This window comes from Mycobacterium sp. E2497, from assembly GCF_001668695.1.
Classification (GTDB): domain Bacteria; phylum Actinomycetota; class Actinomycetes; order Mycobacteriales; family Mycobacteriaceae; genus Mycobacterium.
Window position 1 is genome coordinate 1 of sequence record NZ_LZKD01000242.1, and the last position, 56,695, is coordinate 56,695.

The following is a 56,695-nucleotide window of genomic DNA, read 5'->3' on the forward strand; positions in this document are numbered from 1 at the left end:
CGAGGTCTCAGCGAAGCCCCGCGCGCGCGAGCGCGTCGTCGTCTCGGTCGATTCGCGGGCAGCCCGGTTGATCGGTGCGCTGGCCCTGCTCAGCGCCACCTGCTGGCTGGGCGAGATCCTTGCCCGCCACCATCACCAGCCGGCCTGGCACTACACCGATCAACCGGGCTGCCCGCGAATCGACCGAGACGACGACGCGCTCGCGCGCGCGGGGCTTCGCTGAGACCTCGACCAAGGGCCCGCTCACAACCACCTCCCGATGCGCTGACGTTCCAGCTGGGCGGCTGATCGCCGCCTCTGCACCGAATACCCGGCTGCCACGAACTTACGCCCGATCTGGCCCCATCTGGGCCGAATCCGCGGCGACGTCCTGCGGGTATCCCGCCCGATCTATCGGCGGGCGGGCGGAAAGTATTTCAGCACCCCTTCTTGGACCACCGTGGCGAGGACCTGCCCGGAGCGGTCGAAGAAGTGGCCGGTGCCGAGCCCGCGCGACTCCGCGGCCACGGGCGACGACGTCGAATACAGCACCCAGTCGTCGAAGTTGACCTGCCGGTGAAACCACACGGAATGGTTGGCGGAGGCGGCGAAGATGCGGTCGAACCCCCACGACAGGCCGTGGGTGGTGATCACCGAGTCCAGCACCGTGGTGTCCGAGGAGTACACCATGGTCGCGGTGTGCAGGACCGGGTCGTCCGGCATGGCGCCGCCGGCCTTCATCCAGACCCGGTTGTAGGGCAGCCGGTCGCCCTTCTCGCGCATCACCCAGGCCGGGTCGTTGGTGTAGCGCCATTCGATCGGCTGCAGGGCGTTGACGAAGTGCGGGACGGTCTCCTCGTAACCGCGGAGCAGCTCGCCGATCGGCGGCTGCGTTTCGGGCTCACCCACCTGCGGCGGGTCGACGGCGTGTTCCAGGCCGCGGCCGCCGGACATGTAGGAGACCATCGCCGAGGACAACAGCACGCCGTCCTGCACGGCGTCGACGCGCCGATTGGCGAAGCGCCGCTCGTCACGCAGCTTGGTGACGTGGAACTCGATGTCCTTGGCGGTGTCGCCGCCGTTGACGAAGTGCACGGATAGCGCGCTGGGCGGCAGGTCGTCGCGGACCAGCGTGCGGCTGCTCGCGACGAACGACTGGGCCATGAGCTGGCCGCCGAAAGTCCGCATGGGGTTCTTGCTGGGATGAGACCCGACAAAACGCTCGTCGGTGACGCGGTTGAGGTCGAGCGTCGCCAGCAGTTCCTCGAAATCCGAATTGGTGCTGATGGCGGCGTCTCCTACCGGGGTCCCATGGGTCGTTGCGCTAAACGTCGTCCTCCCCGATCCGGTGCACATGGATCAGGTTGGTCGAACCCACTGTGCCAGGTGGCGCACCGGCGACGATGACCACCAGGTCACCGCGCTTGTAGCGGCCGAGGTCGAGCAGCGACTTGTCGACCTGGCGGATCATGCCGTCGGTCGAGGTCATCATCGGGACGATGAACGTCTCGGTGCCCCAGGTCATGGCGAGTTGGCTGCGCACCTCGGGCCACGCGGTGAAGGCCAGCAGCGGCAGCGGGGTGTGCAGTCGCGCCAGCCGCTTGACGGTGTCGCCGGACTGGGTGAAGGCGACCAGCGCCTTGGCGTCGAGCCGCTCGCCGATGTCGCGGGCGGCGTACGAGATCACCCCGCGCTTGGTGCGTGGCACGTGCGTCAGCGGCGGAGCGGCGGTCGAATTGTCCTCGACGGCACAGATGATCCGGGCCATGGTCCGGACGGCAGCCAGCGGATACTTCCCCACCGACGTCTCGCCCGACAACATCACCGCGTCGGCGCCGTCGAGCACCGCGTTGGCGACGTCGGAGGCCTCGGCCCGCGTGGGCCGCGAGTTCTCGATCATGGAGTCGAGCATCTGCGTCGCCACGATGACGGGTTTGGCGTTCTCCCGGGCCATCTGGATGGCGCGCTTCTGCACCAGCGGCACCTCTTCGAGCGGCAACTCGACGCCGAGGTCGCCGCGGGCCACCATGACGGCGTCGAAGGCCAGCACGATCGCTTCCAGATTGTCGACGGCTTCCGGCTTTTCCAGTTTGGCGATCACCGGCACCCGCCGCCCGATCCGGTCCATCACCTCGTGCACCAACTCGACGTCGGACGGCGAGCGCACGAACGACAACGCCACCAGGTCGACGCCGAGATCCAGCGCGAACGTCAGGTCCTCGATGTCCTTCTCGGACAAGGCCGGTGCGGACACGTTCATGCCGGGCAGCGAGATGCCCTTGTTGTTGCTGACAGGGCCGCCCTCTTCCACGGTGCAGATGACGTCGTCGCCCTCGATGCGCTCGACGACCAGGCCGACCTTGCCATCGTCGACCAGCACCCGATCCCCGACCGTCGCGTCCGCGGCCAGCTTCTTGTAAGTGGTCGACACGCGGTCGTGGGTGCCTTCGCAGTCCGCGACGGTGATGCACACGGTTTCGCCGTCGGCCCAGTACGTGGACCCGGTCGCGAACCGCCCCAGCCGGATCTTCGGGCCCTGCAGGTCGGCGAGCACCCCAACCGCGCGGCCCGTGGTGTCGGAGGCGGCCCGCACACGCTCGTAGGCGGCCTTGTGGTCGGAGTAGTCGCCGTGACTGAAGTTCAACCGGGCGACGTCCATTCCGGCCTCGACCAGCGCCAGAATCAGCTCGTCCGAATTCGTCGCAGGGCCAAGGGTGCAGACGATCTTTCCGCGTCTACTCACGCCGACACAGCATAGTCGCGTGAGAGCAGCCCGGTCCGACCGAACGGCGTTCGCGCGGCGGACGCGTTAACCACTCTGAATCGCCGGAAACAGCGGGAAGCCGGGCAGGTTACGCACCACCGTCCACGCGATGACAGCCAGCACCATCGTCAGCCAGGCCGCCGTTGACGGCGCCGGCTTGCCGCGACCACGGCCGACCAGCAGCCAGCCGGCCAGCATCGGGATGCCGAACAGCAGGAGAACGTTGTCGTTGACGGCGGCGGCCAGGTGGCCGTGCAGCAGGTCGTTTGTCATCCGCAGGCCACCGCAGAACGGGCAGTTCCATCCGGTCAGCCATTTGAAGGGGCACAGCGGATACACCGAATTGCTGTTGTGCGGGTCGACCAGGCCGATGTAGCCGAGCGCGCCGCCCAGCGCCAACGCGGTTCCGGCGGCGGCGGCGTATCGGCGCGGGCCGTGACGCCGTTCCACCGCTTGTCCAGCTGAATGCGGTTGCGTCACATTCTCAGCATGCCAGACGCAGCAAGCCACTAGCTGTTCGACGGCCGGTTCCTTCGCAGCCTCCAGCGGCTGCGTGGTGACTTGTACGGCTCGGCGGCCGAAGCCGGTTCGGCCGAGTCCTGTGCCGCCTCTGGCTCGGATTCATCGCCCGCCTCGGGTTCGGGCTCTTCGGCCTCCGGTTTGTCGCCCTCGGACTCATCGGCGTCGGGCTCTTCCTCGACTTCCGCCTCTGGTTCGTCGAGCTGACCCTCTTCGGCTGCGCCCTCGGCCTCGTCCGCTTCGGGCTCTTGCGCTTCCGGCTCCTCGGCCTCTCCGGGCTCTTCGGCAGCCTCCGCTTTGACCGTCTCGGGCTCGTCTACGTGGGCAGCCTCGCCGTTTTCCGCCGGCTCGGCGGATTCATCGTCGTCACCGCCGGCACCCGCCGCGACCGCCGCGGTCGCTGCCTCGGCCGAGACGACGGTCGGTGACTCGTCCGCCGGCACCTCCGCCGGGGATTCCGCGGCGGTGTGGTCGGTGCCGCGCAGGCTCTCGGGTGCCTCCCGCCCCTTCGGCGCCACCATGATGTACACCACCGCGCCGATGAACACGAAAGTCGATGTGAACGAGTTGATCCGGATACCCGCGATGTGGGTGGCGGTGTCGTCGCGTAGCAGCTCCACACCGAAGCGCCCGATGCAGTAGCTGGCCACATACAGCGCGAACAGCCGCCCGTGGCCCAGCGTGAACCGCCGGTCCGCGTAGAGCAGGAAGGCGAAAACCAAGACGTTCCAGATCAATTCGTAGAGAAACGTCGGCTGCACGACCAGCGCCACCTGGCCGGTGGAGACACCGTCCAACGAATGGGGGTCGACGTACCCCGAGGGGTCCCGGCGGTAGAAGATCTCCAGGCCCCACGGCAGCGTGGTTTCCCGGCCGTAGAGCTCCTGGTTGAAATAGTTCCCGAGCCGGCCGATGGCCTGCGCCAGGATGATGCCCGGCGCAATCGCGTCGGCGAAGGCCGGCAGCGGGATGCCGTGCCGCCGGCAACCGATCCAGGCTCCGACACCGCCGAGCGCCACCGCGCCCCAGATGCCCAGGCCGCCGTCCCAAATCCGCACCGCCGCACCGAGCCCCGCTCCACCGGGCCCCCAATAGGTCCGCCAGTCGGTGGCCAGGTGATACAGCCTGCCGCCCACCAATCCGAACGGCACGACCCACAGGGCGATGTCGTAGATGACCCCGCGCTGGCCGCCGCGGGCCTCCCAGCGCCGGTCGCCGATCAGCAGGGCCACCACGATGCCGGTGATGATGAACAGCGCGTAGGCGCGAATCGGCAGCGGCCCCAGGTGCCAGACACCTTGGTGCGGGCTCGGGAAATACGTCGGCAACATCGTCATCGGCCGGACGCCCTCTGCCGCACACCGGCGGCCAGCTCCTCGGTGAGCGCGCGCAGCGCGGGCAACCCACCGTCACCGAGCGCCGACACCAGCGCGGACCCGACGATCACCCCGTCGGCGTAGTCGGCGATCTGCGCCGCCTGCTCTCGCGACCGCACGCCGAGGCCGACGCCGACCGGTATGTCCGACACGGCCTTCACCCGTGCCACCAGTTCGGGTGCGGCCTGCGACACCGCGTCCCGCGCTCCGGTTACCCCCATCGTGGAAGCAGCGTAGACGAATCCCCGCGACGCCTCGACGGTCATCGCCAGCCGTTGCGGTGTCGAGGACGGTGCCACCAGGAAAATCCGATCCAGCCGATGCTCCTCGGCGGCCGCCAGCCACGGCCCCGCTTCGTCGGGGATGAGGTCCGGGGTGATCAGGCCCTGTCCCCCGGCCGACGCGAGATCCCGCGCGAACGCGTCGACCCCGTACCGCAGCACCGGATTCCAATACGTCATCACGACCGCGCGCCCACCGGCCGCACTGATCGCCTCGACGGCGGCGAGCGTGTCCCGGACCCGCACTCCCGCGTGCAACGCGGCCTCGGTGGCGCGGGCGATGGTCGGCCCGTCCATGCCGGGATCGGAGTAGGGCACACCGACTTCGATGATGTCGCAACCCGATTCGACGAGGGCAATCATCCCGTCCACCGAGGCCCGCACGTCGGGGTAACCGGTGGGCAGGTAGCCGATCAACGCGGCACGGTCGTCCGCGCGGCACGCGTCGAAGACCGGCCCGAGCCTGCTTGCTTGCCGCTGTTGCACGTTCATCGCTCGCTGGGCCCCATCAGGCCGAACCATTTCGCGGCCGTCTCGACGTCCTTGTCACCGCGGCCCGAGAGGTTCACCACGATGATCGCGCCCGGCCCCAGCTCGAGGCCCAGCTTGACCGCGCCGGCGACCGCGTGCGCCGATTCGATCGCCGGGATGATCCCCTCGGTGCGGCACAGCAGCGCGAACGCGTCCATCGCCTCGGCGTCGGTGATCGGCCGGTATTCGGCACGCCCGATCTCCTTGAGATACGCATGCTCGGGGCCCACCCCCGGATAGTCCAAACCCGCTGAGATCGAATGCGATTCGATGGTCTGGCCATCCTCGTCCTGTAGCAGGTAGGAGAACGACCCCTGGAAGGCACCGGGTGAGCCGCCGGCGAACGTCGCGGCGTGCCTTCCGGTTTCGACGCCGTCACCGGCCGCCTCGAAGCCGACCAGGCGGACCCCCGCATCGTCGATGAACGGGTGGAAGATGCCGATGGCGTTGGATCCCCCACCGACACAGGCCACTACCGCGTCGGGCAACCGGCCCGCCTGGGCCTGGATCTGCACCCGCGCCTCCAGCCCGATGATGCGTTGAAAATCGCGCACCATCGCCGGGAACGGGTGCGGTCCCGCGGCGGTGCCGAAGCAGTAGTAGGTGCGCTCGGCGTTGGTCACCCAGTCACGAAACGCCTCGTTGATGGCGTCTTTGAGCGTTTTCGAGCCGCTCTGCACGGACACCACCTCGGCGCCCAGCAGTCGCATCCGGGCCACGTTGAGCGCCTGGCGCGCGGTGTCCACCGCGCCCATGTAGATCACACATTCCAGGCCCAGCAAGGCGCACGCGGTGGCCGTGGCGACGCCGTGCTGACCGGCGCCCGTCTCGGCGATCACCCGGGTCTTGCCCATTCGCTTGGCCAGCAGCGCCTGACCGAGCACGTTGTTGATCTTGTGAGAACCGGTGTGGTTCAGGTCTTCTCGCTTGAGGAAGATGCGCGCGGCACCGGCGTGTTCGGACAGCCGGGTGGCCTCGTACAGCGGCGACGGCCGGCCGGTGTAGTTGACCTGCAGATCGTCCAGGGTGTCCAGGAAGTCGGGGTTGATGCGTTCCTTCTCGTAGGCGGCGGTGACCTCTTCGATCACCGCCATCAACGCCTCCGCGACGTAGCGGCCGCCGTAAACACCGAAATGGCCGCCCGCATCGGGTTCGTGGCGGGTGGTTTCGGCGACGGCTGCACTCGGACGGGGAAGGTCCGAGCGGGACAGGTTGACCATCACCAGCGACTTGACGACTAGCGAGACGGCTTCGGGCAGGACGGGTGGGTGCCCGCGGTGACCAGGTCGGCGACCGCGGCGCGCGGGTCACCGCTTTTGACCAAACCCTCACCGACCAGAACGGCGTCCGCACCGGCGCCGGCATACGCCAACAGGTCCCCGGTGCCACGAACACCGGACTCGGCGATCCTGATCACGTTGCTGGGCAGCCCGGGAGCGATGCGCGCAAAGCAATCCCGGTCGACTTCCAGCGTCGCGAGATCGCGTGCGTTGACACCGATTACGTTGGCCCCCGCCTTCAGCGCTCGGTCGGCTTCCTCCTCGGTGTGCACCTCGACGAGGGCGGTCATGCCCAGCGATTCGGTGCGGTCCAGCATCGACACCAGGGCGGACTGGTCCAGCGCGGCGACAATGAGCAACAACATGTCGGCGCCGTGCGCGCGGGCTTCGTGGATCTGATACGGCTGCACCACAAAGTCTTTCCGCAACACCGGTATCGAGACGGCGGCGCGGACCGCGTCGAGGTCGTCGAGCGAGCCGTGGAAGCGTCGCTCCTCGGTCAGCACGCTGATGATCCGGGCTCCGCCGTCCTCGTACGCGCGGGCCAGTTTCGCCGGATCGGCGATGGTGGCCAGGGAACCCGCCGACGGGCTGGCGCGCTTGACTTCGGCGATGACGCCGATGCCGGGCTCGCGCAGGGCGGCCATCACGTCACGCGGTGGCGGCGCCGCGGCGGCGGCGGCTTTGATCTCGGACAAGCTGATGAGGGCTTCGCGCGCGGCGACGTCGGCCCGGACTCCCTCGAGGATGGAGTCAAGCACGGTAGCCGGACTCATGCCTGTTGCTTCCCTTCGCGCTGTCACCCATCGTCACCCCACGGCCTACCTGACAAATCGGAGCCGATTGCGACGACGTGAATGAAGGGTAGCGGCCCCCGGCTCGCGGCCCGTCACCGACCCTCGGTGTCCGAGCCGCGGGGCAGATCGGTCGGCTCCTGCGTTGGGTCACAGCCCTCGTCAAGCGCGTCCCAGATCATCCGCTCCGACATTTCCGACGTCTCCGGCTGCTCCAGCATCGCGCCATCGGCGTCGTCGCGTAGCGCATTCGAGCGGCGCGTCGCCGGGGCCGCATACTTTCGGGCGCTCAGCCTCGCCGCCCCGGGATCGCCGGCCGACCGCAGCAACAGGACGGCAGCGATCAGGGTGCACGCCGCCGCGGCCACCGCGATGCCGGCGCCGACGTAGCGCCGCTCGCTGCCCACCAGCGTCATCACCGCGACGTGGGCCAGATCGGCCCCGCGCACGGCGACGTCGGGCAGCGCCCACAGACTGACGCCGAGGTATCCGACGGCCAGGCTGGCCAGGGCCAGCAGCCCCGCCAGCGCCCGCAGCGGCCAGCCGCGCACCGCGATCGCCGCCACGGCCGCCGCCAGCATGAGCACCGCCAACGGCAGCAGCGCCGTCGACCACGACGCGCCGGACAGCGTCACCTCGCGCGGCGGTCCGAGCCCGTCGAACGACCGGATCACCACCCACGGCAGCCGGGACGCCGCCCACAACGCCGCCGCCGACAGCACCAGCAAGACCTGGGCCATCCCGACGGCCAGCCTTGCCCGGCGGTTGGGCCGGGCGTCAGCCATGGCGGCCGGCCTCCGGGGCGGTCAGCGTCTCGGCGGCGGCGATCGCGTTGAGCACCGCGCGCGCCTTGTTGGACGCCTCGGTGTACTCGTAGGGGCCGTTGGAGTCGGCCACCACCCCGCCGCCGGCCTGCACGTAGGCGGTGCCGTCGCGCATCAGCGCGGTGCGGATGGCGATCGCGAAGTCGGCGTTGCCGGCGAAATCGAGGTAGCCGACCACGCCGCCGTAGAGTCCGCGCCGCGTCTTCTCCACCTCCTCGATCAGCTCCATGGCCCGCACCTTGGGTGCGCCCGACAGCGTGCCGGCCGGGAAGCAGGCCGTCACCGCGTCCAGCGCGGTGCGGCCCTCGGCGAGCATCCCCGTCACCGTCGACACCAGATGCATGACGTGGCTGTAGCGCTCGATGTGGCTGTAGTCCTCGACGCGCACGGTGCCCGGCGCGCACACCCGGCCCAGGTCGTTGCGGCCCAGGTCCACCAGCATCAGGTGCTCGGCGCGTTCCTTCTCGTCGGCCAGCAGTTCCTTTTCCAGCAGCTGATCCTCTTCGTCGGTCTGCCCCCGCCACCGGGTGCCGGCGATCGGATGCGTCGTCGCCCAGCCGTCGTGAACGGTGACCAGCGCCTCCGGGCTGGAGCCCACGACCGAAAAGTCCGTTTCCCCATGATCATTCGGGACATGCATCAGGTACATGTAGGGGCTCGGGTTGGTGACCCGCAGCATCCGGTACACGTCGATCGGGTCGACGTCGGTGTCCATCTCGAACCGCTGGGAGGGCACCACTTGGAAGGCCTCACCGGCGGCGATCTGGTCGACGAGGTAGTCGACGATCTTGCCGTACTCCTCGACGGTGCGCTGCGCGCGGTATCGCGGCTCGGGCCGGTCGAACGTGGCGACCGTGGACGGCAGCGGCTGGCCCAGCGCCGAGGTCATCACGTCCAGGCGGGCGACCGCGTCGTCGTAGGCCTCGTCGACCCGCTCGTCGGTGCCGTTCCAGTTCACCGCGTTGGCGATCAGCGTGATGGTGCCCTCGTGGTGGTCGACGGCCGCCACGTCGGTGGCCAGCAGTAGCAGCATGTCCGGCAGGTGCAGGTCGTCGACGGCCAGCTCGGGCAGGCGTTCCAGGCGCCGCACCATGTCGTAGGCGAACAAGCCGACCATGCCGCCGGACAGCGGTGGCAGCCCGGGCAGGGTGCCGGTGGCCAGCAGCTCGAGGGTGGCCCGCAGCGCGTGCAGCGGGTCGCCCCCGGTGGGCGCGTCCTGCGGCACGGCCCCGAGCCAGACCGCTTCGCCGCCGCGGACGGTCAACGCCGACGGCGCGCCTGCGCCGATGAACGACCAGCGCGACCAGGACCGGCCGTGCTCGGCCGATTCCAGCAGGAACGTGCCCGGGCGATTGGCGGCGAGCTTGCGGTAGGCCGACAGCGGTGTCTCGCTGTCGGCGAGCACCTTGCGGGTCACCGGAACCACGCGGTGCTCGGCTGCGAGCTGGCGGAAGTCCTCTCGTGAGGTCGTCGCGGCGAGGTGGGCGTGCACCGAACCATCCTCGCAGACGAGCTCCCGGCGGCTCGCGAGCGTAACGTGGCCGCGCTCCTGAGGCCCGCCGGCCGCGGTGGCGTTACGCTCGCGACATGAAACCCGGTGACACCGTCGCGGACTTCGAACTTGCCGATCAAACGGGGACGCCACGCAAGCTCAGCGACCTGCTCGCCGGCGGACCGGTGGTGCTGTTCTTCTATCCCGCCGCCATGACGCCGGGCTGCACCAAGGAGGCCTGCCACTTCCGGGACCAGGCCGCCGAATTCGCCGCCGTCGGGGCCAACCGGGTCGGCATCAGCGTCGATCCCGTGCACAAGCAGGCCAAGTTCGCCGACATGCAGAAGTTCGACTACCCGCTGCTGTCCGACACGGACGGGACCGTCGCCGCGCAGTTCGGCGTCAAGCGCGGCCTGCTCGGCAAGTTGATGCCGGTCAAGCGCACCACCTTCGTCATCGACACCGATCGCACGGTGCTCGACGTGATCTCCAGCGAGTTCAGCATGGACGCCCACGCGGACAAGGCGCTGCAGACGCTGCGCGCCCGCTGAGCGTCAGGGGCTGATCGCCAGGAACACGTAGGCGGCGAGCAGCACCAGGTGCAGCTCGCCCTGCAGCCGCGTGGCCCGGCCGGGCACCACCGTCAGCATGCTGATCACGACGGTCAGCGCCAGCAGCACCAATTGGATGGCGCCCAGGCCGAGCACCAGCGGTCCCTTGAGCCAGATCGACGCCAGCGCGATCGCGGGGATGGTCAGCCCGATGCTCGCCAACGCCGAGCCGTAGGCCAGGTTGAGGCTGATCTGGATGCGGCCCTGCCGCGACGCGCGCACCGCGGCGAGGGTTTCCGGCAGCAGCACCAACGAGGCGATCACGACGCCGACGAAGGACTGCGGGAATCCCACCGCCGTCACCGCGCTCTCGACGGCCGGCGACTCCTCCTCGGCCAGCCCCACGACCGCGAGCAGGGCGACCAGCAGCAGCCCCAGGCTGCCCAGCGCCGCGCCGCGGCTCGGCGGGTCCGCGTGGCTCTCGTCCTCGAACAGCCGCTTCTGGCCCTTCTGCGCGACCGGCAGGAAGAAGTCGCGGTGGCGCACCGTCTGCGTGAACACGAAGACCAGGTACAGCAGCAGCGAGGCGACCGCCGCGAAGACCAGCTGCCCGGGCGAGAACTCCTTGCCCAGGCCGCTGATCGTGAACGCCGGGAGCACCAGGCTCAGCGTCGCCAGCGTGGTCAGGGTGGCCAGCGCCGCGCCGCTGCCCTCGGCGTTGAACAGCGTGACGCCATAACGCCGCGAACCCATCAGCAGCGACAGCCCCGCGATGCCGTTGGTGGTGATCATCAGCGCGGCGAACACGGTGTCCCTGGCCAGCGTCGCTGCTTCGTTGCCCCCGGATGCCATCAGCTCGACGATGAGGGCCACCTCGATCACCGTCACCGCGGCCGCGAGCACCAGGGACCCGAATGGCTCGCCGACCCGGGCCGCGACCACCTCGGCGTGATGCACCGCGGCCAGCACCGCCCCGATGAGGAATGCCGCCACCACCGCGGCCAGTGCCGGGCGGAGCCGTTCGCCCCAGATCACGGCCAGCACCCCGACGGCAAGCAACGGTACGACCGCGGTCCACGACATCCGTCTCAACATCGACCGCCATTCTCATCGACGGCACCCGTTCGGGCGACTTCGGAGCACGGTTCCGGCCTCCCGGGCCGCCCGGCGACGCCGCGACAACATTTCTTGAACCGAAAGTCCCCGGGCGCTGGGGACAAAAGCCCCTAACGCCCACCCGGCGGCCTTCCATACGGTCGCAACATTCGCCTCAGGTTTACACGGGCTGATCCGGAGGGAAGTCAAGTAGCCGGCCCGGATCGAAGGGGGAAGCGGTGTTAGCTACCCGGACCACCGCACACAGCGGCGCCAACAGCTCAATTCGCAACCATCTGCGCAGCGCGAAGGACGACGACCGCACTGACTGGGTTTCCAAAGCCCTCTGCCGGAACGGCAACCCGGACGGGCTGTTCGTTCGCGGCGCCGCCCAGAGAAAGGCCGCAACGATCTGCCGGCACTGCCCGGTGATCCTGGAATGCGGCGCCGATGCGCTCGACAACCGGGTCGAGTGGGGAGTCTGGGGCGGCATGACGGAACGCCAGCGCCGTGCCCTGCTCAGAAAGCACTCCGAGGTGGTGTCCTGGGTCGACTTCCTGGCCGCCGCCCAGGGTCAGCGTCGCACCGCGAACTAGCGTCGCGGGGCGGATCGCCGACACCGCGACGAACCTAGGCCTCGGGCTGCAGCAGTACGTCGGCGTCGAAGCAGCTGTGGTCGCCGGTGTGACAGGCGCCGCCCACCTGGTCGACCGTGAGCAGTACGGCGTCCCCGTCGCAGTCCAGCCGCACCGAGTGCACGTGTTGGGTGTGGCCGGACGTCGCGCCCTTGACCCACTGCTGGGCGCGGGACCGCGAAAAGTACGTCGCCTCACGGGTTTCGAGCGTGCGGGCCAGCGCCGCGTCGTCCATCCAGGCGACCATCAGCACGTCGCCGCTGCCGCGTTCCTGCACGACGGCCGTGAACAGGCCTTCGGCGTTGCGTTTCAGGCGCGCGGCGATCTGTGGGTCCAGCGTCATCGCACGGTGATCCCTTCGGCCGCCATGGCGGCCTTCACCTGACCGATGGTCAGCTCCCGGAAGTGAAAGACGCTGGCCGCCAACACCGCATCGGCGCCCGCGGCGACCGCCGGCGCGAAGTGTTCGGCCGCGCCGGCGCCGCCGCTGGCGATCACCGGCACCGTGACCGCCGAACGCACCGCCCGCAGCATCTCCAGGTCGAACCCGGCCTTGGTGCCGTCGGCGTCCATCGAATTCAGCAGGATCTCTCCCACCCCCAGATCGGCTCCGCGAGAAGCCCATTCGACGGCGTCGATGCCTGTCCCACGGCGCCCGCCGTGCGTGGTGACCTCCCACCCCGACGGCGTCGGCACCGAACCCGGGGGCACCGTGCGGGCGTCGACCGACAGCACGATGCACTGCGAGCCGAACTGCCTCGCCATTTCCTCCAGCAGGTCGGGGCGGGCGATTGCGGCGGTGTTGATCGACACCTTGTCGGCGCCCGCCCGCAGCAAGACGTCGACATCGGCCACCGTGCGCACCCCGCCGCCGACGGTCAGCGGGATGAACACCTGCTCGGCCGTGCGGCGCACCACGTCCAGCATCGTGGCCCGCCCCGACGACGAGGCGGTGACGTCGAGGAAGGTGAGCTCGTCGGCGCCCTCGGCGTCGTAGGCCGCGGCGAGCTCGACGGGATCGCCCGCGTCGCGCAGGTTTTCGAAGTTGACCCCCTTGACCACCCGCCCGGCATCGACGTCCAGGCAGGGAATGACCCGCACCGCAAGGCCGTTACCGGCGGGCATCTCGGAAGTCCTCCGGTCGACCGGTGCCGCGCAGGATCTCGAGAATCTCGGCGTGCGCGCGGGGGCCCGCGGCCAGTGCGGAATCCGACGCCGGGGTCCAGGGTTCGCCGTGGACGTCGGTGACGACGCCGCCCGCGGCCCGCACCAGCGCGACCCCGGCCGCGTGGTCCCACACGTGGCCGCCGAAACTGATTGAGCCGCCGAGGACTCCGTCGGCGACGTAGGCGAGGTCGAGTCCGGTGGAGCCGTGCATACGCAACCGCGACGAGACCCGGCTGAGGTTCTCCAGCACTGCGATCCGGTAGCGCCCCGGGAACCGGCCCCGCGCGTCGGCGCTGAAGGAGCCGGCGCCGATCAGGGCGTCGGCCAGGTCGATGTCGGCCAGCGGCGGCTGCGGGACACCGTTTTTCAGCAACGGGCCGCCCACCACCGCGGTGTAACGCTGGTCGACGAAGGGCAGCCAGGTCAGCCCGGCGACCGGGTCGCCACGGTGCAGCAGGCCCAGCAGAATGCCCGCCATCGGGGAGCCGGCGGCGTAGTTGAACGTGCCGTCGACGGGGTCGAGCACCCACACCCATTCGGAGTCGACGTCCGTGCCGCCGAATTCCTCGCCGTGCACCCCGATTCCGGTTGCCTCGGTCAGCGCGTCGACCACCTGCCGCTCGATCGCGAGGTCGACGTCGGTGGCGAAGTCGTTGCCCTTCTTCTGGACCGCCGAATCGGCGCGGTGGCCGGCCAGGAACGGCTCGGTGGCGTCGTCGAGGATCGCCGCCGCCTTCTTCACCAACGCCTCCAGGTCCATCGCGGCCCTACCCCGCAACCGCGGCCAGCGCCTGCGGCAGGGTGAACCGCCCGGCGTAGAGGGCTTTCCCGACGATGGCTCCTTCGACGCCGCGGTCGGTCAGGGTGGCGATCGCGCGCAGGTCGTCCAGGCTTGACACGCCGCCGGAGGCGATCACCGGGGCGTCGGTCCGGTCGGCGACGGCGGCCAGCAGGTCGAGGTTGGGACCGCCCAGCGTGCCGTCCTTGGTGACGTCGGTGACGACGAAGCGCGAACAGCCTTCGCGGTCAAGGCGTTCCAGCACTTCCCACAGGTCACCGCCGTCGGTTTCCCAACCGCGGCCGCGCAACCGGTGCTGCCCCGCTGGCCTGGATTGGTCGATCTGGACGTCCAGCCCCACGGCGACCTTCTCGCCGTGCTCGCGGATCGCGCGCGCGCACCACTGCGGGTTCTCCAGCGCCGCGGTGCCCAGGTTGACCCGGGCGCAGCCGGTGGCCAGCGCCGCGGCCAGGGACTCGTCGTCACGGATGCCGCCCGACAGCTCCACCTGCACGTCGAGCTTGCCGACCACCTCGGCGAGCAGTTCGCGGTTGGAGCCGCGCCCGAACGCCGCGTCCAGGTCCACCAGGTGGATCCAGTCCGCGCCGTCGCGCTGCCAGCCCAGCGCCGCGTCCAGCGCCGAACCGTATTCGGTTTCGCTGCCCGCCTTGCCCTGGACCAACCGCACCGCGCGGCCATCGACCACGTCGACCGCGGGCAACAAGATCAACACGCTTTCTCCTCTGCTCCGAGGCTGCAACTGGGTACGCTTCCTCTCGACGTTTGCGTAGCGGAATACAGTTTCGCGGGGTTCATCACAGTGCCTCGATCCAGTTGCGCAGCACCGCCGCACCGGCGTCCCCGCTCTTCTCGGGGTGGAACTGGGTGGCCGACAGCGGCCCTTGCTCTACCGCGGCCAAGAACGGCACCCGGCGAGTGGCCCAGGTGAGCACGGCCTCGGGCGGACCCTCCCATCGCTGTGCGGCATAGGAGTGCACGAAGTAGAACCGCGTGTCGGGGTCCAGCCCTTTGAACAGGGTGCTGCCGGCCCCGGCGTCGACGACGTTCCAGCCCATGTGCGGGATCACGGGGGCGTCCAGCCGGGTGACTTCACCAGGCCACTGCCCGCAACCCGTTGTCTGCACACCGAATTCGACGCCGCTGGCGAACAGGATCTGCATGCCGACGCAGACCCCCAGTACCGGGCGGCCGGCGGTGACCCGGTCGGCGATGATGCGTTCTCCGTGGACCCTGCGCAGGCCGGTCATGCAGGCCTCGAACGCCCCGACGCCGGGCACCACCAGCCCGTCGGCGGCGGCCGCCGCATCGGCGTCGGCGCTCACCTCCACCGAGGCGCCGGCCCGCTGCAGGGCGCGCTGGGCCGACCGCAGGTTGCCCGAGCCGTAATCCAGGACGACGACGGATGGTTTTGTCACAGAACGCCTTTGGTGGACGGCACGTCGGTCACCCGGGGGTCGGGCTCGACGGCCTGGCGCAACGCGCGGGCCACCGCCTTGTACTGCGCTTCGGTGACGTGGTGCGGGTCGCGGCCGTACAGCACGCGCACGTGCAGCGCGATGCGGGCGTTCATGGCCAGCGACTCGAAGACGTGCCGGTTGATGACGGTGTGGTAGGGCACCGAGCTGCCGGCAATGGTGGTGTGCAGCAGGTGATCCGGCTCGCCGGTGTGCACGCAATAGGGCCGGCCGGACACGTCGACGGCGGCGTGGGCCAGCGTCTCGTCCATCGGGATGAACGCGTCGCCGAACCGGCGGATGCCCCGCTTGTCACCGAGCGCCTGCCCAAGCGCCTGGCCCAGGGCGATCGCGGTGTCCTCGATGGTGTGGTGGCCCTCGATCTCGACGTCGCCCTTGGTGCGGACGGTCAGATCGAAACTGGCGTGGCTGCCCAGAGCGGTCAGCATGTGGTCGTAGAACGGCACACCGGTGTCGACGTGGACCTGGCCGGTGCCGTCGAGGTCGAGCTCGATGACGATGTCGGATTCCCTGGTGCGGCGCTCGATACGCGCACGCCGGGTCGCAATAGTGGTCACGGGGCTCCTACTGGGGTGGCTGGGGCCAGTTCGGTGGCGGCGATCTGGGCGCTGGCCCGCAGGAAGGCGTCGTTCTCCTCGGCCAGCCCGGTGGTCGCGCGCAGGTAGCCCGGGATCCCGACGTCGCGGATCAAGACGCCGGCGTCCAGGTAGCGCTGCCAGGTGGCCGGGGCGTCGGTGAACCGCCCGAACAGCACGAAGTTGGCGTCGCTCGGGATGACCCGAAAACCCATGCCGGTCAACGCCTTCGTGACGCGTTCACGCTCGGCGATCAGGGTGGCGACGCTGCCCAGGGTGTCGTCGGCGTGCCGCAGCGCGGCCCGGGCCGCGGCCTGGGTGATCGACGACAGGTGATACGGCAGCCGCACCAGCAGCATCGCGTCGATCACCGCGGGCGTGGCGATCAGGTAGCCGAGCCGCCCGCCGGCGAACGCGAACGCCTTGCTCATCGTGCGGGTGACGATGAGCTTGGTCGGATACTCGCGCACCAGCCCCACGGCGCTGGGCTCGGAGGAGAACTCGCCGTAGGCCTCGTCCACGATGAGGATGCCCGGTACCGCGTCGAGCAGCCGCCGCAGGGCGGGCAGCGAAACGCTCTGCCCGGACGGGTTGTTCGGGCTGGCGATGAACACCACGTCGGGCCGGCGCTCGGTGATCGCGGCGACCGCCGCGTCGAGGTCGAGGCTGAAATCGTCGGCGCGGACGCCCTCCAGCCATTCCGTGCGCGTGGCGTCGGAGATGATCGGGTGCATCGAGTACGACGGGACGAACCCGATGGCGGTGCGCCCGGGCCCGCCGAACGCCTGCAGCAGCTGTTGCAGGATCTCGTTGGAACCGTTTGCCGCCCAGACATTTTCCACGCCGAGCGGCACGCCGGTCTGCGCGGTGAGATAGCCGGCCAGGTCGCGGCGCAGGGCAGACGCGTCCCGGTCCGGGTAGCGGTGCAGGTCGGTGGCCGCCTCGGCCACCGACCGGACCACGTCGTCCACCAGCGCACGGCTGGGCGGGTGCGGGTTCTCGTTGGTGTTCAGCCGCACCGGGACCGCCAGTTGCGGTGCGCCGTAGGGCGATTTGCCGCGCAGGTCGTCGCGCAGGGGCAGGTCGTCCAGCGTGGGGTTCTCCGGGCCGGTCATCGCTCGAACCTCCGCCGGATCGCCTCGCCGTGCGCCGGCAGGTCTTCGGCCTTGGCCAGCGTGACGACGTGTCCCGAGACGTCCTTGAGGGCGGCCTCGGTGTAGTCGACGACGTGGATGCCGCGCAGGAAAGTCTGCACCGACAGGCCGCTGGAATGCCGGGCCGAGCCCGCGGTCGGCAGGACGTGGTTGGAGCCGGCGCAGTAGTCGCCGAGGCTGACCGGCGAGTACGGTCCGACGAAAACGGCACCGGCCGAACGGATTCGCCCGGCGACCTTCGCCGCGTCGACGGTCTGGATCTCCAGGTGCTCGGCGGCGTAAGCGTTGACCACCTTGACGCCGGCGTCCAGGTCGTCGACCAGGATGATCGCGGACTGGCGGCCGCCGAGCGCGGTGGCCACCCGGTCGCGGTGCACGGTCGTGCGCAGCTGGGCGGCCACCTCGGCGGCTGCGGCGTCGGCCAGCTCCGCGCTGGGGGTGACCAGCACGCTGCCCGCCATCTCGTCGTGTTCGGCCTGGCTGATCAGGTCGGCGGCGACGTGCGCCGGGTCGGCGGTGTGGTCGGCCAGGATGGCGATCTCCGTCGGCCCGGCCTCGGCGTCGATGCCCACGCGCGAACGGCACAGCCGCTTGGCGGCGGTGACGTAGATGTTGCCCGGGCCGGTGATCATGTCGACGGGCGCCAGTTCCCCACCGTCGGTGTCGGTGCCGCCGTAGGCCAGCAGCGCCACCGCCTGCGCGCCGCCGACTGCCCACACCTCGTCGACCCCCAGCAGCCGGGCGGCGGCCAGGATCGTCGGGTGCGGCAGGCCTTCGAACTGACCCTGCGACTGGGCCTGCGGCGGGCTGGCCACCACCAGCGAATCGACGCCCGCGACCTGCGCCGGCACCACGTTCATCACCACGCTCGACGGGTACACCGCGTTGCCGCCGGGCACGTACAGGCCAACCCGTTCGACGGGGACCCACCGCTCGGTCACCGTCGCGCCCGGCCCCAGCGTGGTGGTGACGTCGCTGCGGCGCTGGTCGGCGTGCACGGCGCGGGCGCGTTCGATCATCACCCGCAGGGCCTCGACGACGTCGGGATGCAATTCGGCGAGCGCCGCCTCCAGCGCCGCCGCGGGCACTCGGACCGCCGCGGGCCGCACCCCGTCGAACGACTCCCCGAACTCCAGGGCCGCCTCGGCGCCGCACTCGGCGACGGCCTCGACGATCGGGCGCACCCTGGGCAGCACGCTCTCCACGTCGGCGCCCCCGCGCGGCAGCGCCGTCCGCAACCGGGCAGCCGTCAGCTGAACGCCCCGCAGGTCGATGCGGGCCATCACGGGTGCTGAAGCGGTACTCATCGCCACCATTGTCCCAGAGCAACTCAAGTCGATATTCGACCGGTACAGTGCCCCATATAAGGCCGGGTAAGCCCCATCCAACTCAGGGAGCCGTCATGTCCGCGAAGGATCATCCCAACAACGCGCCGGGCGTCCCAATGGTGTTTCCGCCCTGGTTCGAGCGCTTTCAGATCAAGTATTTCAACCCGGCGGTCAAGCCGATCGCCCGCTTTTTGCCCGGCACGGCCACCATCAAGCACCGCGGCCGCACCTCGGGCACGCCGTACGAGACGATCATCACCCCCTACCGCAAGGGGAACCTGCTGGCGATCGCGCTGGCCCACGGCAAGACGAACTGGGTCAAGAACGTGCTGGCCGCCGGCGAGGCCGACGTGCAGTACAGCCGCAATCGCGTGGTACACATCACCAACCCGCGGATCCTGCCGGCCGGCTCAGACGGCCCCGACGCCGAGCAACTGCCACGAATGGCCCGGATGCAGCTGGGGCGGGTCGGCATGTTCGTCGGCGACATCTCCTGACGACGGGCGCGCTCTTTTGCGCGTGCGCTCACGGCGGTCACACGCCGCTGGGGAGCGGCCTGGGCGCACACTCGAAGCCCCGGACGCACGCGCCAGCGGTCTACGCCCTGGTGAAGACCGTTTTGCCGCTCATCGTCGGCCAGGCCGACGGCGCGTCGTCCCAGGCGACGACGCGATCGACGGCCGGCGCCAGATCCAGGCCGTCGGCGAGCCGCTCGAGCACCTGCGGAATGACCGTCCGCGCGCTCACTCGTCCGGTGATGAATTGCGCACCACGGGTGTACATCGGCAGCAACGGCATCTCGACCTTGTATTCGGGGTAGATCCCCGTGTCGGTGCACACGCCGTCCGGCCAGGTAGCACGCAGTGTGGCCGAGAGCAGCGCCGCATCGCCGGTGGTGTGCACGGTGACCGGATACGGATCCCACGACTTGTCGGGTTTGGCGACGTCGTGGATCACCGCACCGAGTTTCTCGGCGGCGGCCAGCCGCCGCGGGTCGGTGTCGACGTAGTCGACCGTGGCGCCCAGCGCCGCCGCGAAGGCGGCCGAGTACAACCCGATCGACAGCCGCCCGACTACCAGGACGCGGCGGTCGGCAGGGTCGAGCGCATTCAGCTCATCGGCGAACGGCCCCACGGTCCGCCAGCCGTCGGGGATGTTGTCCGACAGGGACGCGATCGAGACGGGGTCGACGCCGTCGGGCACTGGGATCAGCATTGCGTCCGCGTACGGCACCAGCACCAGATCGGACATGAAGCCGCCGCCGTCGAGGCCGGCGATCGGCGCCATTCCGTACATCGCCATCAGGGGCCCCGACCCGCATGAACCGGTCACCCCACGGCGGCATTCGCGGCAGGTCCCGCAGCTGATCTGGAACGGCACCACGACACGGTCGCCCACCCGAACACCCTTGACGCCGTCGCCGACCGCGACGACCTCGGCCAAACCCTCGTGGCCCACCGCGTATCCCGGCGGCAACGGCAGCCGGCCATGCGCGACTGCGACATCGAGGTCGCAGCAGGCCACCATGAGCGGCCGGACCAGCGCCTGTTCGGGCGCGGTGATCTGCGGGTCGGGGACGTCGCGCCACGCGTATCGTCCGACTTCTTCGTAGGTGAGCTGCCTCATCTCAGCATTCTTGAGTGATCTCTCAAGTATTGTCAACAGCGTGCCGAGACCGGATCGCAGCCGCGCAGCGTTGATCGATAAAGCCGCCACCCTGTTCCGGCGCCAGGGGTACGCGGCGACGGGCCTCAATCAGATCCTCGAGGAGACCGGCGTCAAACCCGGTTCGCTGTATCACCACTTCCCGCAGGGCAAGCAACAGCTGGCCGCCGCAGTCGTCGACAGCGAGGGGGCCGGTATCGAACAACTGCTGCGCCGCTTCCTGGCCACAGGCCGCCCCGCCGCCGACATCGTCGATCGGTGGATCGACCTACTGGCCGCGGGGCTGGCCGGCGACCACCGCGACGGCTGCCCGATCGAGCCGATCGCCACCGAGTCGGTCAACGCGAGCCCGCTGGTGCGCGAGGCGTCGGCGCGCGCCTTCAGGGGCTGGTGCGCGGCGATCGACGAGCGCCTGCGCTCCGACGGCTGGGCTGCAGCGGAGGCCAGACAGGTTGCGCTGGCGGTGATCGCACTGATCGAGGGGGCACTGATCCTGTCCCGGATCTCCGGGGACGCGAGCGCGCTGGACGCCGCCAAGCCCGCCGCACGGACGCTGCTGCGTGGCTGAAGGGCCTACATGTCCAGGCCGACGTCGAGCGCGCGCACCGAGTGCGTCAGCGCGCCGACGGCCAGGTAGTCCACCCCGGTGGCCGCGTAGGTGGCGGCGTTGTCCAGGCTGAGCCCGCCGGAGGACTCCAGCAGGACGGCGGGTGCGCGCGTGTCCCGGCGCTGCACGGCCATCTGCGTCTGCCACACCGGGAAGTTGTCCAGCAGGACCAGCTCCGGCTTTTCGGCCAGCACCTCGTCCAGCTGCTCGAGCGAATCGACCTCCACCTCACACGGCAGATCGGGCGCCGCGTCGCGGACCGCCCGCAGCGCGTCGACGACCGATCCCGCAGCCACCACGTGGTTGTCCTTGATCAGCGCCGCGTCCCCCAGGCCCATCCGGTGGTTGACTCCCCCGCCGACGCGCACCGCGTACTTCTGCAGCGCACGCAGCCCGGGCAGGGTCTTGCGCGTGTCGCGGACCTTGGCCTTGGTGCCGTTCACGGCGTCGACCCAGGCCGCCGTCGTGGTGGCGATGCCCGACAGGTGGCAGACCAGGTTCAGCATGGTCCGCTCGGCGGTCAGCAGGCCGCGGGTGTCCGCGCGCACGGTCAGCACCGGCTCGCCGGGCTGCAGCCGGGCGCCGTCCTCGACGCTGTGCACCACCTCGTAGCCACCGGGGAGGACGGCGTCGAGGACCAGCAGCGCGACCTCGACGCCGGCGATCACGCCGGCCTCGCGGGGCACCATCGACGCCGTGGCCACCGCGCCGGCGGGCACCGTCGCGAGGGTGGTGACGTCGGGCCCGTAGCGCAGGTCCTCCTCAAGAGCCCGCCGGATGGTGTCCTGAGCGGCGCTACGTTCGTCGGGCAGCATCATCAGCCCACCGCCGCCAGCGCCTCCGCCAGCACCGAGTTCCCGTCGTCGGCCAGCCGCAGCACGCTGCTGCGCGCCTGCTCCGGCGCGGGCTCGGGGTGTTCCGCTCGGTGGTGGCAGCCCCGGCTCTCGCTGCGCGCCAGGGCGGCGGCGGTCACGGCGCGGGCGGCCACGGCCAGCGCGACGTCCTCGAAGTCGCGACGGCCGGCGATGGTGCGCACCGGGGCCGCCGAGAGCGCGTCGGACAACCGGTTCAGCCCGGCGGCGTCGCGCACCACCGAAGCGTCGCGGCTCATCGCGGCCTGCAATTCGCGGCGGTCCGGCGCGGTGTGAACCGACGGCTCGCACTCTGTGGCCCGGACGCGCCCTGCCGCCAGTGCGTGCGCGGCCGCGGCCTTGCCGGCGCGCCCGCCGACCACCAGGCCTTCCAGCAGGCTGTTGGACGCCAGCCGGTTGGCGCCGTGCATGCCGGTGCGCGCCACCTCGCCGGCGGCGAACAGCCCCGGCAGTTCGGTCTGCCCGAAGACGTCGGTGACGACGCCGCCGCAGCTGTAGTGCGCCCCCGGTACGACCGGGATGGGTTGGCGGACCGGGTCGATGCCGGCGGCCCGGCACGCGGCGGTCACGGTCGGGAACCGGGTGGCAAAACCCGCGATGCCGCGCGCGTCGAGGAAGACGCACGGGTCACCGGTTTCCTTCAGCCGCGCGTCGATGGCCGCGGCGACGACGTCGCGCGGCGCCAGATCGCCCATCGGGTGCACACCCGCGGTGACCGACTTGCCTTGCCGGTCAAGCAGTATCGCGCCCTCACCGCGGATCGCCTCGGTGATCAGCGGACGCCGGCCGCCGCCCCCACCGAACAGCATCGTCGGATGGAACTGAATGAACTCGAGGTCGCTGACCGCGACGCCGGCCCACAGCGCCAGCGCGATGCCGTCGCCCGTCGAGCCCGCGGGATTGGTGGTCGCGCCGTAGAGGTGCCCGAGGCCACCGGAGGCCAGGATGACCGCCGGCGCGTCGATGATTCCGTACCCGTCGCGGTTGCCGACGGACACGCCGGTCACGGCCGCGCCGTCGTGCAGCACACGCAGCGCGACGTGGCCGGTGCGGACGTCCAGCAGCCGGGCGGCGTGGTCGAGCGCGCGCTGCACCTCGGCGCCGGTGGCGTCGCCCCCGGCGTGCACGATGCGCCGCCGCGAGTGCCCGCCCTCACGCGTCACGTCCCAGCGGCCCGGGGCCGCCTCATCGAATCGCGCTCCGGCACCGACCAATTCGGACACCGCCCGATAGCCGTCGGCGACGATGGAGGTCACCGCGTCGGGATCGCAGAGGCCGGCGCCGGCAGCCACGGTGTCGGCGACGTGGGCCTCGACGGAGTCGTCGTTGTCGGGCAGGACCACCGCGATGCCGCCCTGGGCGTAGTGCGTGGCCGTCGCCCCGCGCGCCTGGTCGGCCTTGCTCAGCACGACGACGCGGCGCCCCGCGCGGTGGGCGGCCAGCGCGGCGGCCAATCCCCCGACGCCGGTACCGATGACGACGACGTCGGCGCTGTCGGTCCAGGCCGGGCGGGCGGTCATTCGCCGCCCCCCGGCTGACCGATCTCGATCATCCGCTGCACGCTGCGCCGGCCCGCCGCCGCGATCTCGGGGTCGACGTCGACTTCATCGGCGCCGTCCACCAGGCAGCGCAACAGCGCCGCGGGCGTGATCATCTTCATGTACTTGCAGGACGCCCGGTCGTTGACCGCGCGGAAATCGACCTGGGGTGCGGCCCTGCGCAATTGATGCAGCATGCCGACCTCGGTGGCCACCAGCACCTTGCGGGCCCGGGTTTGGTGCGCGGCGTCGAGCATGCCGCCGGTGGACAGGATCTTGACCCGGTCCGCCGGGAAGGCACCCTCGCCGGCGAGGTACAACGCCGAAGTGGCACAACCACATTCGGGATGCACATAGAGGTCGGCGTCGGGATTCGCCCTGGCCTGTTCGGACAGCTCGTCGCCGTTGATCCCGGCGTGGACATGGCATTCACCGGCCCACACGTGCATGTTCGTGCGGCCGGTCACCCGCCGCACGTGGGCCCCCAGGAACTGGTCCGGGCAGAACAGCACCTCGCGGTCGGGGTCGATCGAGTTCACCACGTCGACCGCGTTGGACGACGTGCAGCAGATGTCGGTGAGGGCCTTCACCGCGGCGGTGGTGTTGACGTAGGAGACGACGACGGCGCCGGGGTGCTCGTCCTTCCAGGCGCGCAGCTCGTCGGCGGTGATCGAGTCGGCCAGCGAGCAGCCGGCCCGCTGATCCGGGATGAGGACCGTCTTGTCGGGGCTGAGGATCTTGGCGGTCTCGGCCATGAAGTGCACCCCGCAGAACACGATGGTGTCCTCGGGCGCCTCCGCGGCGATCCGCGACAGGGCCAGCGAATCCCCCACGTGGTCGGCGACGTCTTGAATCGCGGGCAGCTGGTAGTTGTGCGCCAGCACGGTGGCGCTGCGCAGCTTCGCCAGGCGGCGGATCTCCGCGGCCCACTGCGCGTCGCCCTCCACACCGGTGTAACCGGTGGGCGTGTTGGTGACGTCGGCCATCATGTCTTCGGCGAGCGTGTCCATGCGATTCATAACCGTCACGGCGGCTCCTTTCAGCCCAGGAGGTTTTCGACTTATAATCGAAAACATGGCCCATACTAGCACTGAACACGAGGTGCTTGCGGTGGTGTTTCAGGTTCGCCAGGTAACGGACGGCCCGCGAATACAGAAACCGCAGCTTAACGTGCTGTTATGGCAGCGTGCCAGGGACCCGCAGCGCGGTGCCTGGTCGCTGCCGGGCGGACGGCTGCGCAACGACGAGGACATGACCAGCTCGGTCCGCCGGCAGCTGGCCGAGAAGGTGGACCTCAAGGAGCTGGCGCACCTGGAACAGCTGGCGGTGTTCTCCGATCCGAACCGGGTGCCGGGCGCCCGGGTGATCGCCTCGACCTTCCTGGGCTTGGTGCCCTCCCCCGCCACCCCCGAGCTGCCGCCGGACACGCGGTGGCACCCGGTGAGCTGCCTGCCCGAGATGGCATTCGACCACGGCCCGATGGTCACCCACGCCCACGCCCGGCTGGTCGCCAAGCTGTCCTACACCAACCTCGGGTTTGCTTTGGCGCCAAAGGAATTCGCGTTGTCCACGCTGCGCGACATCTACGGCGCCGCGCTGGGCTACCAGGTCGACGCGACGAACCTGCAACGCGTGCTGGTCCGCCGCGGCGTGATCAGCCAGACCGGCACCATCGCGCAGTCCGGTCGCAGCGGAGGCCGGCCGGCGGCCCTGTACCACTTCACCGACTCCCGGCTGCGGGTCACCGACGAATTCGCCGCGCTGCGGCCCCCCGGGCAGCCGGGCCAGGTCTGACGGCCCGCGGCGCCCGACCCGGCAAGTTTGCGGAAAGCCCGGTCGGGGGACACAGGTGAATCGGCAACCGTGGCGCGCCTGACTGCCTTTCCCGGCGAGAAGTCGCCCACGATGCGGCGATTGCGTTTTGGTTACCTGCCGTTCATGGGCGAGAATGCCGGGTGGCCTAGAAGGGAGCCTCAATGGCTGAGCTCGGCAATCTGGCAGGCACACGCGGGGCGGAGTGGATCGCCCGGCCCCCACACGAGGAATTGCAGCGCAAAGTACGCCCGCTGCTGCCCTCGGACGACCCGTTCTACCAGCCACCACTGGGGTTCCAACACGCCGAGCCCGGGACGGTGTTGCGCTCGCGCGACGTGGAGCTGGCGTTTTTGGGCCTGATTCCACAGCCGGTCAAGGCGGTGCAGCTGCTCTACCGGACGATGGACATGAACGGCGAGCCCGAGGCGACCGTGACGACGGTGATCGTCCCGGCCGAGCTCGCCCCGGAACGGCCCTGCCCGCTGCTGTCCTACCAGTGCGCGATCGACGCCGTGTCGTCGCGCTGCTTCCCGTCCTACGCGCTCCGGCGCAGGGCGAAGGCCCTGGGCGCCATCGGTCAGTTCGAGTACTTCCTGATCGCCGCCGCCGTCGCCGAGGGCTGGGCCGTCTCGGTGCCCGACCACGAGGGCCTGCACGGCCTCTGGGGTGCGCCGTACGAGCCCGGCTATCGCGTGTTGGACGGCATCCGGGCGGCGCTGGGTTCGGACCGCCTCGGGTTGTCCCCGTCGGCGCCGATCGGGTTGTGGGGTTACTCCGGCGGCGGCCTGGCCAGTGCCTGGGCCGCCGAAGTGTGCGCCGAGTACGCGCCCGAGCTCGACGTCGTCGGGGCGGTGCTGGGATCACCAGTCGGCGACCTGGGCAACACCTTCCGCAGGCTCAACGGCAGCTTCCTGTCGGGCCTGCCCGCGCTGGTGGTGGCCGCGCTCGCCCACATCTACCCCGAGCTGGACCGGGTGATCAAAGAGCACAGCAACGAGGAGGGGCGCGCCCTGCTCGAATCGCTCGAGAAGATGACCACCGTGGAGGCGGTCATCCGGATGGCCGGCAAGAACATGGGTGACTACCTCGACGAGCCGCTCGAGAGCATCCTCTCGACGCCCGAGGTCACCCACGTGTTCGAGAACATCAAGCTGGGTGCGGCCGTCCCGACGCCGCCCGTGCTGATCGTGCAGGCGGTCCACGACTACCTCATCGACGTCAAGGACATCGACGTGCTCGCCGACGCCTATTCGGCAGGCGGCGCCCAGGTCACCTACCATCGCGACGCGTTCAACGAGCACATGCTGTTACACCCGCTGTCGGCTCCGATGACGCTGCGCTGGCTCACGGACCGGTTCGACCGCCGGCCGCTGACCGAGCATCTGATCCGGACCACCTGGCCGACGATGTTCCACCCGATGACCTACGTCGGGATGGCGCGCCTGGCCAAGATCGCCGCCAAGGTCATCTTCGGCCGGAGGATTCACCGCCGTCCGCTATGACAGGGGCGTGTCCGGTGCGCCCCCGGCTCCCACCGGCAGCGCGTCGCCAGACCGGCCGCCCGGAGGATAGGCGCCCAGGTCGTCGCGGGCGTCGGCGGCCGCAAACACCGCATAGAGCAGCGCGGCGATAGCGGCCGGCCACAGCAGGGTCAGCGCCACCCGCAGCGGATGGCCCGCGAAGAACACCGGCGGCGCCTGGATGACATACGCCACCGACGGGGCTTTCGACAGCGGCACCGCGTCGAAGTCCAGTGCGCCGTAGCGGAGCCGCACCAACGCCGCCCCGGTCGCCGTCGCGGCCGCGGCGACGGTCACCATGCCGATCGCGAGTGCGACCACCATTCCCGGTCCGCGCCGAACACGCCACTGCCACGCCAGCACCGGGGCCACCACGGCGAGCACGGTCAGCAGACCGAGCATCAGGCACGGCGCGTCGAAGAAGTGCTCCGACTCGGTGCCCAGATAGTCGTGGACCCGTTCACCCGCGCGGGTGAGCGCCACCACGGCGTGGATGGGCGGCGCGATCCACGCCCACAGCCCGCCGATCAGCACACCGAGCGCCAGGGAGCCCAGAGCGGCGACGGCGATGGCGCGGGTCCGGGACGTGGCCGGGGCGGTCGCGGGGGGCGCGGTTTCCGCGGGCTGGGTCACCGGTGGGCCTCCAGGTCGACGGAGTCGACCTGACCGTGCCGCGAGCACCGCGCCCGCCAGCCGTCGGGGCGAACCTGCACGACCATCCGGCGTCCGCATTCCGCGCAGAACCGGGGCGGCTCCAGGCCCAACTGCGCCGCTGTCGGCACTGCGGTGCCCCCCAATTCCCCGGTGTAGACGTTGTAGACGCCGGCACTGACCGGAGCACCCAGATCCCCAACCACAGTCGCCACGTCTCTTACAGGGTGGCGTTGAGCGCCTTGATGGGCATCTGCAGGTCGTCCAGCAGTTCCAGATCGGCTTCGGCCGGACGGCCGAGCGTGGTCAGGTAGTTGCCGACGATCACCGCGTTGATGCCGCCCAGGATGCCCTTCTTGGCGCCCAGGTCACCCAGGGTGATTTCGCGGCCCCCGGCGAACCGCAGCATCGCGCGCGGCAACGCCAGGCGGAAAGCGGCCACCGACTTCAGCGCCTCGGCCACCGGCAGCACCTCGAGGTCGCCGAACGGCGTGCCGGGCCGCGGGTTGAGGAAGTTCAACGGCACCTCGTCGGGCCCCAGCTCGGCCAGTTCGGCGGCGAACTCCGCGCGCTGCTCAAGCGTCTCGCCCATGCCCAGGATGCCGCCGCAGCACACCTCCATCCCGGCGTCGCGCACCATCGACAGGGTCTGCCAGCGCTCTTCCCAGGTGTGGGTGGTCACGACGTTGGTGAAGAACGACCGGGCCGTCTCCAGGTTGTGGTTGTAGCGGTGCACGCCCATCGCCGAGAGCTGCTCGACCTGCTCGGCGGTCAGCATTCCCAGCGAGCAGGCGATGTTGATCTCGACCTCGTTGCGGATCGCCTCGATGCCGGCCGCGACCTGGGTCATCAGCCGCTCGTCGGGGCCGCGGACGGCAGCCACGATGCAGAACTCGGTGGCACCCGACTTGGCGGTCTGTTTGGCGGCCTCGACCAGGCTGGGAATGTCCAGCCGGGCGCTGCGCACCGGGGAGGCGAACAACCCCGACTGCGAGCAGAAATGACAGTCCTCCGGGCAGCCGCCCGTCTTCAGGCTGATGATGCCCTCGACCTCGACCTCGGGGCCGCACCAGCGCATGCGCACCTCATGGGCCAGCGCCAGCAGGTCGTCGAGCCGGTCGTCGGGCAGCTGCAGCACCTGCAGCACCTGCTCCCGGCTCAGTCCCTCACCGCGCTCGAGCACCTGGTCGCGGGCAACCGCCAGGATGTCTGCGTTGTGGGCGCCGGTCGCCGGTCGAGTGGCCGCTTGAGTCACCAGTACTCCCCTGCATCGTCGTTGGCCGAGCATGCGGCCACCCCTGCCACGTGGTGGCAGCGCGAATAAAAGTGTTCAAAGTAGGGTAACGGCCGCAGAAGACAGCGTCCGCCGGGGTATCTGACCACCATGACCGATCCGCACGCCGTATACGTCGCCCACCACATGCTCCTGCTGGCGATCCCGGCATTCCTGCCGGCGGTGGTGGTCGTGGCCGTGATCTTGTATGTCGCCTTGAAGGACCGTCGCGCCGGCGACGGCGACGCAGCGCCGGACGGCTCCGAAGCCCGCCACGGCGCCGACGAAAAACGTGATTGACGACACGCCCGCTGGGGCATTCCGCGAACAGACACTGGATCGCTAACTTACTCCGAAGTAAGTTAGCGATCGGCTGGACCGGACGCGAGTGTGGGAGGGCACAACGATGACGTCGACGGGGCTGATGCTGCTCGCCGAGCCACCGGCGCGGGGCGCGGGACTGAATCAGGTGATCGGCCTGTCGGTCGCGGCGGCGGTGATCGCCGCGGTCATGCTGTGGGTCGGTCATGCCCACCGCACCCACCGGATCGAGTGGTTGACCCGGGTCGCCGACAAGCTGGGCGAGAAGTTCCACCGGCCCAATTGGGTGGCACTTCCGGTCCTCATCTTCACGACGTTCATCATCTGTGCCCTGTTCGGGTTCATCTGGGACGTCAGCTGGCACATCGGCAACGGGCGCGACCCCGGCCCCTTGGCCAACCCCGCGCACTACTTCATCATCATCGGCCTGTTCGGAATCTTCGTCGCCGGCATGGTCTCGGTCGTGCTGCCGTTCGACAAGCCGGGCCCCGCGGCGGTGCGCATCACGCGCAACTGGTACGCGCCCGTCGGCGGCCTTCTGATGGCGGGCTGCGGGATGTACGCGATGATCGGGTTCCCCCTCGACGACATCTGGCACCGGATCTTCGGACAAGACGTAACTCTCTGGGGCCCAACGCATTTGATGATGATCGGCGGGGCGTGTTTCTCGCTCTTCTCGGTGCTGATGCTGGAGCGTGAAGGCGAGGCCCACGAAGCCGATGAGGTAACCCACGGCGCCTTCATCACCTTCTTGCGCTATCTGTCCTTTGGCGGGCTGTTCATCGGCCTGTCCGTCTACCAGATCGAGTTCGACTTCGGGGTCCCGCAGTTCCGGCTGGTGTTTCAGCCGATGCTTATCGCCGCGGCGTCCGCGCTGGCGGCCGTCGCCGCCCGCATGACTATGGGACGCGGCGCCGCGATCATCGCGGCGGTGTTCGCCATCGCGCTGCGGGGCGCGGTTGCGGTGCTGGTCGGCCCCATCCTGGGCGCCCCGATCAACTGGTTCCCGCTGTACCTGGGTCCCGCCCTCGTCGTCGAGCTGGTGGCGCTGACCCCGTTGATCAAGCGTCCAGTGGCCTTCGGCGCGGTCTGCGGCCTCGCGGTCGCCACGGTGGGGCTGTGGCTGGAGTCGCTATGGATCGGGGCGGTGTACCACTACCCGTGGCCGACGAGCATGTGGGGCGAGGCGCTGGCGATGTCGGTGCCCGTCGCGGCGTTGACCGGGGTATGCGGCGCGCTATTCGGCTTGGTCCTCACCGGCCGGCGCCTGCCGGGCCGCGGGGTCGGCATCTCGGTGGTGGCCGCGGCGGTGTTGGTGATCGGCGTCGCGGTGGCCAACGGCTTGCACATCCTCGTGCCGGGCCAGAACACCGCCACGGTGACGTTGACGGATCTCCCGAGTCCGGCGGGGCAGCGGATGGTGTCGGCCGACGTGATGATCTCCCCGACGACCATGGTCAGTGACCACCCGGACTGGCTGACGATCCTGTCCTGGCAAGGGCGGATGCAGAACGACCGTGGCCTGATGATCGACAAGCTCGCCAAGGTCGGGCCGGGGCACTATCGGTCCACCCAGCCGGTCCCGGTGTGGGGAGACTGGAAGACGCTGTTGCGGGTGCAGGACGGCCGCACGATGACGGCCGTCCCGATCTACGAGCCGGCCGACGACGCCATCCCGGCGCCCGAGGTCCCGGCGCTGGCGTCCAGCACCCGGCCCTTCGTGCTGGAGGCCACTATCCTGCAGCGCGAACGCGACCAGAGCGCGCCGGCCTGGTTGTTCACCGCCGGTGGGATCGTCGTGCTGTTCCTGACCCTGATGGTGATCAGCGCCCTCACCTGGGGCGCCGGCCGGATCAACAACTACGAAAACCTGCCCAGGCGGCCGGAGGAGGAGAAGCACACCGTGCCCGGCACCCGTCAGGCGGCGTGATCGATGGCGATTCGTAGCGCCCTCACGGCGGCGTGGGCGGCGGCACTGGTGTGGGCCTTGGTCGCCTGCGGCGCAAAAGGGCCGGCCCAGCCGCCGCCGGCCGGCCTGGACGTCTACATCACCATCGCCAACGGCCAGGTGACCCCGACCAACGCCGCCCTGCAGGCCAGGGTCAAACAGCCGATCACCCTGCACGTCACCAGCGACGCCGCAGACGAGCTGCACGTGCACTCGACGCCCGACCACAAGTTCCCGGTGGCGGTCGCGGCCAACCAGACGTTCCAGTTCAGCGTCGACGTGCCCGGCAACGTCGAGGTGGAACTGCACCATCTGAACCGCACGATCGCGACCATCCAAGTCCAGCCGTGAGCTCCCGTGGCGCGACGGTGGTGCTCGCGCACGGTCTCGGCGGATCCGGCGACCTGCCGGTGCCGTACCTGTACGCGATGGTCGGCGCGGCGTGGGCGCTGACGTTCACCTTCGCGCTCGTGGCGTTCGCCTGGCGGCGGCCGCGGTTCGACCCGGGCAAGCCGGGCCGCCCGCTGCCGGCGGTGGTGACCGCCGTGGTCGACGCGCGGGCGACGCGGTGGACGGCGGCCGCGCTGGGGCTGATCTTCGGGGCGTGGGCGGTGGCGGCCGGGGTGTGGGGCCCGCGGTCGGAGACCAACGCCCTGCTCGGGGTGTTCTACGTGCTGCTGTGGGTCGGGCTGGTGGCGCCGTCGCTGCTGTTCGGCCCGGTCTGGCGGGTCCTTTCGCCGATGCGGACCGTGTACCTGTTGCTGCGGCGCGCCACGTCCGAGCGCCTGCACCGTGCGCGGTGGTCCTACCCCGAACGCTGGGGCTACCGCCCGGCCGCGCTCGGCCTGTTCGCGTTCGTCTGGATGGAACTCGCCAGCCCCGACCCGGCGTCGCTGCCGGCGGTGCGGGCGTGGCTGGGCGCCTATGCCGCGGCCATGCTGGTGGGCGCCTGGCTGTGCGGCCAGCGCTGGCTCGCCCGGGCCGACCCGTTCGGCGTGTACAGCATGGCGGTGTCCCGCCTGTCACCGTTTCGCCGCAACCCGCGAAGCGGGAAAATCGTCGTCGGCAACCCGCTCGATCATCTGCCGTCGTTGCGCGTGCGGCCCGGCGTGGTCGTGCTGCTCGCGGTGCTGCTCGGGTCGACGGCGTTCGACAGTTTCTCGTCGTCGCCGACGTGGCGCGGCTTCGCCGACGGCCTTTCTCGCGGCATGGGCCTGACCCCGACGCTGTCGTCGTCGGTGCTCCGAACCGCCGGGCTGATCGTCTTCATTTCCGTTGTGGCGGTGACGTTTTCGCTCGCTGCCCGCGCGACGGGCGGCGTGGACTCGCAGCAACGCCGTGCGCTGCCGGGCCAGATGGCGCATTCCCTGATCCCGATCGTGGTGGGTTACATCTTCGCCCACTACCTGACCTATCTGGTCGAGCGCGGGCAGCAGGCCGTGTTCGCGCTGGCCGACCCGTTCGGCCGCGGCTGGAATGTGCTCGGGCTGGCGCACCAGCAGGTGGCCTACGTGCTGTCCACCCACCCGCCGGTGCTGGCCGTGATCAAGGTGGCCTGCGTGGTGACCGGCCACATCGTCGCGGTGATCGCGGCGCACGACAAGGCGCTGCGGCTGCTGCCGAGCGGCCACCAGCTCACCGGCCAGCTGACGATGATGCTGGTCATGGTCGGCTACACCTTCACCGGCCTGTATCTACTGTTCGGCGGCTAGCCGATCAGGTAGTCCACCTTCTTCTCGCCGTTCCAGTGCCGCAGGCCGGCGAAGCTGCCCTCGACCAGCGGCGGGCGCCCCGCGATGCGTAGCGCCCGGCCCAGCGCCGGTCCCCCGACGTGGCGGGCCAGCGTGACGTGGGGCGTCCACTGGCCCGGCAGGCTGGTGGGCGCCGGCGCGGGTGCCAGGTGCTCGCCGCACAACCGGTGCACGTCCGCGTGGAACGCCAGCAACTCGACCGTGGGCACGATGAGCCGGGCCAGGATCGCGTTGGACCGCCCGAGCAGCAGTGACGCGCCGACCGCGCAGCCCAGCGGCAGCCGCTGGGTGATCGGCCGCAGGGCGGCGTCGGCCTCCCCGGCGATGCGGTCGGCCACCGCGAGCGTGACGTGCGGCCGCCCGGCGGGCGCCTGGCTCGGAATCCCGGCGCCGGACAGCGCCTCCCAGAGCCCACGGATCGTCGCCTCGGTCTCGCCGTCGAAGAGCAGCTCGATGGAATGGACCATCAGCGGACCAGCGCGGTGACCCAGTCGCGGTCGAACGCCGCCGCGCTCATGTCCGCGAACGCCGCGGCGTCCATCGCTCCCGCCCCTGCGGGCAGCGCCGCCCGCACCGGCGCCAGCCGGTCCAGGGCCGAGCGATTCGAGGTCTCCGCCGGTCCGGGCCTTGCCGGCCAGCTGCCGATCACCAGGCCGGCGCACGAAACGTGTTGCGCGGCAAGCGCTTCCAAAGTGAGGGCGGTGTGGTTGAGAGTCCCCAGTTCCGCGGTGACCGCGACCAGCGCCGCGGCGGCCAGCTCGACCGCCAGATCGCGCAGGGTGACGCCCGCGTCGGCGAGTTCGACCAGCAACCCGCCCGCTCCCTCGACCAGGGTCAGCCGGCCGGGGCGGTCCAGGCCGGCGATCAGCCGCAGCAGCTGACGGCCGGTGGGCAGCGTCGCGCCGGCCTGCTCGGCCGCGGCGGCCGGCGCCAGGGGTTGCGGGTAGCGGGCCAGGCCGGCGACCTCCGTCACGCCGGACAGCCGGACGACCTCGGCGAGGTCGTCGTCCCCGGCGTCGGTGCCGGTCTGGACCGGCTTGCACACCGCCACGTCCATGCCCGCCTGGCGCGCGTGGCAGGCCAGCGCCGCGGTGACGACGGTCTTGCCGACGCCGGTGCCCGTGCCGGTGACGACCAGGACGGTCAAGGGCGCGTCACGGCGAGCACCTCGGTGAGCACCCGCCGGGCGAGGTCGAGTTCGGCCGCGTCCAGCGACGCGCGCGCGGTCAGCCGCAGCCGGGAGGTCCCGGCGGGCACGGTCGGGGGCCGGAAGCAGCCCACCTTCACGCCGGCGTCCAGGCAGGCGGTCGCGGCGGCCAGGGCCACCTCCGGGTCGCCGAGGATCACCGACACCACCGCCGACTGCGGGACACCGGGGACGTCGCAGGCCCCGGCCAGGATGCGGGCGTGCCGCAACACCGCCCCGGACCGCCAGGGTTCGGCCCGCAGCACGCTCAGCGCGGCCCGTGCGGCGCCCACCGCCGCCGGCGCCAGGCCGGTGTCGAAGATGAACGTCCGCGCCGCGTCGATCAGGTGCGCGCGCACCGCCGCGGGGCCGAGCACCACGCCGCCCTGACTGCCCAGCGCCTTGGACAGGGTCGTGGTCATCACCACGTCGGGGGCGCCCGCGAGCCCGAGCTCGTGCAGCAGCCCGCGCCCGTCACCGCGCACGCCCAGGCCGTGGGCCTCGTCGACGATCAGCAGCGCGCGGTGGCGACGACAGACCTCGTGCAGCTCCCGCAGCGGCGCCAGCGCGCCGTCGGCACTGAACACCGACTCGGTGATGACGACGGCGCGTTCCTCCGCGCGCGAGGCGAGGGCCTCCTCCACTGCGGCGACGTCGCGGTGCGGGGTCACGGTCACGCGGGCCCGCGACAGCCGGCAGGCGTCGACCAGGGAGGCGTGCGACAGGGCGTCGGACACCAACAGGGCGCCCCGGCCGGACAGGCCGACGACGGCACCCAGGTTGGCGGCGTATCCCGACGAGAACAGCAGGCCCGCCGATGCGCCGACGTATTCGGCCAGTTCGGACTCGAATTGCTGGTGCAGTTCGGTGTCGCCGGTGACCAGCCGCGAGCCGGTTGCCCCGGCGCCCCACATGCGCAGCGCTGCGACGCCGCCCTCGATCACGTCGGGATGCTGTGACAGCCCGAGGTAGTCGTTGGAGGCCAGATCGAGCTCGGTGGCGACGGCCGGGCGGGGCCGCAACGAGCGACGCAGCCCGGCCTCGCGGCGCTGCTTCTCCACGGCCTCCAGCCACGCCAGCGGTGACGTCTCGATCGGTGCCTTCATCGGGGATGAGCCTAGTGGCGACCGCGAGCGCGGCGAAGCCGGGCGCTGCGGGTCGCCACCATTAGCCCTGTGGCGACCGCGAGCGCGGCGAAGCCGGGCGCTGCGGGTCGCCACCATTAGCCCTGTGGCGACCGCGAGCGCGGCGATGCCGGGCGCTGCGGGTCGACACTGCTAGCGGGCGACCTGCACCATCGCCGAGGTGATCTGGGCGATCTCGTCGGGCGTGCAAATGTAGGGCGGCATCGCATAGATCAGGTTGCGGAAGGGGCGCAGCCAGACGCCGTTGTCCAGCGCCGCCGGGGTGGCGACGGCCAGGTCGACCGGGCGGGCGCACTCGATGACGCCGATCGCGCCGCACACCCGCACGTCGGTCACGCTGGTCAGCGCGCGGGCGGGTTCGAGGCCGGCCGCAAGCCCGGCGGACAGGCCGGCGACCCGCCCACGCCAGTCCTGGCCGAGCAGCAGCTCGACGCTGGCCACTGAGACCGCACATGCCAGCGGGTTGGCCATGAAGGTCGGGCCGTGCATCAGCGCGCCGGCCTCGCCGGCGCTGATGGTGTGCGCGATCTCGGTGCTGCACAGCGTGGCCGCCAGGGTGACATATCCACCGGTCAACGCCTTGCCGACGCACATGATGTCCGGGCTCACCCCGGCGTGGTCGGCCGCGAAGAGCGCTCCGGTGCGGCCGAAGCCGGTCGCGATCTCGTCGAAGATCAACAGCACGCCGTGCCGTCGGCACAGCTCACGCAGGTCGCGCAGATAGCGGGGATCGTGGAAACGCATCCCGCCCGCGCCCTGCACCACGGGCTCGACGATGACCGCCGCCAGTTCTCCGGCATGCCGCGCGAGTTGCTGCTCGAACGCCGCGCTGTAGGCCGGGTCGTAGTCGCGCGGCACCTGCGGGGCGAACACCTGGCGGGCCAGGATGTCGGTCCACAGCGAGTGCATCCCGCCGTCGGGGTCGCAGACGCTCATGGGCGTGAAGGTGTCCCCATGGTAGCCGCCCCGCCAGGTCATCAGCCGGTACTTGCCGGGCCGGCCGCGGGCGCGCCAGTACTGCAGCGCCATCTTGACCGCGATCTCGACCGACACCGATCCGGAGTCGCTGAAGAAGACGGTGTCCAGCCCCGGCGGGGTGATCTCCACCAGCAATTGCGCCAGCCGCGCGGCCGGCTCGTGGGTGAGCCCGCCGAACATGACGTGGTTCATCACGCCCAGCTGCGCGGTCAGCGCGGCGTCCAGCTCGGGGTGGCCGTGCCCGTGGATCGCAGTCCACCAGGAGCTCATCGCGTCCAGCGCCTCGATCGGCCTGCCGTCACGGATCAGGGTCAGCCAGGCGCCCCGGGCGGCGACCGCCACCACCGGCGCGACGGCTTCGCTGCCGATGGTGCTGTACGGGTGCCACACGTGCGCAGCGTCGATCGCGCTGATCTGCTCGGGCGTCAGCCCGGCCCTCGCCGCAGGCATAGTGATCGAGGGTAAAGCAGCCGAGTCGCACAAACTCCGCCCATCGTGGAGCATGGGACCCGATGGCTACGCCGCACCCGCCCGGTAAACCCGCCACGGGCCCCTATCCGACCAAGGACCCCAATTCCCCCCTGGTCGACTACGACGACGAAGCGCCACGGGTCATCCGGCTGCGGCTGGCCGCATGGGATGTGACCTGCACCGTCGTGTTGCTGGCCGTGCTCATCCTGCTGGCCACCGCGACGACGTGGCCGACCCGCCTGTTCGGCTTCCTCGAGCACGTGTGCGCCGACGAGACCTGCGGACCGGTGCCCTTCGGGATCGACTACTACATCCGCCCGGTGGTGTGGGGCGGAATCGGTGCGGCGATCGCCGCCGCCGTAGTCGGCCCTCTGGTGTCCATGCTGAAGGGCTGGTACATGTCCTTCTGGCCCGTGCTGGCCCTCACCCTGATCATGGTCAGCTCCGTCGCCGGGTCCCTGCTGACCATGTTCAGCGAACGCTACTGGGTGTAGGCGCCCCGCCGCCGCGGTTCGGCCATCGGGCGCTCCGGGCGCCACGCTGAGACCCAAATCACAACTGTGCATACGGGATTCGCCCGCCCAGTCACCTTCCGGTCACGGTACGACAAAAAATCCCGCCGGAGGCTGGCGGCTAACAAGCCTTGTTGTCAGAGTGGTTGCAGTGACTGATGTGAAAGCAGGGGCTTCCCCCGCTGTTCACATCCGCAAAGGTCATGCAGCGGCGTCGGCCCCAATGTGGAGGCTCTCGCCCAAGTCATGCAACGGCGGCGGACGCGTGAAGTCACCGCGCTGAGGCCAGCGAGCCCTGAGAGGCCAAGGACATGAAACGCATCTACGCCTTCGCGATCGGTCTGGCGATCGTCGCGGCCCCGGTGGCCGCCGCCCCCGTCGTCGCGTCCGCCGACCCGGGCGCCCGGTCGATGGACTACCAGCAGGCCACCGACGTGGTGATCGCGCGCGGGCTGTCGCAGCGCGGCGTGCCGTTCTCGTGGGCCGGTGGTGGCATCAACGGCCCCACCCGCGGCACCGGGACGGGCATCAACACCGTCGGATTCGACGCCTCGGGCCTGATGCAGTACGCCTACGCCGGCGCCGGCATCAAGCTGCCGCGCTCGTCCGGGGCGATGTACAAGGTCGGCCAGAAGGTGCTGCCGCAGCAGGCGCACAAGGGCGACCTGATCTTCTACGGCCCCGAGGGCACCCAGAGCGTGGCGATGTACCTGGGCAACAACCAGATGCTCGAGGTGGGCGACGTCGTGCAGGTTTCGCCGGTGCGCGCCAACGGCATGGCCCCGTACCTGGTCCGGGTCCTGGGTGTCCCGTCGACGCCGGCCCAGCAACTGCCGCAGCAACTGCCCGCGCAGCAAGCGCCGACGCAGCAGACCCCGCTGCAGCAGCCACCGGTCCAGCAACTGCCGACACAGCAGACCCCGGTGCAGCAGGCGCCGACCCAGCAACTGCCGACCCAGCAGGCCCCGGTGCAGCAGGCGCCGCTGCAACAACAGTCCGCGCAGGCCCCGCTGCAGCAGGCCCCGATGCAGCAACACCCGGCGCCACAGGCACCGTTGCAGCAGGCACCGCTGCAGCAGGCACCGTCGCAGCAGACCCCGATGCAGCAACTGCCGACCCAGCAAGCGTCGCCGCAACAGGCCCCGGTGCAGCTGCTGCCGCCCCAGCAATCTCCGTTCCTGCCCCCGGCGGCCGGCACCACCCGGTAATTCCCGGCGCTTCCCGGGGCGTTTTCAACACCGCCACCTGCTCCTGACCGGGAGCGGGTGGCGGTTTTCGGTAAATTAGCGGTCGATCATGTCGACCCTGTCCCTGCCTCCCCGACCGGTCGCGACCGCGAAACCGGTCACTTCGGGAGCGCGTAAGACGGGGTTCTATCGCTACGACCTCGACGGGTTGCGCGGCATCGCGATCGCGCTGGTCGCCGTGTTCCACGTCTGGTTCGGCCGGGTCTCCGGCGGCGTCGACGTGTTCCTGGCGCTGTCGGGATTCTTCTTCGGCGGCAAGATCATTCGCGCGGCGCTGAACCCGGCCGCCACCCTGTCGCCGGTGGCGGAGGTGATCCGGCTCGTGCGCCGCCTGGTCCCGGCTCTCGTCGTGGTGCTGGCCGGGTGCGCGGTGCTGACCATTCTGGTGCAGCCGGAAACCCGCTGGGAGACCTTCGCCGACCAGAGCCTCGCCAGCCTCGGCTACTACCAGAATTGGGAGCTGGCCAGCACCGCGTCGGACTACCTGCGCGCGGGCGAAGCCGTCAGCCCCCTGCAACACGTCTGGTCCATGTCAGTGCAGGGCCAGTTCTACGTCGCCTTCCTGCTGTTGGTCGCCGGGTGCGCGTACCTCTTCCGCCGTCGGCTGGGCACCCGCCTGCGCACCCTGTTCCTGGTGCTGCTGACGACGCTGACGGTCGCGTCGTTCGTCTACGCGATCGTCGCGCACCAGAGCGACCAGGCCGCCGCCTACTACAACAGCTTCGCGCGCGCCTGGGAGCTGTTGGTGGGGGCGCTCGTCGGTGCGCTGGTGCCGTCCATCCGCTGGCCGATGTGGTTGCGCACGCTGTTGGCCACCGCCGCGCTGGCCACGATCGCGTCTTGCGGGGCCCTGATCGACGGTGTGCAGGAATTCCCCGGCCCGTGGGCGCTGGTGCCCGTCGGGGCCACCACGCTGATGATCCTCGCGGGGGCCGGCCTGCAGGGCGATCCCGCAGCCAAGGACCGGCTGCCGCTGCCGAACCGGCTGCTGGCCACCGGGCCGCTGGTCGCATTGGGCGCGATGGCGTATTCGCTCTATCTGTGGCACTGGCCGCTGCTGATCTTCTGGCTGTCCTTCACCGGGCACCGGCACGCCAACTTCGTCGAAGGCACGGCGGTGCTGCTGGTCTCGGGGCTGCTGGCATACCTGACCACCCGGCTCGTCGAGGATCCGCTGCGCTACCGCACCGCCGGGAGGGCACCGGCGCCCGCGCCCGCCTGGCTGGCCCACCTGCCCAGGCCCACGATGGCGCTGGGAACGGCGATCGTGCTGCTGGGCGTCACGCTGACGGCGACGTCGTTCACGTGGCGCCAGCACGTCACCGTCCTGCGGGCCGCGGGCAAGGAGCTCAGCGTGCTCAACCCGCAGGACTATCCGGGGGCCCGCGCCCTGACCGAGCACGTGCGGGTACCGGCGTTGCCGATGCGGCCCAGCGTGCTGGAGGTCAAGGACGACCTGCCGGCCTCCACCCGCGACGGTTGCATCAGCGACTTCGTCAACCCCGCGGTGGTGGTGTGCACCTACGGCGACCCAGCCGCCGACCGCACAATCGCGCTGGCGGGTGGGTCCCACGCCGAGCACTGGCTGCCCGCCCTGAGCCTGCTCGGCCGGATGCACCACTTCAAGGTGACGACATATCTCAAGATGGGCTGCCCGCTGTCCACCGAGGAAGTCCCGTTGATCATGGGCAACAACCTCGCCTACCCGCAGTGCCGGGAGTGGGTGGAACAGACGATGGACAAGGTGATCGCCGATCGCCCCGACTACGTGTTCACCACGACCACCCGGCCGTGGAACATCAAGCCCGGTGACGTGATGCCGGCGACGTACATCGGAATCTGGCAGCGGTTCTCCGACAACAACATTCCGATCCTCGGCATGCGCGACACCCCCTGGTTGGTCAAAAACGGCCAGCCGTTCGATCCGGCGGATTGCCTCGCCAAGAAGGGCGGCAACCCCCAGTCGTGCGCGATCAAGCGATCCGACGCGTTGTCCGACCGCAACCAGACCCTCGACTTCGTCACACAGTTCCCCCTGCTGAAGGTGCTCGACATGTCCGACGCCATCTGCCGCGCCGACGTGTGCCGCCCGGTCGAGGGCAACGTGCTGATCTACCACGGCGCGCACCACCTCACCCCCACCTACGTGCGGACCATGGCGGGTGAATTGGGCCGCCAGATCGCCGCCAACACCGGTTGGTGGTGAACGCGCCCGGCGCCGCTGACCGCGACTAAGGTCGAGTGGTGCCGACCGACAATCACGCTTCAGCAGCAGGCGTATCTGGTAATCAGCAGCCGAAACTGGCCACCGTATGGCCGGGGAACCCCTATCCGCTCGGCGCCTCGTATGACGGGGCGGGGACCAACTTCTCGGTGTTCTCCGAGATCGCCGAGAGGGTCGAGTTGTGCCTGATCGACGACGCCGGGGCGGAGTCGCGCATCCCGCTCGACGAGGTTGACGGCTTTGTCTGGCATGCCTATCTGCCGAACATCACCCCGGGCCAGCGCTACGGCTTCCGGGTGTACGGGCCCTTCGATCCGGCCGCCGGCCACCGCTGCGACCCGAGCAAGCTTCTGCTCGACCCGTACGGCAAGGCGTTCCACGGCGAGTTCACCTTCGGCCAGGCGCTGTTCTCCTACGACATGAAGGCCGTCCACCCCGACGGCGATGACGCCGACCCCGGGACTCCCCCGATGGTCGACTCGCTGGGCCACACCATGACCAGCGTGGTGAGCAACCCCTTCTTCGACTGGGGCTCGGATCGTTCGCCGCTCACCCCCTACCACGAAACGGTGATCTACGAGGCCCACGTGAAGGGCATGACCCAGACCCACCCGGGCATCCCCGCCGAACTTCGCGGCACCTTTGCCGGCATGGCTCACCCGGTGGTCATCGACTACCTCAAGTCGCTGAACGTCACCGCGCTGGAGCTGATGCCGGTGCACCAGTTCATGCACGACTCGCGGCTGCTGGACCTCGGCTTGCGAAACTACTGGGGTTACAACACTTTCGGGTTCTTCGCGCCGCACAATCAATACGCGGCCAACCGCAACGCGAGCGTCGCCGAGTTCAAGTCCATGGTGCGTGCGCTGCACGAAGCCGGCATCGAGGTCATCCTCGACGTGGTATACAACCACACCGCCGAGGGCAATCACCTCGGCCCGACGATCAACTTCCGCGGCATCGACAACGCCGCCTACTACCGGCTCGTCGACGAGGATCTGCGCCTGTACAAGGACTACACGGGCACGGGCAACAGCCTCAACGCCCGCCACCCGCACGTCCTGCAGCTGATCATGGACTCGCTGCGCTATTGGGTGACCGAGATGCACGTCGACGGGTTCCGCTTCGACCTGGCCGCCACGCTCGCGCGGGAGCTGCACGACGTCGACCGATTGAGCGCGTTCTTCGATCTGGTGCAGCAGGATCCGATTGTCAGCCAGGTCAAGTTGATCGCCGAGCCGTGGGACGTCGGCGAGGGTGGCTACCAGGTCGGAAATTTCCCGGGTTTGTGGACGGAGTGGAACGGGAAGTATCGCGATACTGTGCGTGACTACTGGCGGGGCGAGCCCGCAACCTTGGGCGAGTTCGCGTCCCGGCTGACCGGGTCGTCGGACCTGTATGAGGCGACCGGCCGTCGCCCGAGCGCCAGCATCAACTTCGTCACCGCCCACGACGGGTTCACGCTCAACGACCTGGTTTCCTACAACGAAAAGCACAACCTGGCCAACGGCGAAGACAACCGGGACGGCGAAAGCCACAACCGCTCATGGAACTGCGGCGTCGAGGGACCGACCGACGACCCGGAGATCTTGGCGCTGCGCGCCCGCCAGATGCGTAACTTCTGGGCGACCCTGATGCTCAGTCAGGGCACGCCGATGATCGCGCACGGCGACGAGCTGGGCCGCACCCAGAACGGCAACAACAACGTGTACTGCCAGGACTCCGAATTGTCTTGGATGGATTGGTCGTTGGTGGACAAGAATTCGGACCTGCTGGCGTTCGCGCGCAAGGTGAGCAAGTTGCGCAAGAACCACCCGGTGTTCCGCCGCCGCCGGTTCTTCGAGGGTGAGCCGATCCGAAGCGGCGACGACGTGCGCGACATCGCCTGGCTGAATCCGAGCAGCCGCGAGATGACGCACGAGGACTGGGGTGCAAGCATTCACAAGTGTGTGGCGGTGTTCCTCAACGGCGAGGCAATCACCGCACCCAATGCACGCGGCGAACGGGTGGTCGACGACTCATTCCTGTTGTGCTTCAACGCCGGCGAGGAGCCGGTGCAGTTCGTACTGCCGAACAACGAATATGCGCAGGAGTGGACCGTGGAACTGGACACCAACGACCAGGTGGGCGTCAAAGACGATGGCCCCCAGGTGATGAACGCCGAGGAGCAGATCGTGGTGGGTTCACGTTCACTTCTGGTATTACGTAAGACCATGTGACGCATGGCCTTACCCATACTGTCGACCTACCGGCTGCAGCTGCGGGGTGAGGCCAGCGGGTTCGCGTTCACCTTCGCCGACGCGGAAAATCTGCTGGATTACCTGGACGAGCTCGGGGTGTCGCACCTCTACCTGTCCCCGATCATGACCGCGGCCACCGGGTCCAACCACGGCTACGACGTCACCGACCCGACGACGGTCTCCCCCGAGCTCGGCGGCCGCGACGGGCTGGAACGGCTGTCGGCGGCGGCGCGCGAGCGCGGCATCGGCCTGATCGTCGACATCGTGCCCAACCACGTGGGGATCGACCAGCCCCAGCACAACGCGTGGTGGTGGGACGTGCTGACGCACGGCCGGTCCTCGGACTATGCAACGTATTTCGACATCGACTGGGACCTCGACGCGGACGGCCGCATCGTGCTGCCGATCCTGGGTTCCGACGACGACGCCGCCGACTTGCACGTCGACGGTGACCTGCTGCGGCTGGGTGACCTGGCCCTGCCCATGGCGCCCGGCACCGCGGAGGGGACCGGACCCGAGGTGCACGATCGCCAGCACTACCGGCTGGTGGGCTGGCGCAACGGCGTGTGCGGCTACCGGCGTTTCTTCTCGATCACCTCGCTGGCCGGGCTGCGCCAGGAGGACCGCGCGGTGTTCGACGCGACCCACGCCGAGGTCGCCCGCTGGGCGGCCGAGGGACTCGTCGACGGCGTGCGCATCGATCACCCCGACGGGCTGTCCGACCCCTGCGGCTACTTGGCGTGGTTGCGCGAATCGGTTGGCCCGCAAACGTGGATCGTGATCGAAAAGATCCTCGCGGTCGACGAGGCGCTCGAGCCCACCCTGCCCGTCGGCGGCACCACCGGCTACGACGTGCTGCGTGAGGTCGGCGGCGTGTTCGTCGACCCGAGCGGCGCGCCCGCGCTCACCGAGCTCGTCGAGTCGGCGGGCCTGGACTACGGCGCGGCGCCGCAGATGTTGGCCGAACTGAAGATCCACGCGGCCACCGACACGCTGGCCAGCGAACTGCGCCGGCTGTGCCGCGCCGTCGTGGCGGCGGCCGGCGCCGATCACCCACGGCTGCCCGACGCGGTAGCCGCGCTGCTCACCCATATCGGCGTCTACCGCTGCGACTATCCGGGGCTGTCGGCGATCATGCCGACCGCGCTCGCCGAAACCCAGACGCGCGCACCGGAATTGGGGCCCGCCCTGCAGGTGCTCGCCGCGGCGCTGGCCTCCGGCGGCGAGCCGGCCACCCGGCTGCAGCAGCTGTGCGGCGCGGTCACCGCCAAGGCAAGCGAGGACTGCTACTTCTACCGCGATGCCCGGCTGGTGTCGCTCAACGAGGTGGGCGGCGAACCGCACCGGTTCGGCGTCGGCGCGGCGGAGTTCCATCACAGCGCCGCCGCCCGCGCCCGCCTGTGGCCGCAGACGATGACGACGCTGACCACGCACGACACCAAGCGCGGCGAGGACGTGCGAGCCCGCATCGGGGTGCTGTCGCAGGTTCCCTCGCTGTGGACCGAGTTCGTCGCCCGCTGGGAGGTCGACGCGCCCTCACCCGACCGGGCCACCGGACAGTTCCTGTGGCAGAACATCTTCGGCGTGTGGCCGGTCAGCGGCGAGGTCACCGCAGAGCTGCGCCAGCGGCTGCACGCCTACGCCGAGAAGGCCATCCGCGAAGCGGCCTGGCGCACCTCGTGGAATGACCCGGACGCCGAGTTTGAGGACGCCGTGCACCGGTGGCTGGATGAGGTGTTCGACGGCCCGGTGGCGGGCCAACTGACCGAACTGGTCGTCCAGCTCAACCCGCACGCCGCCAGCGACGCACTGGGCCAGAAGCTGCTGGCCCTGACGGTGCCCGGGATACCGGACGTCTACCAGGGCACTGAACTGTGGGACGACAGCCTCGTGGACCCGGACAACCGCAGGCCGGTCGACTACGCGGCCCGGCGCGACGCGTTGAAGGCGTTGGAGCACCCCAAGATTCGGGTGGTCACGACGGCGCTCCGGGTGCGTCGCGCCCACCCGGAAACCTTCCTGCACGGCCACTACGTGCCCGTCCTGGCCGACGGCGACGCCGGCGACCACGTGCTCGCCTTCCGCCGAGGCGACGACATCGTGGTCGCGGTGACCCGCTGGACCGTGCGGCTGGCCGAAACCGGCTGGGGCAACACGGTGCTGCCGCTGCCCGACGGGACCTGGAAGGACGCCCTGACCGGTGCCGTCGCGGACGGCCCGACCTCGGCCGCGCAGCTGTTCGCCGACCTGCCCGTCGTACTGCTGGAGCGTCACCATGACTGAATTCCGCGTCTGGGCACCCAAACCGGAGTCGGTCCGGCTCGACGTCGAGGGCCGGGTGCACCCGATGACGCGCGCCGACGACGGCTGGTGGCACACGAGGGTCGACGCGGCGCCGGATGCCCGCTACGGGTTCGTGCTCGACGACGATCCCACCGTGCTGCCCGACCCGCGCTCACCCCGCCAGCCCGACGGCGTGCACGCGCGCTCGCAGCTGTGGGACCCGGCCGGCGCGGCGTGGACCGACGACGACTGGCAGGGCCGGCCGGTCGAGGGCGCGGTGATCTACGAACTGCACCTGGGCACCTTCACCGAGGCCGGCACCTTCGACTCCGCGATCGAGAAGCTGGACTACCTGGTGGACCTGGGCGTCGACTTCGTCGAGCTGATGCCGGTGAATTCCTTTGCCGGAACGCATGGCTGGGGATACGACGGGGTGCTGTGGTACAGCGTGCACGAACCCTACGGCGGCCCCGACGGCCTCGTCCGGTTCGTCGACGCCTGCCACGCGCGGGGTCTGGGCGTGCTGATCGACGCGGTGTTCAACCACCTCGGCCCGTCGGGCAACTACCTGCCGAAGTTCGGGCCCTACCTGTCGTCGGCCAGCAACCCCTGGGGCGAGGGCATCAACATCGCCGACGCCGACTCCGACGAGGTACGCCGCTACATCATCGGGTGCGCGTTGCGCTGGATGCGCGACTTCCACGCCGACGGGCTGCGGCTGGACGCCGTGCATGCCCTGGTGGACACCACGGCCATCCACATCCTCGAGGAGCTCGCGACCGAAACCGATTGGCTGTCGCAGCAGTTGGGCCGTCCGCTGTCGCTGATCGCCGAGAGCGACCTCAACGACCCGCGGCTGATCACCGCGCGCGACCGTGGGGGGTACGGCCTGACCGCGCAATGGGCGGACGACATCCATCACGCCATCCACACCGCGGTGTCGGGTGAGCGGCAGGGTTACTACGCGGATTTCGGGTCGCTGGCCACGCTGGGACAAACGCTGCGCCACGGATACTTTCACGCGGCCACGTATTCGTCGTTCCGGCGCCGCCGCCACGGCCGGCCGCTGGACACCACGGAAAAGTCGGGCATCCCCGGCACCCGGCTGGTCGCGTACACCTGCACGCATGACCAGGTCGGCAACCGGGCGCTCGGGGACCGGCCGTCACAGAACCTGACCGGCGGCCAGCTGGCGATCAAGGCCGCGCTTGCGCTCGGGACGCCCTTCACCGCAATGCTTTTCATGGGTGAGGAGTATGCGGCGTCGACGCCGTTCCAGTTCTTCAGCTCGCATCCCGAGCCGGAGCTGGCCAAGGCCACCGCCGAAGGGCGCAAGGCCGAGTTCGCCGAACACGGCTGGGATGCCGACGAGATCCCCGACCCGCAGGACCCGCAGACGTTCCGGCGCTCGAAACTCAAGTGGGACGAGGTCGACTCGGGCGAGCACGGCCGCGTGCACCGGCTCTACCGCGAGCTGATCGCCTTGCGGCACAGCGACCCCGACCTGGCCGACCCGTGGCTGGAGCACCTCACGGTCGACTACGACGAGGACCAGCGCTGGATCAGCGTGTCGCGCGGGCGGTTGCGCATCGTGTGCAACCTCGGGCCCGAGGCGGTGAAGGTGCCCGTCGCCGGTGACGTGGTCCTGGCCTGGGGCGATCCCTCGGTCGACGCCGACCACACGGTGCTGGAAGGCCAGTCCTTCGCCATCCTGGCGGTGCGCGCCCAGACGTAAAGGCGCGGCTGTGGATAACGGTGAGCGGCCGCGCCGGGCGACCGTCGATGATTCGCCCATGAATCGATCCGCATTCGGCCGGTGTATCGGCCTGCTGAGGAAGAAGAACACGACGCCGGCTCCGCCGGTCGCGCTCGACGAGACGCCGCCGGAGCGCAGCGTGGTCCTGTTGTGGACGGGCCCCGGTCTGGGAAACGGTCGCACCTAAGGCGTTTAGACGCTGGGGCGGCCCGCGCCGTGCACCGCCGCGGCGATCGCGTCCGCCAGCGGGTCGATCTCGTCGGCCGTCAGGTCCGCGACGGTGACGCGGATCCCCGGCGGGGTGCCGATCCGAAACCGCGTGCCAGGGGCAGCCGCCCAGCCCGCGCCGAGCAACCGGGTGATCGCGACGGTCTCGTCGGGCACGGGGACCCAGACGTTGAGTCCGGAGCGCGCGTGCGCCACGACGTCGCGCTCGGCGAGGGCGGCGGACAGTCGCCGGCGGGTTTCGCCGTACTGGCGCTCGGCCTTCGCGACGAGTCGCGTGGCCGCCTGATCCGACCACAGGCGGACGGCCAGGTCCTGCAGCAGGTGACTCACCCAGCCCGGGCCGAGCCGCAGGCGGCCGTGCACCCGTTCGACGGTGCGGCGGTCGCCCGCGAGCACGGCCACGCGCAGGTCGGGTCCGTAGGCCTTGGACGCGGACCGCACGAACGCCCAGTGCCGGGTCGTGCCGGCCAGCGTGCGCAGCGGGGCGCCGGAGATGCCCGCGCAGTGATCGTCCTCGACGAGCAGCAGATCGTCGGCCCGCTGCGCCAACAGTCGCCGCAGCGCCTCGGCGCGGTCGGCGGATAGTGCCGCCCCCGTGGGGTTTTGGGCGCGATTGGTGATGACGATCCCGCGCACCCCGCGGGCCAGCGCCCGCGCCAGGTCGGCCGGCAGCGGCCCGTCGTCGTCAACCCGGACCGGCTCGGCCGAAAGTCCGAGGGCGGCAAGCAGATCAAGCAGATTGGCCCAGCCCGGGTCCTCGACGGCGACGCGGTCGCCGGGACGCAGATGCGCGGTCAGGACGCGCTCGATGCCGTCGAGGGCGCCGCTGGTCACCGCGAGGTGCTCGGCCGGAACGCCATCGGCGGAAAGCGCCGCCCGGGTGAACTCGGCCAACGCCGCCGACATCGCCGGCTCGCCGTACAGAACCGGGCGGCCCGCAACGGGTCCGGCCAGGGTGGCCCCCGCGAGGGGCAGCAGGGCGGGGTCCGGATTCCCGGTCGACAGGTCGCGCACCCCGGCGGGGACGTCGAGCGCCAGCAGTGACCGCGGCGTGGTCGCCGGACGGTGCCGCACCCGGGTACCTCGCCGGCCCGCGGTCTCGACGGCCCCGCGCTGACGCAGCAGGCGGTAGGCCGCGGCGGCGGTGTTGGCGTTCACGCCGAGGCGGGCGGCCAGCTCACGGACGGGCGGCAGCGCATCCCCAGGCGCCAGGGAACCCGCCGAAATCGCCTCTTCGATGCTGGCGGCTATGGAGTCCGCACCCGTCCCGGTTATGCTGCTTTGTACTGACACGCTACCAATTATGTACTAGTACGAAAGCAAAGGCCATGCAGACCGGATACCAGCCGACGCCGCGAACCACACCCACGCGCTACCGCGAGCGCATGCACTACGACCGCGAGACGGTCCACCAGATCATCGACGCGTCGCTGATCTGCCACCTGGGCTACCTCAGCGCCGGTCGGCCGGTGGTGCTGCCGACGACGCATGCCCGCCTCGGCGAGACGCTCTACCTGCACGGCTCCACCGGCGGCGGCCCCCTGCTCGCGGCCCGCGCCGCGCCGGATGGCCTGCCCGTGTGCGTCACCGTCACCCTGGTCGACGGGCTGGTGCTCGCGCGCTCCGCCATGCACCATTCGGTGAACTTCCGCTCGGTGGTCGTGCTGGGCGACGCGCGCGTGGTCGACGACGAAGCGGAGAAACGGCGGGCTCTCGCCGGCCTGCTCGATCACCTCGCGCCCGGGCGCGCCGCCGACTGCCGGGGCCCGAACCCGCGCGAACTGGCCGCCACCGGCGTTCTCGCGCTCGACCTCGTGGAGGTATCGGCCAAGGTGCGCACCAGAGGGCCGGTGGACGACCCGGAGGATTGCGCGCTGCCACACTGGGCGGGCGTGGTGCCGCTGAGAGTGACGGCCGGGCCGCCGGTGCCGGCCGCGGACCTGGATCCCGCCACGCCGGTGCCGGCATACCTCCCCCGACTGCGCGAGCGTCCGTGTCTGCACGGCGACACGCCGTAAAGCGCGTACGAATGCGGACGCTCGCTGGGCTAGAACAGCAGGTAGCGGTAGGCGGGCGAGCCGGGCTCGAGGCGTTCGACGTGCAGCTCGGTGGCCCGCATCCGCGCCAGTAGGCCGTCCAGATCGGCCGAGGACGCCAGCTGGATCCCCACCAGCGCCTCACCGGTCTCGCGGTTGTTGCGCTTGATGTACTCGAACAAGGTGATGTCGTCGTAGGGTCCCAAGACCTCGTCGAGGAACCGGCGCAGCGCCCCGGGCTCCTGCGGAAAGTCCACCAGGAAGTAGTGCTTGAGACCGAGGTGGACCAGCGAGCGTTCCAGCACCTCCCCGTAGCGCGACACGTCGTTGTTGCCGCCCGAGATGAGGCACACCACCGTCGAGCCGGGCTCGATGTCGGCGTCCAGCAGTCCCGCGACCGACAGCGCGCCAGCGGGCTCGGCGATGATGCCCTCGTTCTGGTAGAGGTCCAGCATCGCGGTGCACACCGCTCCCTCGTCGATCGTGGTGATCGACACCATGTCACCGGCGGCCGCCAGCGCGGCGTAGGTCAGCGTGCCCGCGCGCCGCACCGCGGCACCGTCGACGAACTGGTCGACGTGGTCCAGCGTCACCGGCTTGCCGGCGGCCAGCGCGGCCATCATGGCCGCGGCCCCGGCCGGTTCGACGCCCAGCACCGAGGTGTTCGTCGTCCGCTCGGCCAGGTAGGTGGTGATGCCGGCGATGCAGCCACCGCCGCCCACGGGGACCACCACCAGGTCGGGCTCGTTATCCAGCTGTTCCAGCACCTCGACGGCGATGGTCCCCTGACCGGCGATGGTGCGCAGATCGTCGTACGGCGGCACCAGTGTGGCGCCGGTGCGCTCGACGTCGGCCAGCGCGGCGTCCGCGGCCAGGTCATAGGTCGTTCCGCCCACGATCAGTTCGATGAATTCCCCGCCGTGGTAGCGGATGCGGTCCCGCTTCTGCTGCGGGGTCTTGGCGGGCACATAGACGCGGCCGTGCACGCCGAGCGTCCGGCACGCGTAGGCGAAGCCCTGCGCGTGGTTGCCCGCCGACGAACACACCACGCCCGCGGCCAGCTCCTCATCGGACAGCTGCACCAGCAGGTTGTAGGCCCCGCGCAGCTTGTAGGAGCGCACCACCTGCAGGTCTTCCCGCTTGAGGTAGACGTTCGCACCGGTGATCGCCGACAGCCGATCACTCAATTGCAGCGGGGTCGGCGTGACCACCGCGGCGATCCGCTTGGCCGCGCCCTCGATGTCAGCCGCACACAGCGGCGCGACGCTCGGGCTATGGCTCAATTCGGCGGACACTGATCAATGGTGCCATGCCAGCCGATCAAGTCCGGAATTCAGCCGACCGGGGTCAGCACGAAGACCGGGATCTGGCGGTCCGTCTTCTTCTGGTACTCGGCGTAATCGGGCCAGGCCTCGACGGCGCGCTCCCACCAGACCGCCTTCTCGTCTCCGAACACCTCACGGGCGTCGTACTCACGGGTGACGGCGCCGTCCTGCAGCTCGACCCGTGGGTTCTTGACGACGTTGTGGTACCAAACGGGGTGCTTCGGGGCCCCGCCGAGGGAGGCCACGATCGCGTACTCGCCGCCGTGCTCGACCCGCATCAGGGGCGTCTTGCGCAGCTTGCCCGTCTTGGCGCCGACCGTGGTCAGCACGATGATGGGCTTCCCCTTCATGTCCGTGGCTTCGGTCCCGCCCGACTGCTCGTACTTCTCGGCCTGCTCGCGGGCCCAGTCCCATGGACTCGGCGCGTATTCCCCTGAAAGTGGCATGCCGCCAACTCTATGCGGCGGGCCCCACGGGCGCCGGGCCCGTCAGGTAGCGCGCGAGCACCGGGCGCACCCATTCCGTCAGCGTCGCGTCGTCCATGTCGGCCAGCGCCGGCACGCCCACGACGTAGCGCGCCATCGCGATCCCGAGCACCTGTGGGCCCACTGCGATCCCACTCACCGGGTGCGGTTGACCGAACTGCAGCGCACCGGAGGCTTGTCCTCGTGCGCGAACACGGCGGCCCCACGTGTTGACGCGCCCGGGATGCTGCAGGCGGAGCGGACCGTCCGCGCGCCCGCGGTGCTGGCCACGACGCACGCAGGGTGAGCCTATTGCTGCTTCTCGCCCTGTGACTCGGCGAAGGGGCGCAGGTGGACGCGCGTCTGGTGATCCGCGGCCCCGGCCTCGCCGTCGGAATGCCTGCCCCGCGTGTAGTCGCCTTGCCACGGCACCTTTTCACCCAGCGCGGTGTTGGTCGCGGCCTGTGCCTGGCCCAGCTCGTTGCGCGAACGTAGAAAGAACTCGTGCTTGCGGCGCACTTCCTCGTCGGACTCGATAGGCCTGATCTCCGGGGCGAACTGTTCCAGCTCGGCCCGGCGCTGCGGGACGATCATGCAGATCGGTTCGTCGACCTCGAAGCGCACCGGCATCATCTTGCGGGTGATCTGCCAGCTCATGCTGAAACTCGATGTAGCCCAGTCCGTTTCGACTATCCCCTCCAGTGGGGACACGGCATCCTTCGGGTAGTTCGCCGGACCGCGGACCAACAGGTTGTAGCCCGGCGGGGTGCGGAAGAGCATCGGAAGATGCCAGGTCAGGATGCCGTGACCGAAGTGGCTGAATGGCAGGAGCTGTCCGGGGTCGTGCCGGTCCGGGGCGATGATCACGCCCATGCTCTCGTCCCCGCCCATCCACGTCGCGGTGAAGGCGCACGGGTTGCGCAGTTCCCAGCCGCTCTGGTTGGCGATCAGCATCGGCAGGCACCGGTTCGGCCAACCGTTGCGCATCTGCGACATCCACGGCCGGCTGACCGGGGCCGGTGTGATCGGCGGCGCGTTGTTTCCGATGGTGAACGCGATGAGCGGGCGGGTCTGCCCGCCGGGCTTGTCAGTCATCGACCCTCTCGATTCGCTGGCAGACGTCGTCCGGACCACTACCCAGTGTGCCCGTTGAGCGCAGATTCGATTGTGCAAGTCGGCAGCTCCGACCATGGCAACGGGTCGCTGGGCCGTCCGGGCCGGTCGGCCAGGCGGCGGCGCCACCAGCCGATGTCCCACCACGCTCCGTTCTTGAAGCCGACCCCGTCGAATACGCCGACACAGGCGAAACGCATCGACTCATGCAGAGCGACGCTCGCGGGATTGGGCAGCGCAATGGCAGCGAATGCATTGACATACCCCTGCGCGGCAAGCAGATTGAGCAACGCGGAGTATGTCCGGCGGCCATTTCCCTTCCGGTGAACTGACCCGTCGAAGTATATGGATACGTCGACGGACCAGCGGTAGGCAGCCCGCGCGCCGTGCGGACTTGCGTAGGCGTAGCCCTTGACGGCCTCGCCATCCGTCATGACCAGCCAAGGGAGGCGGGGCAGCGTTGTGGTCAGCCTCGACCGCATCTCCTGCCCGCTGGGCGGCTTCGTCTCGAACGAGATCGCGGTGTCACGCACGTAAGGCGCATAGATGGCGGCGATTGCGTCCGCGTCCTCCGGTGTTGCCATTCGGATCATCAGAAGAGCTTGCACATCAGCCTATCGGCGAACCGGCGGTGGGTGGTGTTCTGCGTCGCGGCGAGCAGCCACCGGCCGGTTGTCCGCTAACCAACCTAGTTGTTGCTAGGTGGTGGCTGCGGCTGGAAGGGGTCGTACCACCACCAGTCGGCGCGCTCACCGGATGGCCCGGGGCACGGCGGGACGGCGGGCGGGGCAAGGTTGGGCGCACGCGCGAGCGATCCCGCGCTGAGCGGTCGACCCGAGCTGTCGGCGACGACGAGATCGTCGGCGGGTCCGGTGATCGTGATGACGCCGCGGTGGTGCAGCCGGTGGTGATAGGGGCAGACCAGCACCAGGTTGTCCAGCTCCGTTGGGCCGCCGTCTTCCCAATGCCGGATGTGGTGTGCGTGCAGACCGCGGGCAGCGCCACAGCCGGGAACTACGCAGGCGGGGTCGCGGTGCTCGAGTGCGCGCCGAAGCCGCCGGTTGATCTGGCGCGTCGCCCGGCCGGCGCCGATGACCTGGCCGTCGCGTTCGAACCAAACCTCACACGTGGCATCACAGGTCAGGTATCGGCGTTCGGCGTCGGTGAGCAGCGGACCCAGATGCAGTGCGGCGGCGTGCTCCTCGACATCGACGTGCACCACCACAGTGGTGTGCTGCCCGTGCGGCCGGCGGGCCGCCTCGGCGTCCCATCCCGCCTCGACCAGGCGCATGAACGCCTCGAGGGTGCCAGGCAATGGCGGCGTGGCATCGGATGCGCAGCCTCGATTACCGCGATCGTGCCTCCACTCGGCGATCAGCGCGTCACGATGAGACGCCAACGCCGCGTCGAACTTCGCCGCATCCAGGTGCGGAAGTCTGATCCGCCAACAACTGAACTCGTCGCTGGAGGTCTTGGTGATCGCTGGTTGCGGTTGCGGCCGGGCATCGGGTTCGGGTCGCGGTTCCAGCTTGACCGCGGTGCGCAGCTGGTTGACCGTAGCGACCCGCGCCAACTCCGCGTAGTGCTCGTCAGATCCATCACCCGCCCACGCCGCGATGACGCCGACTTGATCCAGTGACAGTCGGCCCTCTCGCATGCCTTGGGCGCAGCGCGGGAACGCCTCGAGCCGGCGCGCGATGGTGGTGATCGTGTGGGCGTTTGCCGACGAGCAGCCGAGTTTCCAGGCCACCAACGCCGCGACCGACCGGGCGCCCGTGGCGCCGCAGAGCTCGTCGCGATCGATCTCGGCGATGATCTCGACGATGCGCCCATCAATCGCGTTGCGCTGACCGGTCAACTCCGCCAACTCGTCGAACAACGCATCACGACGCTGGCCAGGGCTGACCGCCGCGGGAGGCAATGCGATCGAGGACATGACCTCATCGTCGCAGGGGGGTACGACAAATCTCGGCTACCCATTCCGCGGTGTGCGACCGTCATCGATCATCAAGCGGGACAGGGCGATCAGGCCTGGGTGCGGGCTCCTGAATGCGCACATTGGCCACCCGGCACCTACCGCGCCCCGGCCAGCGCAGCGATGGTGTTGACCCGCCGCACGGCGGTGGCGATCTCGTCGGCGAACTCGCGGCGTCGCCGCGCGATATCGAGGTCCTCGAAGCCGTCCAGCAGTTCGCGGTGCCGGGCCAGCCGCAGCGCGGTCTTGAACAACTCCATCGACCTGGACTCGGCGCTGGCCATCCTGCGCTGCAGCTCCCACTGCTTGCCGACCTCAAGGCATTCGGTGAGAAACGCGTCTTCGTCGAATGATTCGTCGTCGTAGGCGGCCAACCGGTCGGCGACGATGTGGTAAGCGTCCAGGAACGGCCGCAGCACCAGGTGCGCCAGCAGCAGGTCGGCCTTCTCCAGCAGGCCACGTACGTCGGCCGCGCTGGCCGGCTTGCTGGTGTCCTCCACCCGCCCGATCAAGCGCACCTCATCGGCGAGCTCCTTTTCGAACTGCGCCCGCCCCGAGAACAGGAACTCGAACTTCAGCAACTCGCGCAGGCCCAGCGCCTCGTCACGCACGGTCGCCGGCAAAACCAAGCCGTCGACGGAGTTTTCGGCGTCTTCCGTGGCGGCCAGCAGGGCCGTCTCGGCGATGGCGCGGTCGACCACGATGTGGATGGCGGTGTTGCGGTAGAACGCGGCGACCAGGTGCTGGTCGGCCCCGATCCCCCAGACCGGTTCGGTGCCGGCGTCGTAGACGCTGACCACACCGGAGGCGACGAGCTGGTGCAGCGTCCAGCGGATGGTCGAGCGATTCGTCAGGTCGGCGGCACCGGCCACGCACCAGTTGCGCGCCGCGATGTAGCTGGCCAGCGGCCGCACAGTGGCCAGCACCTCGCTGATGGACAACGAACGGTCGGCACCCAGCAGCGCGAGGCTCACCACCGCGGTGGGCGTGACCGGGGTGGCGCGGTTGATCCGGTGCTCGACGTCCAGCGCGATGCGCTCGATCTCGGTGCCCGTTCCGGTCTCCTCCGCGCGCAGCTCCTCGAGGCGCTTGCGCAGCGGCAGCGGTTCACCGAAGTCCAGGTACGCGCGGCCCAGCCGCTCCCCCTGCTGGCGCGCCAGCCGGACCAGGAAACGGAAGTCCTCGGGCCGCTTCGTCGCACCGTAGGCCTCGGTGGTCATCGCCTCGACCTCGTGCAGCTGGTCGTAGACGATCGACGTGGGCACCAAATACACTTCTGGGCCGTCGATTTCGTCGACGGCGTCGCTGATGTAGCGCAGTATCCCGTACACCGGCGGACGCAGCTTGCCGGTCCGGGTGCGGCCCCCCTCGATCGACCAGGTGAGGTTGGCGTGGTTCTGCACCAGCTGCGCGGCGTAGGCGCGCAACACGTACCGGTAGACGGGGATGTCCTTGGTCTGACGCCGGATGAAGATCGTGCCGGTGCGCTTGGCCCACGCCCCCATCGGGAAGAAGTTCAGATTGGCTCCGCCGAAGGTGAGCGCCGGCGAAAGCCGGTTGGCCTGAATCACCTCCGGCAACAGCAGGCCGTCCAGATAGGAGCGATGCGAAAAGGCAAACGCCAGTGTCGCTTTGCGGTCCAGCTTGCGCAGCTGCGCTATCTGATCCTCGTCGACCAGCACGTCGTAGGCCCGCATCAGCCAGCAACTGAAGCTGCGCCAGGCCTTCACGGCCCGCTCGTCCAGCGAGGGGGCCATCTCCCTCAGGTAGCACGCGGCCTCGGCCCGCACGCCCGGCAAGTCCCGCCCGAGCTCATCGGCCAGTCCGCTCAGCCGCTCGTCGTACCAGGGCGCGGCGAGCAGCTGGACAACCTCCGCCGGGTCGGTGGTCAGCGGTGTCGTCGATTCCTCGACGATGCCCGTGCGCTGCAGCAGCTTTCGCACCCCCACCTTGCCGAACTCACGGGCCGTCGCCCCCGGTCCCCGGCTCATGCCGGTTGCACCGTCGCGGTCGCCGAAGGCTCGTGCACGTCCGGGTGCAACTCGGGTGCGTAGAGCTCCTCGATCTCGCTCGCGTACTTCGTCATGATCGGCTTGCGCTTGAGTTTCATGGTCAACGTGATCTCGTCTCCGCCCGGCTCCCAGAGCGACGGCAACACCCGGAAGCGCTTGATCTGTTCCACCCGTGACAGTTTCGCGTTGCCTTCGGCCACACCCGCGGCGACCCGGGCGATGACCTCCGGATGCGCCGCCAGGGCGGCCGGCGAGGTGTCGGCCAGTCCCAGCTGGGCCGCGTAGGGACCGACCGATTCGGCGTCGAAGACCATCAGCGCGGCGTTGTACGGGCGCCCGTCACCGATCGTGATCATCACGCCGACCATCGGACACGCGGCCAGCACGGTGTTCTCAATGTTGGCCGGCGACATGTTCTTTCCGGCGGCATTGATGATCAATTCCTTCTTGCGATCGATGATCCTCAGGTAGCCCTCGTCGTCGACGTCGATGATGTCGCCGGTGTGCAGCCAGCCGTCGGCGTCGATGGCCTCCGCGGTCTTGGCGGGTTCCTTGCGGTAGCCCTTCATCACCAGCGGCCCGCGGACCAGGAATTCGCCGTCCTCGGCAACCTTGCCCTCCATCCCAGGGAGCAGCTTGCCGACGGTGCCCAGGCGCGCGTCCCGCGGGTGGCTCACCGAGGCGACGCAGCTCAATTCCGACATCCCCCAGACTTCGGCGATCGGAATGCCGATACCGAGGAAGAACGCCAGCGTCTCCCTGGGGATCGGGGCGGCGCCCGACACCGCCCACCGCAGTTCGCCGAAGCCGAGCCGCTCGCGCAACTTCGACAGGACCAGCTCGTCGGCCTGGGCCCATTCGGCGGCCAGCTCGTCCGGCATCGGCTCGACGGCCAGCAGGGCGGCGGCGCGCTTGCCGGC

General features: G+C 70.0%; 55 protein-coding genes and 2 pseudogenes (1 of these 57 cut by a window edge). 19 read left to right on the forward strand and 38 right to left on the reverse strand.

The genetic code is table 11. The features are described 5' to 3' along the window. Positions 1-223: pseudogene (locus A5713_RS22805) on the forward strand (hypothetical protein); the annotation flags it as partial. A 167-nt stretch (positions 224-390) separates the two neighbouring features. Here the strand turns inward: A5713_RS22805 and A5713_RS22810 are convergent. The 9 genes from A5713_RS22810 to A5713_RS22850 all read right to left on the reverse strand — a co-directional run bounded on the left by A5713_RS22810 (position 391) and on the right by A5713_RS22850 (position 9,840). Next, complete coding sequence (locus A5713_RS22810) at positions 391-1,335, reverse strand: acyl-CoA thioesterase II (protein WP_197516452.1); 945 nt, start codon at positions 1,333-1,335, stop codon at positions 391-393. Then, a complete protein-coding gene (gene pyk, locus A5713_RS22815) occupies positions 1,304-2,722 on the reverse strand; it encodes a pyruvate kinase (RefSeq protein WP_067920576.1) in 1,419 nt (472 codons plus the stop codon). Before pyk ends, A5713_RS22810 begins: the two co-directional genes overlap by 32 nt. Positions 2,723-2,788: 66 nt before the next feature. Beyond that, on the reverse strand, positions 2,789-3,223 hold the full coding sequence (locus A5713_RS22820) for a DUF2752 domain-containing protein (RefSeq protein WP_082973111.1): 435 nt from the start codon (positions 3,221-3,223) through the stop codon (positions 2,789-2,791). Positions 3,224-3,252: 29 nt separating this feature from the next. Next, positions 3,253-4,599, reverse strand: a complete 1,347-nt coding sequence (locus A5713_RS22825) for a prolipoprotein diacylglyceryl transferase (RefSeq protein ID WP_068098467.1) — start codon at positions 4,597-4,599, stop codon at positions 3,253-3,255. Next, positions 4,596-5,411, reverse strand: coding sequence for a tryptophan synthase subunit alpha (gene trpA / locus A5713_RS22830; RefSeq protein ID WP_068098468.1), 816 nt, complete (start codon positions 5,409-5,411; stop codon positions 4,596-4,598). Before trpA ends, A5713_RS22825 begins: the two co-directional genes overlap by 4 nt. Continuing rightward, positions 5,408-6,670 (reverse strand): tryptophan synthase subunit beta, encoded by a 1,263-nt coding sequence (gene trpB, locus A5713_RS22835; protein WP_068098469.1) that lies wholly within the window; start codon positions 6,668-6,670, stop codon positions 5,408-5,410. The genes trpA and trpB overlap by 4 nt, the downstream gene beginning before the upstream one ends. Positions 6,671-6,687: 17 nt before the next feature. Continuing rightward, a complete protein-coding gene (gene trpC, locus A5713_RS22840; RefSeq protein WP_055404126.1) occupies positions 6,688-7,506 on the reverse strand; it encodes an indole-3-glycerol phosphate synthase TrpC in 819 nt (272 codons plus the stop codon). Between the two features lie 113 nt (positions 7,507-7,619). Next, the gene (locus A5713_RS22845; protein ID WP_068098470.1) at positions 7,620-8,309 is read right to left on the reverse strand and encodes a TIGR02234 family membrane protein; all 690 of its coding nucleotides are present in this window, start codon (positions 8,307-8,309) and stop codon (positions 7,620-7,622) included. Continuing rightward, positions 8,302-9,840: an anthranilate synthase component I gene (locus A5713_RS22850; RefSeq protein ID WP_068098471.1), complete on the reverse strand. Its 1,539-nt coding sequence runs from the start codon at positions 9,838-9,840 to the stop codon at positions 8,302-8,304. The genes A5713_RS22845 and A5713_RS22850 overlap by 8 nt, the downstream gene beginning before the upstream one ends. A 95-nt stretch (positions 9,841-9,935) precedes the next feature. Between A5713_RS22850 and A5713_RS22855 the strand changes: the two genes are divergently transcribed. Then, entirely contained in the window at positions 9,936-10,391 is a 456-nt protein-coding gene (locus A5713_RS22855; RefSeq protein ID WP_068098472.1) for a peroxiredoxin, read from the forward strand. A 3-nt stretch (positions 10,392-10,394) separates the two neighbouring features. Here the strand turns inward: A5713_RS22855 and A5713_RS22860 are convergent, their stop codons facing one another. Then, positions 10,395-11,486, reverse strand: a complete 1,092-nt coding sequence (locus A5713_RS22860; protein ID WP_067920817.1) for a calcium:proton antiporter — start codon at positions 11,484-11,486, stop codon at positions 10,395-10,397. A gap of 239 nt (positions 11,487-11,725) precedes the next feature. Here A5713_RS22860 and A5713_RS22865 point away from each other — a divergent pair, with 239 nt between their 5' ends. Next, complete coding sequence (locus A5713_RS22865; RefSeq protein ID WP_082973112.1) at positions 11,726-12,082, forward strand: WhiB family transcriptional regulator; 357 nt, start codon at positions 11,726-11,728, stop codon at positions 12,080-12,082. A gap of 34 nt (positions 12,083-12,116) precedes the next feature. Here the strand turns inward: A5713_RS22865 and hisI are convergent, their stop codons facing one another. From hisI to hisD, 8 genes are all read right to left on the reverse strand, one after another. Next, positions 12,117-12,464 (reverse strand): phosphoribosyl-AMP cyclohydrolase, encoded by a 348-nt coding sequence (gene hisI, locus A5713_RS22870; protein ID WP_067920816.1) that lies wholly within the window; start codon positions 12,462-12,464, stop codon positions 12,117-12,119. Further along, on the reverse strand, positions 12,461-13,246 hold the full coding sequence (hisF, locus tag A5713_RS22875; protein WP_067920814.1) for an imidazole glycerol phosphate synthase subunit HisF: 786 nt from the start codon (positions 13,244-13,246) through the stop codon (positions 12,461-12,463). Before hisF ends, hisI begins: the two co-directional genes overlap by 4 nt. Next, on the reverse strand, positions 13,233-14,048 hold the full coding sequence (locus tag A5713_RS22880; RefSeq protein ID WP_068098473.1) for an inositol monophosphatase: 816 nt from the start codon (positions 14,046-14,048) through the stop codon (positions 13,233-13,235). The genes hisF and A5713_RS22880 overlap by 14 nt, the downstream gene beginning before the upstream one ends. Positions 14,049-14,055: 7 nt before the next feature. Next, complete coding sequence (gene priA, locus A5713_RS22885) at positions 14,056-14,799, reverse strand: bifunctional 1-(5-phosphoribosyl)-5-((5-phosphoribosylamino)methylideneamino)imidazole-4-carboxamide isomerase/phosphoribosylanthranilate isomerase PriA (RefSeq protein WP_067920810.1); 744 nt, start codon at positions 14,797-14,799, stop codon at positions 14,056-14,058. 82 nt (positions 14,800-14,881) lie between these two features. Then, a complete protein-coding gene (hisH, locus tag A5713_RS22890) occupies positions 14,882-15,502 on the reverse strand; it encodes an imidazole glycerol phosphate synthase subunit HisH (RefSeq protein WP_068098474.1) in 621 nt (206 codons plus the stop codon). Further along, on the reverse strand, positions 15,499-16,119 hold the full coding sequence (gene hisB, locus A5713_RS22895) for an imidazoleglycerol-phosphate dehydratase HisB (protein ID WP_067920806.1): 621 nt from the start codon (positions 16,117-16,119) through the stop codon (positions 15,499-15,501). Before hisB ends, hisH begins: the two co-directional genes overlap by 4 nt. Further along, positions 16,116-17,252, reverse strand: coding sequence for a histidinol-phosphate transaminase (locus A5713_RS22900; protein WP_068098475.1), 1,137 nt, complete (start codon positions 17,250-17,252; stop codon positions 16,116-16,118). The genes hisB and A5713_RS22900 overlap by 4 nt, the downstream gene beginning before the upstream one ends. Continuing rightward, positions 17,249-18,577 carry a histidinol dehydrogenase gene (gene hisD / locus A5713_RS22905; protein WP_197516456.1) on the reverse strand — a complete coding sequence of 443 codons (1,329 nt, stop codon included), beginning with the start codon at positions 18,575-18,577 and terminating at the stop codon, positions 17,249-17,251. The genes A5713_RS22900 and hisD overlap by 4 nt, the downstream gene beginning before the upstream one ends. Positions 18,578-18,693: 116 nt before the next feature. Here hisD and A5713_RS22910 point away from each other — a divergent pair, with 116 nt between their 5' ends. Further along, positions 18,694-19,116 (forward strand): nitroreductase family deazaflavin-dependent oxidoreductase, encoded by a 423-nt coding sequence (locus A5713_RS22910; RefSeq protein ID WP_068098477.1) that lies wholly within the window; start codon positions 18,694-18,696, stop codon positions 19,114-19,116. Between the two features lie 100 nt (positions 19,117-19,216). On the opposite strand, the gene A5713_RS22915 is transcribed toward A5713_RS22910, so the two are convergent. Further along, a complete protein-coding gene (locus A5713_RS22915; protein ID WP_068098478.1) occupies positions 19,217-20,245 on the reverse strand; it encodes an alcohol dehydrogenase catalytic domain-containing protein in 1,029 nt (342 codons plus the stop codon). 40 nt (positions 20,246-20,285) lie between these two features. On the opposite strand from A5713_RS22915, the gene A5713_RS22920 reads away from it, so the two are divergent. Next, positions 20,286-20,852: a TetR/AcrR family transcriptional regulator gene (locus tag A5713_RS22920; RefSeq protein WP_068098479.1), complete on the forward strand. Its 567-nt coding sequence runs from the start codon at positions 20,286-20,288 to the stop codon at positions 20,850-20,852. Positions 20,853-20,857: 5 nt separating this feature from the next. Here the strand turns inward: A5713_RS22920 and nadC are convergent, their stop codons facing one another. From nadC to nadA, 3 genes are read right to left on the reverse strand one after another with little or no spacing between them, the layout of a single operon-like run. Continuing rightward, positions 20,858-21,709 (reverse strand): carboxylating nicotinate-nucleotide diphosphorylase, encoded by an 852-nt coding sequence (gene nadC / locus A5713_RS22925; protein ID WP_068098480.1) that lies wholly within the window; start codon positions 21,707-21,709, stop codon positions 20,858-20,860. Next, a complete protein-coding gene (locus A5713_RS22930; RefSeq protein WP_068098481.1) occupies positions 21,709-23,283 on the reverse strand; it encodes an L-aspartate oxidase in 1,575 nt (524 codons plus the stop codon). Before A5713_RS22930 ends, nadC begins: the two co-directional genes overlap by 1 nt. Then, on the reverse strand, positions 23,280-24,329 hold the full coding sequence (gene nadA / locus A5713_RS22935; RefSeq protein ID WP_068098482.1) for a quinolinate synthase NadA: 1,050 nt from the start codon (positions 24,327-24,329) through the stop codon (positions 23,280-23,282). The genes A5713_RS22930 and nadA overlap by 4 nt, the downstream gene beginning before the upstream one ends. Before the next feature lie 46 nt (positions 24,330-24,375). On the opposite strand from nadA, the gene A5713_RS22940 reads away from it, so the two are divergent. Continuing rightward, the gene (locus A5713_RS22940; protein ID WP_068098483.1) at positions 24,376-25,095 is read left to right on the forward strand and encodes an NUDIX domain-containing protein; all 720 of its coding nucleotides are present in this window, start codon (positions 24,376-24,378) and stop codon (positions 25,093-25,095) included. Positions 25,096-25,277: 182 nt separating this feature from the next. Next, on the forward strand, positions 25,278-26,618 hold the full coding sequence (locus A5713_RS22945) for a lipase family protein (RefSeq protein ID WP_068098484.1): 1,341 nt from the start codon (positions 25,278-25,280) through the stop codon (positions 26,616-26,618). Here the strand turns inward: A5713_RS22945 and A5713_RS22950 are convergent. From A5713_RS22950 to bioB, 3 genes are read right to left on the reverse strand one after another with little or no spacing between them, the layout of a single operon-like run. Continuing rightward, complete coding sequence (locus A5713_RS22950; protein ID WP_067923334.1) at positions 26,613-27,269, reverse strand: DUF2567 domain-containing protein; 657 nt, start codon at positions 27,267-27,269, stop codon at positions 26,613-26,615. The genes A5713_RS22945 and A5713_RS22950 overlap by 6 nt on opposite strands. Further along, complete coding sequence (locus tag A5713_RS22955) at positions 27,266-27,493, reverse strand: hypothetical protein (protein ID WP_067923353.1); 228 nt, start codon at positions 27,491-27,493, stop codon at positions 27,266-27,268. Before A5713_RS22955 ends, A5713_RS22950 begins: the two co-directional genes overlap by 4 nt. Positions 27,494-27,507: 14 nt before the next feature. After that, entirely contained in the window at positions 27,508-28,542 is a 1,035-nt protein-coding gene (gene bioB, locus A5713_RS22960; protein WP_068098485.1) for a biotin synthase BioB, read from the reverse strand. A 129-nt stretch (positions 28,543-28,671) separates the two neighbouring features. Here bioB and A5713_RS22965 point away from each other — a divergent pair, with 129 nt between their 5' ends. The 4 genes from A5713_RS22965 to A5713_RS22980 all read left to right on the forward strand — a co-directional run bounded on the left by A5713_RS22965 (position 28,672) and on the right by A5713_RS22980 (position 32,541). Beyond that, positions 28,672-28,860 (forward strand): hypothetical protein, encoded by a 189-nt coding sequence (locus A5713_RS22965; protein WP_067923329.1) that lies wholly within the window; start codon positions 28,672-28,674, stop codon positions 28,858-28,860. 106 nt (positions 28,861-28,966) lie between these two features. Beyond that, entirely contained in the window at positions 28,967-30,811 is a 1,845-nt protein-coding gene (locus A5713_RS22970; RefSeq protein WP_068098486.1) for a hypothetical protein, read from the forward strand. Positions 30,812-30,814: 3 nt separating this feature from the next. After that, a complete protein-coding gene (locus A5713_RS22975) occupies positions 30,815-31,180 on the forward strand; it encodes a hypothetical protein (protein WP_068098487.1) in 366 nt (121 codons plus the stop codon). Continuing rightward, the gene (locus tag A5713_RS22980) at positions 31,177-32,541 is read left to right on the forward strand and encodes a hypothetical protein (RefSeq protein ID WP_068098488.1); all 1,365 of its coding nucleotides are present in this window, start codon (positions 31,177-31,179) and stop codon (positions 32,539-32,541) included. Before A5713_RS22975 ends, A5713_RS22980 begins: the two co-directional genes overlap by 4 nt. Here A5713_RS22980 and A5713_RS22985 read toward each other — a convergent pair. The 4 genes from A5713_RS22985 to A5713_RS23000 form a co-directional block, all read right to left on the reverse strand. Further along, complete coding sequence (locus tag A5713_RS22985) at positions 32,538-33,047, reverse strand: 2'-5' RNA ligase family protein (RefSeq protein WP_067923318.1); 510 nt, start codon at positions 33,045-33,047, stop codon at positions 32,538-32,540. The two genes, A5713_RS22980 and A5713_RS22985, sit on opposite strands and share 4 nt — an antisense overlap. Next, a complete protein-coding gene (gene bioD / locus A5713_RS22990; protein WP_067923315.1) occupies positions 33,047-33,727 on the reverse strand; it encodes a dethiobiotin synthase in 681 nt (226 codons plus the stop codon). The genes A5713_RS22985 and bioD overlap by 1 nt, the downstream gene beginning before the upstream one ends. Then, positions 33,724-34,872, reverse strand: coding sequence for an 8-amino-7-oxononanoate synthase (locus tag A5713_RS22995; RefSeq protein WP_068098489.1), 1,149 nt, complete (start codon positions 34,870-34,872; stop codon positions 33,724-33,726). Before A5713_RS22995 ends, bioD begins: the two co-directional genes overlap by 4 nt. Positions 34,873-35,043: 171 nt before the next feature. Beyond that, positions 35,044-36,339 carry an adenosylmethionine--8-amino-7-oxononanoate transaminase gene (locus tag A5713_RS23000; protein ID WP_068098490.1) on the reverse strand — a complete coding sequence of 432 codons (1,296 nt, stop codon included), beginning with the start codon at positions 36,337-36,339 and terminating at the stop codon, positions 35,044-35,046. A gap of 62 nt (positions 36,340-36,401) precedes the next feature. Between A5713_RS23000 and A5713_RS23005 the strand changes: the two genes are divergently transcribed. The 7 genes and pseudogenes from A5713_RS23005 to A5713_RS28495 all read left to right on the forward strand — a co-directional run bounded on the left by A5713_RS23005 (position 36,402) and on the right by A5713_RS28495 (position 46,809). Continuing rightward, positions 36,402-36,854, forward strand: coding sequence for a hypothetical protein (locus A5713_RS23005; protein WP_067923306.1), 453 nt, complete (start codon positions 36,402-36,404; stop codon positions 36,852-36,854). A 329-nt stretch (positions 36,855-37,183) separates the two neighbouring features. Then, a pseudogene (gene ripD, locus A5713_RS23010) lies at positions 37,184-37,855 on the forward strand (NlpC/P60 family peptidoglycan-binding protein RipD); the annotation flags it as partial. 313 nt (positions 37,856-38,168) lie between these two features. Next, a complete protein-coding gene (locus A5713_RS23015; protein WP_068098492.1) occupies positions 38,169-40,325 on the forward strand; it encodes an acyltransferase family protein in 2,157 nt (718 codons plus the stop codon). 38 nt (positions 40,326-40,363) lie between these two features. Continuing rightward, positions 40,364-42,562, forward strand: a complete 2,199-nt coding sequence (gene glgX, locus A5713_RS23020) for a glycogen debranching protein GlgX (RefSeq protein ID WP_068098527.1) — start codon at positions 40,364-40,366, stop codon at positions 42,560-42,562. Positions 42,563-42,565: 3 nt separating this feature from the next. After that, complete coding sequence (gene treY / locus A5713_RS23025) at positions 42,566-44,866, forward strand: malto-oligosyltrehalose synthase (protein WP_068098493.1); 2,301 nt, start codon at positions 42,566-42,568, stop codon at positions 44,864-44,866. Next, complete coding sequence (gene treZ / locus A5713_RS23030) at positions 44,859-46,601, forward strand: malto-oligosyltrehalose trehalohydrolase (protein WP_068098494.1); 1,743 nt, start codon at positions 44,859-44,861, stop codon at positions 46,599-46,601. The genes treY and treZ overlap by 8 nt, the downstream gene beginning before the upstream one ends. 58 nt (positions 46,602-46,659) lie before the next feature. Then, positions 46,660-46,809, forward strand: a complete 150-nt coding sequence (locus A5713_RS28495) for a hypothetical protein (protein ID WP_156751998.1) — start codon at positions 46,660-46,662, stop codon at positions 46,807-46,809. Between the two features lie 5 nt (positions 46,810-46,814). On the opposite strand, the gene A5713_RS23035 is transcribed toward A5713_RS28495, so the two are convergent. Then, the gene (locus A5713_RS23035; RefSeq protein ID WP_068098495.1) at positions 46,815-48,143 is read right to left on the reverse strand and encodes an aminotransferase class I/II-fold pyridoxal phosphate-dependent enzyme; all 1,329 of its coding nucleotides are present in this window, start codon (positions 48,141-48,143) and stop codon (positions 46,815-46,817) included. Between the two features lie 35 nt (positions 48,144-48,178). Here A5713_RS23035 and A5713_RS23040 point away from each other — a divergent pair, with 35 nt between their 5' ends. Continuing rightward, positions 48,179-48,868, forward strand: a complete 690-nt coding sequence (locus A5713_RS23040; protein ID WP_068098496.1) for a pyridoxamine 5'-phosphate oxidase family protein — start codon at positions 48,179-48,181, stop codon at positions 48,866-48,868. Between the two features lie 29 nt (positions 48,869-48,897). Here the strand turns inward: A5713_RS23040 and ilvA are convergent, their stop codons facing one another. The 8 genes from ilvA to fadD11 all read right to left on the reverse strand — a co-directional run. Beyond that, entirely contained in the window at positions 48,898-50,181 is a 1,284-nt protein-coding gene (gene ilvA, locus A5713_RS23045; protein WP_068098497.1) for a threonine ammonia-lyase, read from the reverse strand. 38 nt (positions 50,182-50,219) lie between these two features. After that, positions 50,220-50,657: a nitroreductase family deazaflavin-dependent oxidoreductase gene (locus A5713_RS23050; RefSeq protein WP_068098498.1), complete on the reverse strand. Its 438-nt coding sequence runs from the start codon at positions 50,655-50,657 to the stop codon at positions 50,220-50,222. 10 nt (positions 50,658-50,667) lie between these two features. Beyond that, positions 50,668-50,835, reverse strand: a complete 168-nt coding sequence (locus tag A5713_RS28500) for a hypothetical protein (protein WP_231980629.1) — start codon at positions 50,833-50,835, stop codon at positions 50,668-50,670. A gap of 149 nt (positions 50,836-50,984) precedes the next feature. Beyond that, positions 50,985-51,770: a DUF6065 family protein gene (locus A5713_RS23055; RefSeq protein WP_068098499.1), complete on the reverse strand. Its 786-nt coding sequence runs from the start codon at positions 51,768-51,770 to the stop codon at positions 50,985-50,987. A 38-nt stretch (positions 51,771-51,808) separates the two neighbouring features. After that, positions 51,809-52,372 carry an arsinothricin resistance N-acetyltransferase ArsN1 family B gene (locus A5713_RS23060; protein WP_068098528.1) on the reverse strand — a complete coding sequence of 188 codons (564 nt, stop codon included), beginning with the start codon at positions 52,370-52,372 and terminating at the stop codon, positions 51,809-51,811. 104 nt (positions 52,373-52,476) lie between these two features. Next, the gene (locus A5713_RS23065) at positions 52,477-53,724 is read right to left on the reverse strand and encodes an HNH endonuclease signature motif containing protein (RefSeq protein ID WP_068098500.1); all 1,248 of its coding nucleotides are present in this window, start codon (positions 53,722-53,724) and stop codon (positions 52,477-52,479) included. A 137-nt stretch (positions 53,725-53,861) separates the two neighbouring features. Next, positions 53,862-55,754: a lysophospholipid acyltransferase gene (locus A5713_RS23070; protein ID WP_068098501.1), complete on the reverse strand. Its 1,893-nt coding sequence runs from the start codon at positions 55,752-55,754 to the stop codon at positions 53,862-53,864. Next, positions 55,751-56,695, reverse strand: partial view of a fatty acid--CoA ligase FadD11 gene (fadD11, locus tag A5713_RS23075; protein ID WP_068098502.1) — the 3' portion only. 882 nt of this gene lie beyond the right edge of the window; only the last 945 of its 1,827 coding nucleotides appear in the window; its start codon lies off the right edge, out of view — the gene reads right to left on this strand; the stop codon is at positions 55,751-55,753. Before fadD11 ends, A5713_RS23070 begins: the two co-directional genes overlap by 4 nt.

Coding starts and splice junctions, on each gene's coding strand:
- A5713_RS23055 (WP_068098499.1), bottom strand. CDS start 51,770: ATGACTGACAAGCCCGGCGGGCAGACCCGCCCGCTCATCGCGTTCACC.
- A5713_RS22825 (WP_068098467.1), bottom strand. CDS start 4,599: ATGACGATGTTGCCGACGTATTTCCCGAGCCCGCACCAAGGTGTCTGG.
- trpC (WP_055404126.1), bottom strand. CDS start 7,506: ATGAGTCCGGCTACCGTGCTTGACTCCATCCTCGAGGGAGTCCGGGCC.
- A5713_RS23015 (WP_068098492.1), top strand. CDS start 38,169: ATGTCGACCCTGTCCCTGCCTCCCCGACCGGTCGCGACCGCGAAACCG.
- A5713_RS23065 (WP_068098500.1), bottom strand. CDS start 53,724: ATGTCCTCGATCGCATTGCCTCCCGCGGCGGTCAGCCCTGGCCAGCGT.
- A5713_RS22940 (WP_068098483.1), top strand. CDS start 24,376: ATGGCCCATACTAGCACTGAACACGAGGTGCTTGCGGTGGTGTTTCAG.
- A5713_RS23070 (WP_068098501.1), bottom strand. CDS start 55,754: ATGAGCCGGGGACCGGGGGCGACGGCCCGTGAGTTCGGCAAGGTGGGG.
- A5713_RS28495 (WP_156751998.1), top strand. CDS start 46,660: ATGAATCGATCCGCATTCGGCCGGTGTATCGGCCTGCTGAGGAAGAAG.
- trpA (WP_068098468.1), bottom strand. CDS start 5,411: ATGAACGTGCAACAGCGGCAAGCAAGCAGGCTCGGGCCGGTCTTCGAC.
- A5713_RS22995 (WP_068098489.1), bottom strand. CDS start 34,872: ATGAAGGCACCGATCGAGACGTCACCGCTGGCGTGGCTGGAGGCCGTG.
- A5713_RS22900 (WP_068098475.1), bottom strand. CDS start 17,252: ATGACCGGCCCGGAGAACCCCACGCTGGACGACCTGCCCCTGCGCGAC.
- hisF (WP_067920814.1), bottom strand. CDS start 13,246: ATGCCCGCCGGTAACGGCCTTGCGGTGCGGGTCATTCCCTGCCTGGAC.
- A5713_RS22860 (WP_067920817.1), bottom strand. CDS start 11,486: ATGTTGAGACGGATGTCGTGGACCGCGGTCGTACCGTTGCTTGCCGTC.
- A5713_RS22975 (WP_068098487.1), top strand. CDS start 30,815: ATGGCGATTCGTAGCGCCCTCACGGCGGCGTGGGCGGCGGCACTGGTG.
- A5713_RS22930 (WP_068098481.1), bottom strand. CDS start 23,283: ATGACCGCCCGCCCGGCCTGGACCGACAGCGCCGACGTCGTCGTCATC.
- A5713_RS23040 (WP_068098496.1), top strand. CDS start 48,179: ATGCAGACCGGATACCAGCCGACGCCGCGAACCACACCCACGCGCTAC.
- A5713_RS22985 (WP_067923318.1), bottom strand. CDS start 33,047: ATGGTCCATTCCATCGAGCTGCTCTTCGACGGCGAGACCGAGGCGACG.
- A5713_RS22910 (WP_068098477.1), top strand. CDS start 18,694: ATGTCCGCGAAGGATCATCCCAACAACGCGCCGGGCGTCCCAATGGTG.
- A5713_RS22915 (WP_068098478.1), bottom strand. CDS start 20,245: ATGAGGCAGCTCACCTACGAAGAAGTCGGACGATACGCGTGGCGCGAC.
- A5713_RS22945 (WP_068098484.1), top strand. CDS start 25,278: ATGGCTGAGCTCGGCAATCTGGCAGGCACACGCGGGGCGGAGTGGATC.
- nadC (WP_068098480.1), bottom strand. CDS start 21,709: ATGATGCTGCCCGACGAACGTAGCGCCGCTCAGGACACCATCCGGCGG.
- A5713_RS23060 (WP_068098528.1), bottom strand. CDS start 52,372: ATGGCAACACCGGAGGACGCGGACGCAATCGCCGCCATCTATGCGCCT.
- A5713_RS22810 (WP_197516452.1), bottom strand. CDS start 1,335: ATGTGCACCGGATCGGGGAGGACGACGTTTAGCGCAACGACCCATGGG.
- trpB (WP_068098469.1), bottom strand. CDS start 6,670: ATGGTCAACCTGTCCCGCTCGGACCTTCCCCGTCCGAGTGCAGCCGTC.
- A5713_RS22965 (WP_067923329.1), top strand. CDS start 28,672: ATGACCGATCCGCACGCCGTATACGTCGCCCACCACATGCTCCTGCTG.
- treZ (WP_068098494.1), top strand. CDS start 44,859: ATGACTGAATTCCGCGTCTGGGCACCCAAACCGGAGTCGGTCCGGCTC.
- treY (WP_068098493.1), top strand. CDS start 42,566: ATGGCCTTACCCATACTGTCGACCTACCGGCTGCAGCTGCGGGGTGAG.
- hisI (WP_067920816.1), bottom strand. CDS start 12,464: ATGACGCTGGACCCACAGATCGCCGCGCGCCTGAAACGCAACGCCGAA.
- A5713_RS23000 (WP_068098490.1), bottom strand. CDS start 36,339: ATGCCTGCGGCGAGGGCCGGGCTGACGCCCGAGCAGATCAGCGCGATC.
- A5713_RS22880 (WP_068098473.1), bottom strand. CDS start 14,048: ATGGACCTGGAGGCGTTGGTGAAGAAGGCGGCGGCGATCCTCGACGAC.
- A5713_RS22970 (WP_068098486.1), top strand. CDS start 28,967: ATGACGTCGACGGGGCTGATGCTGCTCGCCGAGCCACCGGCGCGGGGC.
- A5713_RS23005 (WP_067923306.1), top strand. CDS start 36,402: ATGGCTACGCCGCACCCGCCCGGTAAACCCGCCACGGGCCCCTATCCG.
- A5713_RS22855 (WP_068098472.1), top strand. CDS start 9,936: ATGAAACCCGGTGACACCGTCGCGGACTTCGAACTTGCCGATCAAACG.
- A5713_RS22845 (WP_068098470.1), bottom strand. CDS start 8,309: ATGGCTGACGCCCGGCCCAACCGCCGGGCAAGGCTGGCCGTCGGGATG.
- A5713_RS23050 (WP_068098498.1), bottom strand. CDS start 50,657: ATGCCACTTTCAGGGGAATACGCGCCGAGTCCATGGGACTGGGCCCGC.